Below are 55824 nucleotides of genomic sequence, written 5' to 3' on the forward strand. Positions count from 1 at the left end.
GTCCGTGCGCCAGGTGCTCACGCTGGAACGGGTGCTCGCCGGGGAGCCCGAGGTGGTGGCCGGCGCCGCGGGGCTCGACCGGGCGGTGCGCTGGGTGCACGTCGCCGAGGCCGCCGACGTGGGGGTGATGCTCAGCGGCGGCGAGATGGTGCTCACCACCGGGGTGCTCCTCGCCGGTGACGAGGCCCGGCAGGCCGAGTACATCCAGTCCCTGCACCGCGCGGAGGCCGCCGCCGTGGTGCTCGGCCTCGGACGGGCCTTCCCGGCGCCGCCGGAGGTGATGCGCCGGGCCGCCGAGCGCTGCGGGCTGCCCCTGGTCGTCCTCCACCGGCCGTTCCCCTTCGCGGAGCTGACCGAGGAGGTGCAGTCCCGGCTGGTACGGCGGAAGTTCGCCGCCGTCAGCCTCTCGGAGACGGTACGGACCGCGCTCACCGGACTGATCACGGCCGGCGCGCCGCTCCAGCGGCTGCTGGACGAGGTCGCCCGGCACAGCGGCTGTCCGGTCGTCGTCACCAACCTCGCCCACCGCGTCCTCGCCACCGCGGGGGAGCGGTCCGCGGTGGACGACGTGCTGCGCGACTGGGAGCGGATCGCCCGGCAGGCCGGGGCCGGCGCCGGCCCCGGCTGGATCAGCGCCGGGCTGGGCGGCCGCGGGGAGCGCTGGGGCCGGCTGCTGCTGTGCGGCTACCGGGGCGAGACGGCGACCGGACGGCTGCTCGCCGACCGGGCCGCCGAGGCGCTGGTGCTGCACCGCATGCTCGGCGGCGGCTCCGCGCACAGCTGGGAGGAGCAGTCCGCGCAGAGCCTGCTGACCGACCTCGTCTCCGGGGTCGTACCCGCCCGGCAGCTGCTGCCCAGGGCCCGGGCGGCCGGGCTGCCGGTCAACCGGCGCACCTTCGTCCCGCTCGTCGTCCCCGGCGCCGATCCGGCCGAACTCGACCGGCTGCTGCGGGTGCTGGGGCTGCCCGGACTCGTCGCCGAGCTGGCCGGCGGTGCCGTCGCCGTGCTGCTCAGCCTCGCCCGCGACCAGCACGCCGAGACGCTCACCGCGCATCTGGCGGCCCGCTGGCGCGGCGGCCCCGGGGCCGGGTCCGCCGTGGTCGCCGCCGCCGCTGCCCGCACCTGCTGGGACGACGTGCCCGAAGGGCTGCGCGAGGCCCGGCATGTCGCCGATGCCGTCGCCGATTCCGCCGCCGCCCTCGACCTGCCCGCCGTGGTCCGGCTCAAGGACGTCCATCTGCGCGGGCTGATCCGGCTGCTGCGCGACGACCCGCAGGTGCAGTCCTTCGCCGAACGGGAGCTGGACGGGCTGCTCGGCGACGCCGAACCGGAACTCCTCGGCGTGCTGCGGACCTACCTCGCCACCGGCCGCAACAAGTCCCGCACCGCCCAGCTCCACCATGTCTCCCGGCCCGCGCTCTACCGCCGCCTGGAGGCGATACAGGCCCGCCTCGGCGTCGACCTGGACGACTTCGAACAGGCGGCCTCCGTGCACATCGCGCTGCTCGCGCATGACGCGCAACACCGCTGAAAGCATGCTGCGCAACACCGGTGAAACCTGCAACGACCTGGGAAAACGGCGGTGAAACATGGGCCTTCCAACACGTGACACGGTGACACGCGGCAGGCCCGCACCCGTGACACGCTGCCCGTCGAACGCCCCGCCCGGACTTCCTACGCTCACGGCACACCGAGCTACCGGAGGTCCCGATGAGCCGAGTGATCCGTGCCGCGCTGTTCCAGACCGCCTGGACCGGCGACAAGGAATCCATGATCCAGGTGCACGAGCAGGCGGCCCGCGACGCCGCCGCCCAGGGCGCCCAGGTCCTCTGCTTCCAGGAGCTGTTCTACGGCCCCTACTTCTGCCAGGTGCAGGACAAGGCCTTCTACGAGTACGCCGAGCGGATCCCCGACGGCCCGACCGTCCGGCGGTTCCAGAGCCTCGCCCGCGAACTGGGCATCGTCCTGGTGCTGCCGATGTACGAGGAGGAGCAGCCCGGCGTCCTGTACAACACCGCCGCCGTGATCGACGCGGACGGCTCCTACCTCGGCAAGTACCGCAAGACCCACATCCCCCAGGTGCAGGGGTTCTGGGAGAAGTTCTACTTCCGTCCCGGCAACAGCGGCTGGCCCGTCTTCGACACGGCCGTGGGCAGGATCGGGGTCTACATCTGCTACGACCGCCACTTCCCGGAGGGCTGGCGGGCCCTGGGTCTCGCCGGTGCCGAGATCGTCTTCAACCCCTCGGCGACCTCGCGGGGTCTGTCCCGCTACCTCTGGCAGCTGGAACAGCCGGCGGCGGCCGTCGCCAACGAGTACTTCGTCGGCGCGATCAACCGGGTCGGCGTGGAGGACCTGGGCGACAACGACTTCTACGGCACCACCTACTTCGTCGACCCGGAGGCCCGGTTCGTCGGCGAGGTGGCGAGCGACAAGGAGACCGAACTGGTCGTCCGCGACCTGGACCTGGCCACCCTCCGCGAGGTCCGGGACCGCTGGCAGTTCTACCGGGACCGGGCGCCGGGAGCGTACACGCCGCTGACCGCGCCCTGAGCGCAGCCGAGCCGACCGAGGGAGCAGCATGAGCAGCCGTACCGTCATCCGCGGTGGTCTCGTCATCACCGCCTCGGACGAGATCCACGCCGACGTCCTGGTCGAGGACGGCCGCGTCGCCGCCCTCGCGGCGTCCGGCACCCCCGCCGCCGCGGCGTTCACCGCCGACCGCGTCCTCGACGCCACCGGGAAGTACGTCATCCCGGGCGGTGTCGACGCCCACACCCACATGGAGCTGCCGTTCGGCGGCACCTACGCCTCCGACACCTTCGAGACCGGCACCCGCGCCGCCGCCTGGGGCGGTACGACGACCATCGTGGACTTCGCGGTGCAGACCGTCGGCCGCACCCTGCGCGAGGGCCTGGACACCTGGCACGCCAAGGCCGAGGGCAACTGCGCGATCGACTACGCCTTCCACATGATCGTCTCCGATGTGAACGACGAGACGCTCAAGGAGATGGATCTGCTGGTCGAGGAGGGCGTCACCTCGTTCAAGCAGTTCATGGCGTATCCCGGTGTCTTCTACAGCGACGACGGCCAGATCCTGCGCGCCATGCAGCGCTCCGCCGACAACGGCGGACTGATCATGATGCACGCCGAGAACGGCATCGCCATCGACGTCCTGGTCGAGCAGGCCCTCGCCCGGGGCGAGACCGACCCGCGCTACCACGGCGAGGTCCGCAAGGCCCTGCTGGAGGCCGAGGCAACCCACCGCGCCATCCGGCTCGCCCAGGTCGCGGGCGCCCCGCTCTACGTGGTGCACGTCTCGGCGATGGAGGCGGTCGCCGAGCTGGCCCGCGCCCGCGACGACGGACTGAACGTCTTCGGCGAGACCTGCCCGCAGTACCTCTTCCTGTCCACCGACAACCTCGCCGAACCCGGTTTCGAGGGCGCCAAGTACGTCTGCTCGACCCCGCTGCGGCCCAAGGAGCACCAGGCCAGACTGTGGCAGGGGTTGCGCACCAACGACCTCCAGGTGGTCTCCACCGACCACTGCCCCTTCTGCTTCACCGGCCAGAAGGACCTGGGCCGCGGCGACTTCTCCAAGATCCCCAACGGGCTGCCGGGCGTGGAGAACCGCATGGACCTGCTCCACCAGGCCGTGGTCGACGGGCACATCTCCCGCCGCCGCTGGATCGAGATCGCCTGCGCCACCCCGGCCCGGATGTTCGGTCTGTACCCGAAGAAGGGCACCATCGCCCCGGGCGCCGACGCCGACATCGTGATCTACGACCCGCACACCGAGCAGGTCATGTCCGCGCAGACCCACCACATGAACGTGGACTACTCGGCGTACGAGGGCAGGCGCACCACCGGCCGGGTGGAGACCGTGCTCTCGCGCGGCGAACTCGTCATCGACCAGCGGGAGTACACCGGGCACGCCGGACACGGTGCCTTCACCCCGCGCTCCACCTGTCAGTACCTCAACTAGGAGAGGCGCCCATGGACTTCGGACTCGTCCTTCAGACCGATCCGCCGGCCTCCCGGGTCGTCAGCCTGATGAAGCGCGCCGAGCGCAACGGCTTCACCTACGGCTGGACCTTCGACTCGGCGGTGCTCTGGCAGGAACCGTTCGTGATCTACAGTCAGATCCTGGCGAACACGGAGAGGCTGAAGGTCGGCCCGATGGTCACCAACCCGGGCACCCGCACCTGGGAGGTCACCGCCTCCACCTTCGCCACCCTCAACGACATGTTCGGCAACCGCACCGTCTGCGGCATCGGCCGGGGCGACTCCGCGATGCGGGTCGCGGGCCGCAAGCCCAACACGCTCGCCCGGATCAGCGAGGCCATGAAGGTGATCCGCGCCCTCGGCCGCGGCGAGGAGGCCGACCTGGGCGGCACGAAGATCCGCTTCCCGTGGATCGGGCCGGGCGCCGAACTCCCGGTGTGGATGGCCGCGTACGGCCCGAAGGCGCTGAAGATGGCGGGGGAGGAGGCCGACGGCTTCATCCTCCAGCTGGCCGACCTGTACCTCACCGAGTACATGGTGAAGGCGGTCAAGGACGCCGCCGCGGCGGCCGGCCGGGACCCCGGCGAGGTCACCGTCTGCGTGGCCGCACCCGCCTATGTCACCGCCGACGACTCGCCCGAGGCCCTCGCCCACGCCCGGGAGCAGTGCCGCTGGTTCGGCGGCATGGTCGGCAACCATGTGGCCGACCTGGTGGCCAAGTACGGCGAGCACTCCGCCCAGGTCCCCGAGGAGCTCACCGAGTACATCAAGGCCCGCCAGGGCTACGACTACGCCCACCACGGGCGCAGCGGCAACCCGGACACCGCGTTCGTGCCGGACGAGATCGTGGACCGGTTCTGCCTCGTCGGCCCGGCCGAGCGGCACATCGAGAAACTGAACAGGCTGCGCGAGCTGGGCGTCGACCAGTTCGCCGTGTACGACATGCACGACGCGCAGGAGGCCACCATCGACGCCTACGGCTCCCAGGTGATCCCCGCCGTCAACTCCTGATCCGCGGCGGCGCGTTCGACCCCCCACGCCCCTCGCCTCATGGTCTCCCCTCCCCGCCGTCCCCGGGGAGGGGGCTGGTGCCCGCACGGCCTCTCTCGTCCCACCTCCCCGATTGGCCAGCCCATGACCGACACCGTCCCCCCGGCCATATCCGCACCCGGCCAGGTCACCCTCCCCGACGGGCGCGTGGAACTCGCTCCTGGCACCCCGCCGCCCAGCGGCCCGTACGCCAACGAGGACCTGCTCCCGGTCCCGGTGGCGAAGCGCACCTGGACGACGTACAACTTCTCGGCGCTGTGGGTCGGCATGGCCCACAACACCGCCTCCTGGACCCTCGCCTCCGGGCTGATCGCGGTGGGTATGGACTGGAGACAGGCCGTGTTCACCATCGCCCTCGCCAACCTGGTCGTGCTGGTGCCGATGCTGCTGACCGGGCACGCCGGCCCCAAGTACGGCATCCCGTTCCCGGTCTTCGCCCGCGCCTCCTTCGGAGTGCGCGGCGCCAACCTGCCCGCGCTGGTACGGGCCTTGGTGGCATGCGGCTGGTTCGGCATCCAGACCTGGATCGGCGGCGAGGCCATCTACTTCCTCGCCGGCAAACTGATCGGCGACAGCTGGGCGAACGCGACGCACCTCGGCGGCCACCCCTGGACCATGTGGCTGTCCTTCGCGCTCTTCTGGGCGCTCCAGGTCGCCATCATCTACCGGGGCATGGAGACCATCCGCCGCTTCGAGAACTGGGCCGCGCCGTTCGTCCTCGTCGGCGCGCTCGTGATGCTGTGGTGGATGAGCGAGAAGGCGGGCGGCGTCGGCCCGCTGTTCGACCAGCCGTCGAAGCTCGGCTGGGGCAAGGACTTCTGGAAACTGTTCGCGCCCTCCCTCATGGGCATGATCGGCTTCTGGTCGACGCTGTCCCTGAACATCCCCGACTTCACCCGCTACGGCCGCAGCCAGCGCGCCCAGACCTGGGGCCAGGCGCTGGGCCTGCCCACCACGATGACCCTGTTCGCCTTCCTCTCCGTGCTGGTCACCTCCGGCTCCCAGGCCGTCTACGGCACACCGGTCTGGGACCCGGTGCAGCTCGCCGCGAAGACCGACAACGCGGTGGGCCTGCTCTACGCCCTGGTCACGGTGCTGGTCGCCACCCTCTCGGTGAACATCGCGGCGAACCTGGTCTCCCCGGCCTTCGACTTCTCCAACATGGCGCCCAGGAAGGTCGGTTTCCGCGCCGGAGCGCTGATCACCGCCGTACTCGCCGTGCTGATCCTGCCCTGGAAGCTGTACTCCGACCCGCAGGGCTACATCTTCACCTGGCTCGGTCTGGTCGGCGGTCTGCTCGGCACCGTCGCGGGCATCCTCGTCGCCGACTACTGGATCCTGCGCCGCACCCGGCTCGACCTCGCCGACCTGTACCGCGCGGGCGGCCGCTACTGGTACGCGGGCGGCTGGAACTGGCGGGCGGTCGCTGCCTTCCTGGCGGGCGGTGTCCTCGCCGTCGGCGGGGCCAGCTTCAAGCCCCTGATCGACGGCCGCCCCATCCCCGCCCTGTCCGCCCTCGCCGACTACGGCTGGGCGGTCGGCCTCTGCACCTCCCTGGTGCTGTACCTGGGACTGACCCTGCTCACCGGCCGCGGCCGGCCGGACGGTCAGGACGACACCGCACCGGCCGCGCCCGCGTCCCGGTCCGACGCCGGCCACACATAGGGCTCCAGGTGCTGGGCGGTCTGACCGTGCCGGGCTACGGCTGGCGCCGGTATACCGCGGTACGCATGGGGGCCGGGTACGAGGAGGCGCTGGTCCGGTACGGCCTGGAGATCTGCCGGGTCCGGCGGGGGCAGGGCCACCATGACGGCTGCGCCGCCTCGCTGGTCGCGGGGTTCGCCGTCGGGCGGGCGGGCGCCCGCGTGCGCGGCAGCCCGCGCTCGCCGCCGCGGGCGAGCTGCCGCCCTGGCTGGGTGACGAAGACTTCCGTCGCAGCCATCGGTCCGCGCTGGTCCGCGAGGACCCTCACTTCTACGCCGGGGAGTTCGCCGGGGCCCGGCCCGCCGTCTCGTCAGCGCCGAGTGCCCCGCGCGGGAGCGGCCGAACCCCGAGCGCCGGCGGGCGGTCAGCGGGTCAGCGGGTCAGGGCGCCGACCGCGGCCCGGGCCGCCTTGATCGCCCCGGTGTTGATCACGTCCGTGCTCGGGGCCTTCTTGGTCTCGAAGTCGCTGCCGCTGTAGGTGATGATCACCAGCGCGTTGGAGATCCGGACCATCACCACGCCCTCCCGGGTCTGCTGCTTGTCCTCCGTGGTGAGGTCCACGATCGAGTACGCGCTGTCCCCGAGGCCCGGTACGGTCCCGCCGCCGCTCTTCTCCTGCACCCGCTGCTGGTACTCCTGCCGCGCCTCCTGCTCCGAGGCGCCGATCTCGAAGGAGACGTCCAGCCAGCGGTAGTCGTAGCCGTCCAGCGCGTTCCAGGAGCAGGTGCGGCGCAGCTGGGGGTCGGTCGACGGGATCTCCTTGCCGGCCGTCTTCGCGCCGGGCACCAGAGACGTGACCAGGGCGGCGGGCAGGCTGGTGCACGGCGCGGGCGCGGTGTCGTACGCCTTCGCCTTCGCCGCCGCGCTGGACGCCGGGGCCCCGGCGGAGGTCGCGGCGGGCGCCGGCCGGCCCTGCGCTTGCGCGGCGGAGGGCGGTGCGGCCGGGCCCGACGACAGTGCCCAGCCGGCGCAGGCGAGGACCGCGACCGGCGTCAGACGCGCGGTGAGGGCGAGCGGCAGAGGAAGAGAACGCACGGCGCACTTCTCGTGGGGGAGGGGGCGTTGGAAGGTGTCCGTGGGGTGGACGGGGACGACAGTGTCACACGACCGCCTGTGGGCGGAAGTGCCAACGCGCTGTGTGCGCGGGCGGTCACGGCAGCGCGTTCACGACGTACTGATTGGCCCGTTATGTTCCTCCAGTTGGCGACGGGCGCCGATCTCGCTCGGGTACGCGCGGACGGCGAGGGCGGCCAGGAGCCGGCCCGCGCACCAGGCCGCGAACGCGGGCAGGACCGGCGCCGCGAGCAGCAGCGGGACGACACCCGCCCGGGACCAGTTCCCGGCCCGGCCGGTCGCCGCCCGCTTCGCCGCGCGGACCTCGCCCGGCGCCGGCGGGGCCAGCCGCTGCCGCCGCAGTGCGCGGCGCTGACCGACCCAGCCATGGACCAGGGCCGCGCAGGACGCGACCGCCTGGACGGCGTCCCACGCCCGGCGCACCCGCGGCGGCAGGTCGCTGCGCGGCACGCCGAGATACAGCCGCAGGGCGACGTAGCAGAAGAAGGCCAGGGCCGTGAGCAGCAGGACGGCGCCGCCGGCGCGGCGCAGCCAGTAGCGTGCCCCGCGCCGGTACCAGGTGGTCCCGAGGCCCGGCAGCGCCGGGACGGTCGCGGGAGCGGCGGGCGGGGTCGTGGTGCGGTGCGGGGTCATGGCCGGGAGGAGTGCGCCTCGAGCCAGCGGCGGGCGCCGACCTCGCTGGGGTACTCGCGCACGGTCGTCCAGGCGGCCAGCCAGCCCACGAGGTACGCGGCGAACGCCGGCATGACGGGGGCGGCGAGCAGCACCAGCCCGCGCCCCAGGGCGATCCGGCCCGGGACGCGCCGGTCGTGGGCGCGTTTGGCCCGGAGCGTCTCCTCCGGGGTGGGCGGGTCCGCCAGCGCCGCGCGGTGGCCCCGGCGCTGCGCCACCCAGCCCCACACCAGGGTCACGGCGGACGCCGCCGCCTGCACCCCGTCCCACACGACCCGAGCGGTGGCCGGCAGCAGGTCCCGGACCCCCGCGTACAGGCTCAGCGCGAACAGGCAGAACATGGCCATGGCGAACACGATGAAGACCGTCGTACGGGCCCGGCACAGCCAGTAGCGCGTACCGCGCTCGTACCACGTCCGGCCCAGCTTCGGCAGGGCGGGGACGGGGACGGAGAACCCCGGGGCGGGGGCCTCAGAAGATACTCGTGACGCCATGCCAGACATCCTTCGCCAGTCGCTTTCCGTCGTCGACGGTCTCCGCGGCGACGTGCTTGGTGCCGGTCAGCACGCCGCCGACCACCCCGTGGTCGTGAATGTCCTCGCTCCAGTGCTCGTGGAAGGCGTGGTCGAGGACCGAGGTCGAGACGATCACCGTGCCGACCCCGACCGCGGCGACGGCGGCCGCACCCTCGACGGGCAGGGCCGCGGTGATCGCCGCACCGGCGGCCAGTCCGCCGAGCGCGACACCGCCGTCCACGACGACGGAGTGCTGCCAGGACCAGCCCTTGTCGTGGTCGTCCTTGGCCTCGATCAGCCCGCAGGCGGCCGCCGCGGCCACGTCCAGCACCGGCAGCTCCTTCAGGGCGTCCGGCAGCGCCTCCAGCCCCTTGCCCAGGCGCAGCGCGTCCGCGGCGTCGGCCAGCTTGACGTTCAGGGCGCGGTCGTACGGCAACTTGCTGCTGCCGCTGTCGGCGCGGGCGATGTCCCGCTCCAGCGAGTCCACCTTGGTGACCGCGTCGCGGTAGGCGCTCTTGGCCGGCAGGTCGTCGGGCAGTCGGCGGCCCTGCTGCTGGAACACCCTGCGCTCGGCGCGGAGTTGCTTCTTCGCGGCCTGCGCCTCCGCCCTCGCCGCGTCGATGTGCTTGCGGGCCTCGATACCGCCCGCCCGGGCGTCCTCGGCGTCGTACGCGTACAGCCCGCGCAGCGCGTCGTACAGGGTGACCTTGTCCCCGGGGGAGACCGAGTCGTCCTTCGACGTCACCTTGTCGTACAGCCCCTGCAACTGCTTCGCCGCCACCAGCCGTGCGTGCTGGGCGGTGTGCAGGATCTCGTCGCGTGCCGTGGCGTACTCGTTCAGCGCCGCGACGGCCTTGCGGTCGTCCGCGGTCGGCGGGTTCGCCGTCGTCATCGGCAGCGGCGCGCCCCGAGGGCCCGTCGGCACCCCCTTGCGGGCCGCGATGTCCTCCGAGTTCTGAAGGGACGCCTCGCACGTGGCCAGCGCGTCGGCGAGCGTCTGGAGGATCTCGCCGGCCGCGTGCACCAGTTCGGCGAAGCCGCCGGCGGCCAGCGCGTCCTCGCTCCACTTGGCGCGGAAGGCCTCGGCCGCCTCGCCCTTCCAGCTCGCGTCGTCGACCAGCTTGTCGACGGCGCTGCCGATCGGCCTGACCACGCCGTCGAGCTTGTCCTTGGCGTTCTTGTACGTCTCGGCCATCGTGCGCAGCCCGCCGATGTCACCGCCGACCCAGCTGTCACTCATCCGTGCTCACCCGTCAGCTCTCAGCCCATCAGGTCTTCGAAGACACCGTGGACGTCCACGTCGTGCCGGTGGAAGGAGTCCCGCGCGTACGCCACCTTGTCGCCGTGGTCGTCCAGCCGGTCGGCCATGCCGATGTGCAGGGCGACGATGAGGTCGGCGACCTCCTTGATGGCCGAGTCCAGCCCCGGATCGCCGCCGGCGGCCATGGCGGGGGCGACGTCGGCGTGCAGCGTGCGGTAGTCGTGGGCCTGGGTGCGGAACGTCTTCGCCAGCGTGGACAGGTCGTCGTAGATCACCGTGAAGTCGGTCATGGCGTGCGCACCTCCCGTGCGTAGGCGGCCAGGTCGGCCGGTTCCCAGTGGTGGCGGCCGGGCGGCACCCGCGGGTCCACCAGCACGGTGACGCCCTGGGCGCGCACGCCCTCGGCCAGCGGGCCGAGCGAGGCGGCGACCCACGGCTGCGCCTCGCCGAGGGCTTCGGCCAGCTTCGCCGGTGTGCTGAAGGCGAAGGCGACCGTGCCGTGCGCGGGGTGCTGGAACAGCTCCAGGACGACGAACGGCACGCGCGCGGGGCGGCCGTCGCCGCCGGTCCCGGCGACGGAGCGCGGATGCGCCGGAACGCACACCGGCGTGTGGTAGGCGGGCACCCCCGGCCTGGGGCCGGGGCGGCGGTCGTCACCGGCCGCCCGCGGCGGCGGCGCGCCGGTCAGGAGGTCCCGCAGCCGGGCCGGACGCGCTTCCGGTGCCTGCTTCGGAGGCGGCCCGGCGGGCGGCTCCGGTTCCAGGAAATCGCGCAGCCGAGAACGCTTCGGCGCCCCCACCGCCGTCACCTCTTCCCCGTGGTTCTGCATGGCCGAATCGGGCCCGTCCACGGTAGCCAGCGGGCGGCGGAGCAAATCCGGCTAAGTGGGGACGGCGGTTCCGACGTACACGGAACTCATACGACCGTTTGGGAGGGGCGAGGGCAGCTCTTGACCCTTCCCTGAAGCAAGCCCCCGACGGTCACGGCACTCTCGCGGTCCACTCGGCCGAGGTGAACTTGGTCCGCGCCAGCTCCTCGGCCCGGGCCAGCTCCTCGTCCGTGATCTTGCCCTGCTCCAGGCCGTACCGCGCGCGGAAGGAGTCGATCATCCGCTCGATCACCGCGGCGCGCGGCAGCCCGGTCTGGCGGCGCAGCGGATCCACCCGCTTCTTCGCGCTCGCGGTGCCCTTGCCGGACAGTTTCTCCCGCCCGATCCGCAGCACCTCGACCATCTTGTCGGCGTCGATGTCGTACGACATCGTCACATGGTGCAGTACGGCGCCCGGCCCGCCGCCCGGCCCGACGATCCGCTTCTGCGCGGCGCCCGCGATCTTGCCCTGCTCGGTGGCGATGTCGTTCAGCGGCTGGTACCAGGCCCGGATGCCCATCTCGCCGAGGGCGCCCAGCACCCAGTCGTCCAGATAGGCGTAGCTGTCCTGGAAGGACAGGCCCTGGACGAGGGAGTCGGGCACCGACAGCGAGTAGGTGATGGTGTTGCCCGGTTCCACGAACATCGCGCCGCCGCCGGAGATCCGCCGCACCACCTGGATCCCGTGCCGGGCGGCGCCCTCGGGGTCGACCTCGTTGCGCAGCGACTGGAAGCTGCCGATGATCACCGCGGGGGCGCCCCACTCCCACACCCGCAGCGTCGGCGGCCGCCGGCCCGCGGCCACCTCGGCGGTCAGCACCTCGTCCAGCGCCATGTGCAGCGCGGGCGGCTGCGGGCCCTCGTGGATCAGCTGCCAGGCGTAGTCCGTCCAGTCCGTGGCGTGCGCGAGCGCCCTGCGCACCGCGATGCCCACGCCCTCGGCGGTCAGCCCGTACATCACGGTCCCCGCCGGCAGCGCGGCCTCGATCCGGGCGGCCAGCCCCGACGCGTCGGTGTCCGCCGGGGCACCCTCCAGGGCGCGGTTCACCGCGTCCAGTGCCTCGTCCGGCTCCAGGAAGAAGTCGCCCGCCACGCGCACGTGCCGCAGCACACCGTCCTGGACCTCCACGTCGACGACGACGAGCTTGCCGCCGGGCACTTTGTACTCACCGTGCACTGTCCGGTCCTCCCCTCCTGCCGCACGAGATCAACGACCGGGAGGGCCGCGGTGTTCCCCCGCGGCCCCTGACCGGCCGGGCCGCACGGCCCCGCTCAGGCCTTCCTGAGCGTGCGCGCCATGTGCTCGAACTCCTCGAACGGCGCCACCGCACCCATGAGCGTCCGCAGGGAGCCGACGATCTTCCGGCTCGGCCTGCGCACCCGGCTGCTGGTACGGCCGATCCACATCAGCATGGACTCGAACTCCTCGGCGCTGGTGGCCGCCTCGCGCATCTCCCGGGACTGCTCGATCATCTGGTCGAGCAGGGAGTCGATGCCGTCCGGCCACTCCGCGCGCGGGGTCTCGCCGGTCCACTCCAGGAACGCGCGCAGCGCGCCGAAGGTCAGCTCCATCCGGCCGGCGAGCCGCCGGGCCGCCTCCTCCAGCTCGGCCGACGGGCCCTCGATGGACTTGGCGAACCGGTTGACCGCGGCCAGCTGCGCGCTCATCGGCACGCCCGGCAGATTGGCCCGCAGCAGGTCCTCGGAGGACAGCTCGGCCATCGCGCCCAGGTCCTCGAAGGCCGCCTCGACCATCGCCATGTCCTCCGCCATGGCCCCCATCTCGGTCTCGGCCCTCACGGCCAGCTCCAGCAGTCCCGGCCCGTTCTCCTCCGGCGCGGTCGGGGCCTCCTCCCACCCGGGCGCGGCCTCGCCGTACCCCCCACCCGGGGCGGGTACGGCCGTCCGGCCCAGTTCCTCGGCGAGCGCCGCCCGCAGCAGGGCCCGCGCCACGGCCCGGCCGAGCGGCAGCGGCGGGAACTCGAGCGCCGGGAACGCGTCGAGGCCCGCCGGCACCGTCCCGGCCTGCACCAGACGCACCGTGCGCCGGCCGGCGGCGTGCCGGACCCCCAGCCCGAGCACCACGGACGGATGGCCCCCGGTGAGATCGGCGACGACCACGTCCTCCTCGACGAGGTGCCGGACGAGCCGGTCGCCGAGCGGGCTCGGGTCGGCGAGCTGGTCGGCCCGGACCAGGGACAGCTCCAGTTCTTCGCATACGGGCCGCACGACCTCCTCGTGGAAGAGCGCCGTGGGACCGAGGGCGAGACACGTGGGCATGACGGAGTACCTCCGAGAAAAGGGAAGGAAGAGGTGAGGGAAGTGAGGCGAAGGGGGCTCAGTCGAACAGCGTCAGCGCCACGCCGTCGCCGAGGTCGTCGGCGTAGACGGGCCGCTCCTCGATGCCCAGCGAGGACAGCAGACGGGTGGTGAGGACACGGTGCCGGCGGCCGACCCGGACCGTCTCGCAGGGGAACGTGCCGAGGGCGACCAGCCGGTAGGCGGTGGCCATGCACATGCCGTACGCCCGGGCCGCCGTACGGAGATCGACGCTGACCGGCAGGTCGAGGACCTCCCGGAAGGTCAGCGGGGTCGGCGGGCGCCCGGTCATCGGCCGCTCCCGGGCCGCAGGGACAGCGTGCCCACCCGGCGGCCGCGGTGGATCCGGCGGGCCGTGGCGACCCGCTCGGTCAGGCCCCATTCCGCGGCCAGGGCGCCGAGGCGCAGTCCCTCGGCCCGGTCGGCCGGGACGGTGATCCGCAGGGTCGCGGCGAGCCCCTCCGGCCGGGTACCGCCGTCGAACTCCGCCTGCCACAGCGCGCCCCGGTCCCGGCGGACCGCCGCCGCGACCTGGATGTCCTCGACGGGCCGCTCGGCCCGGGCCTGCCCGGCGGTGTTCCAGGCGCGGGTGCACGCGGCACGCAGCAGCACGGAGCCCGGGTCGGCGGTGCCCGGCTCGATCGTCCGCAGGGTCTCCAGGCAGGCGGTGAGCATCTCCGCCTCCACGTCGTCCCGTTCGGCGCCCAGGCGCTGGACGATCGCGAAGGCGTGGCGGCGCAGCCCGGGCAGGGCGCACCACACCGCGCCGAGCAGCCAGCCGTTCCCGTCGGTGTCCTCGCGGGCCAGCGCGGCGATCTGGTGCCACAGCGAGGTCCGTACGGCGGCCGGTGCGCAGCGGTCGTAGAGCAGGGGGCGTGCCTCGGCGGGGGTCAGGGCGGTGCCGGGGGCGCCGGAGCCGTCGTCCAGCCGGAGCCCGGGCAGCGGTTCCCGGCCCGCCATTTCCCGCTCCAAGCGCGTGAAGAGGCTGGTGGGGTACGGGGGCAAGGGTGTCATCGATCTCCTCGGGTGGTGAGGGGGCATGGGGTGCCGCAGGGATGTGTCCGGCGGTGGTGGGGAGCCCGGGCGGCGCCGGAGAGGGCTGTGCGGATCAGGCGCTCTGGTCGGCGCCTTCCGGCACGGCTCCGGCGCGCCACTCGGCGAGCGACCGTTCGGCGAGCGCCTTGCCGGGTGTGGTGTCCCCGGCCCGGTCGATCGACCTCAGCAGTCGCAGGCTGCCGGGGTTGCGCTGCCGGACGAGCCGGGCGAACAGCTCGTCCAGCTGCCGTTCGCGCTCCGGAGTCCCGGCCGCCCCGGCGCACCAGGTGAGCAGCGTGTCCCGCATCGCGGGGTAGGCCATCGCCTCGTCCAGGGCGTGGCACACGAGGGCGGCGACCTGGTCCGCGCCCTCCTGCCCGGCGGTCAGCAACTCGCCGTACCAGCCGGGGTCCTCGGCGACGAGGGCGGGGACGGTGAGGACGGCCACCAGCCCCGGCAGGTCCTCGATCGCCGCCCACTCGGCCAGGTGACGCACCATCACCTGCCGGGTGTGCGCGGAACCGGTGGCGAACCGGCGTACCAGCGTCGCCGACACGCCCATGGCCGTGGGGGTGGGGTCGGCGTCGTCGACGAGGGCGTCCAGCACCTGGCGCAGCAGCCGCAGGGCGGTCTCGGCGGGCAGGGCCTCGGCGTCGGGCCGGCAGGCGGCCAGGACCGCGGCCCGGCACGCGGGTTCGGGCGCGTGGCTCCACGCCTCCAGCAGTGCGAGCGCCGGGGCGGCGGCCCGGCCGAGGCGGGCCTGGGCGGCGAGGGCGAGCCCCGCGACCTCGACGGCCGTCCAGGGCCCGGTGCCGACCAGGTCCTCGACCAGCCCGAGGCTCCGTCCGGCCGTACGCGCGGCCAGCGCGCTCAGCGCACGCGCGGCGTGCTCCGCCTGCACCTCGTCCGCGGCCGTGCCGAGCCAGCGGTGCAGCAGCGGCAGCCACTCCGTCCGCTCCCGGCACACCACGTCCCAGACCGCCTCGCCCACCGCGGGCCAGAGGAGGTCGACGGTGCCGTCGCCGTCCTCGCGGACCGTGCACCGCGCCCCGACGGCCGCGAGGACGGCTGGTGCGACTGCCTGTACGCCCCTTGTGGTGCGCGGTGACGTCTCGGCCGGGTCTGCGGCAGCGCGGTCGGCGCGGACCAGGTCGAGCAGGTCCGCCGCCCGGCCGAGGACGGTGTCCCGGTCCAGTCCCCGGTGGACGCAGACCGCGAACAGGTGGGCCGGCAGCACGGGATCGCCGTCCGTACCGGGGCCCGAGCCGAAGCCCGGGCCGGTGTCCGCGCCGGACAGCAGCCGCGCGGCTTCGGCGGCGGCGAGCCGGGCCGTCAGCGCGGCGGCGGTCACCCGGCCGGCGGGTCCGGGGCCGGACAGCGCCTCGGCGACCCGCACCGCCTTGCCCGGCGGCAGCCCGGGCGGCAGCAGCGCGGCGAGGGCGGCCGGCCCCACCCGTCTGCGCCGGCGGGCCCGCTCCCCGGGGTCGGGGCACAGGCGGGCGAAGTGGCGCGCGAAGACCTTCCCGGGGTGGGGCGGCCGGTGGCGCAGCGCGCACACGCCCAGCCGCTCCTCAAGGGCCCGTGCCAGACCCGGTGTCTCCCGCAGGACGACGACCATCCGGGCACCGGCCTCCTCCAGCTCGCGCTCCAGGCGCTCGATGTCCCAGGGCCGCAGGGCGAGCGGATCGGCCAGGTTCATCACCAGGAAGCCGTGCGTCCCGTGGGGCCGGGGCCGCCAGTGCGCGAGGTCCACGGTCCCGTCGACCTGGACCAGCGCGGGATCGGCACATTCGTGCGCCAGCAGGTTCAGCGCCAGCGTCTGGCGGCCGGTGCCGGGCGCGCCGACGAGGAACAGGACTCCGGAGCCGAGCGCCTCCAGGGCGTCGGTGTATCCGGCGGGCGGGACGAAGTGGGCGCGGGCCGCCCGGAGCTCCTTCGCCCGCACCGGCCCCTGGCGGACCGGGGGCAGGCCCAGGCCGCCGGGTGCGGGGGAGTCCGCGGGCGCGTAGCGCTGATCGCCGTGCACGGTCCCGGTGTTGACGGTCCCGTGCGGGGCGACGACCACCGTCCCCCTGACCCGGGCGACCCCGGGCAGCAGGGCGTCGAGGACGTCGTCCGGGTCGTCCTCAGCCGTCATGGCGCTCCTCCGCATCCGGGCGCGCGGACGGACCGAGGGCGGTCAGGTGCTGACCGCCGTGCACGGTACCGGTGTTGACGATGCCCCGGTCGGCACGCAGCACCCCGATGACGGCGCGGCCCAGGCCGACCGCCGCGGCCTTCGCCGACGCCTCTTCCGGTGCCTGCTTCGGTGCCTCCTCCGGCGCCTCTTCCGGTGCCGCGGGCCGGCCGGGCGGTACGGACAGCGGCCCGGAGGGCGAGGGCACGTACAGCCAGGCCCGCTGGGCGAACGCCTTGCCCTCGACGGTCGCCGGCACCTCGATGAACTGCTCGCAGGGCCGCCCGGTGTACCCGGAGGCGACGGCGTCCTGGTAGCAGCGGTCGGACAGGATGGCCACCACCTGCGTGACCCGCTCATGGGACTGGGCCAGCACGGCCCTGACGGGACGGGAGTCGAGCAGCCGGTGCGTGTCGTTGCGTGCCGTTCCGTTGCCGCCGAAGGCGTCCCCGGTGTCGGGGAGCGGGCCGATGTGCAGGCTGACGCGCAGCCTGATCCGGGCCAGTCCGGCGCCGTGCACGTTCAGTTCGGCGACCACGTCCTGGAGGGTGTCCAGCCAGGGATGGATCACCAGCGGCAGCAGCCTGGGGTCGAAGCCGAGGACGTAGCCGTCGCCGGTCGTGGCGGGGAACAGCCGGGTGTCCCACACCTCGGCCAGCCCGGCGCGCGCCAGCGAGGTCCTGACCAGCTCGGGCACCGCCCGGCTGAGCGCCTCGTGCTCGATCGCCGGGCGCGCGGTGAAGCCCTCCACGTCCACGGCCAGGATGCCGCGGTACGGGGGGAGCGGGCGGCTGTGCGAGTAGGGGAGTGCCGTGGTCACCGGCGGTGCCTGGGCGTCGACGTGCATTGTCTCTCCTTCGGTAAAACGCCTGTACGACAAGGGAGTTGAGCCGTGCCGGGTCTGCCGGCCGTGCTCCGTCGAGCTTCGCGGGGAAACGGCGGGAGTTCCGTTCCCGCGGCACCGACGGAGCGTGTCGGCCGTCACATCCGGCTCAGGCGGCGGTCCGCTGTCGCAGTACGGCGCGCAGCCGCCGCTCGTCGACGACCTGGACGGAGGTGCGGCCGACCCGCACGCACTCCGGACCCAGGCGCCGCAGCGCCTCGCTGACGGACCGCCGGCCCGTGTCGAGGTGCTGGGCCAGCTCCACCCGGGTGAGGCGGAACGTGTGCTCACCGGACAGCGTCATGAGGCGGAGCAGCGCGGCCGCGAGCCGCCGGTCGAGGTCGCCCTCGCCCGCCTGGGTCTGCTCGCGCAGCCGGCTCAGCGCGAGCCGGGCCAGCTGCTCCCCGAGGCCGTACCTCCTGACGACGTCACGGAAGTCGTGCGCGGAAACGGAGATCACTTTGCATTCAGTAATGGTCTGGACGTCCGCGAGCCGGGCGTCGCCGTCCTGTACCGCCATCTCGCCCAGCACTTCTCCCGGACCACGGAAGGACAGCAGCTTCTCGCGGCCGTCCGCGCTTCTGCGAACCACCTTCACCAGGCCGGAGTCCAGTACCAATACATGAGTTCCGGGCTCTCCCTGGCGGAGCAGCGTCACCCCGGCGGGGTGCCGGCGGGCAGGGCGGTCGGTCAGGTCCCGCCAGGCTCCGAAGGGGGCCAGATCGCGCAGTGTCGCGTACGGCGAGAGAGGGGTTTCTTCGCTCATGCGACGAAAAGTAGAGGAGCGGGGAAGCCAGCGGGGGGCAATGATCGCTTCTGTTCGTGACATCACCATCTCCGGCTCCCCGTGGCCGAGTTGGTGATGATCGGGTTCATGTGCGGTGCTCGGTAAACACCACGCCATATTTTCCTGGGAGCCCTATCTGCGACTGTTGTGACCACGCCAAGATCCCCTCTGCGCCGGGACACCCCGATATGCCCGGTGCAGGGAGGAGAGGGCATGACGGCCCCGCGACAGCGACGACGGCTCATGACCTGCGCCGTCGTGGCGGCCGCGTTCGGACTGGTGAGCACCCAGTCGTTCGCGGCCCCGCACGACACCAGACCCAGGCCCTGGCAGGCACGCCACCAGGCCGCCATCGGCCGGCAGCACATCAAGGCGGTGCGTGCCGGACAGGGCATGTCCGCCCTCACCGCGACCGAGGGCGATGACGACGGCGGCGACGAGGCGGAGAACTCGGCCGAGTCCACCGCCCAGTTCACCGAGGCCCGCACCGCCCCCGGCGTCGTCGCGCCCGGCGCCTACGGGGCGGCCTGGCAGCAGTTGCAGTCGATGCGGCACACGCCCGGCAGCTGGAACCACGTCACGGACAAGGCGTACGACTCCGACGACCGCCGCTACCGCGATGTGAACTCCAACTCCAGCGGCGGCGCCGGCAAGGTGACGGGCCGGATCACCGGGATCGCCGCCGACGACCAGGGCTACGTCTACGCGGGCGGCGCCAACGGAGGCGTCTTCCGCTCCACCACCGGCGGCGGCCACTGGAAGCCGATCGCCGACGCGCTGCCCTCCCTGTCGACCGGCACCCTCGCCCTGGACGGCCGGCAGCGGCTCTGGTACGCCACCGGCGAGTCCAACACCGGCGCGACGTCCTTCGTCGGCACGGGTGTGTACGTACTGAAGGACCCGCACCACGGGCAGTTCCAGCCCGGTGACCGCGTGGGCGGCGCGGAGCTGGAGTCCACCGTCATCCACGCGCTGCGCTTCGCCGGCACCACGGTGTGGGCGGCCACCAGCACCGGTGTCTGGTCGCACTCCACGACCACCCTCTCCGGCCCCTGGAAGCACGAGTTCGCACCCAACCCGGACTATCTGCCCGGCGGTTCGAAGGCGGACGACCCGAGCGCGCCGTACAAGAACATCGCCAACGACATCGCCGTCGACCCCAAGGACCCCGGCAAGGTCCTGCTCGCGGTCGGCTGGCGCGGCGGCGACACCTACAACGGGCTGTACGCGAAGACGGACGACGGCAGCTGGAAGCCGGTCAGCGGCCTGGGCGACCTGCCGACCGACAGTGCCGACGTCGGCAACATGACGTTCGCGGCGGCGGCCGACGGCTCGCGCCTGTACGCCATCGACCAGTCGCCGGCGCAGATGGCCGCCAACCCGGACAGCGGGCTGAAGGGCGTGTACGTCTCCAAGAACGGCTCCCCGTTCGGGCCGTGGACGCAGATCGCCGACTACACCAAGCTGAAGGCGTCCGGCTCCGCGTTGCAGGGCGCGGGCTACATGCCCGGCATCCAGTCCTGGTACAACCAGTTCCTCCAGGTCGACCCGGCCGACGCCGACCACCTCTACCTCGGCCTGGAAGAGGTCTTCGAGACCAAGAACGGCGGCCAGAGCTGGACCACCCCCGGCCCGTACTGGAACTTCCCCTTCCCCTGCTGGAGCATCGACCCGGCCAAGCAGACCGGCGACTGCTCGCCCACCACGCACTCCGACCAGCACGCGGTCGCGATCGGCAGCTACAAGGGCAAGACCTGGGCCTACGTCGGCAACGACGGCGGCATCTACCGGCGCCCGCTGAACGGCGCGGTGGACTCCGGCGGCCACGCCAAGGACTGGCAGTCCCTCAACGACGGCACCATCGACGCCCTCCAGTACTACTCCGTGGGCGTCGGCAGGGACCTCGACCACGGCGGCGTCTCGGTCACCGGCGGCCTCCAGGACAACGGCCAGTCGATCCTGCGCGGCCACGACAGGGTGATGGGCTCGAACTTCGGCGGCGACGGCGGCGACACCATCGCCGACCCCGCCAACGGCTGCAACATCGCCGCCGAGTACGTCTACCTGGACATGTGGGTGACCCAGAACTGCGGTGTGAACGACGGTTCCTGGTCGTCGGACCCGGCCAAGGCCACCGAGTACGAGGTCGCCCCGCCGGACAAGGACCTGGGCGGCGCGGGCGCCCGCTTCATCGCCCCGATCACCGCCGACGCCAAGGACACGCACACCTGGATCGCGGGCGGCCGGCACGTGTGGGTGCAGACCAAGGGCTTCGCGATCCGCTCCGGCAAGGAGTGGACCAGCGCCTACGACCTCGGCGACGGCCATGTGGCCACCGCCGTGGCGTCCTCCGGCGGCACGGTGTACGTCGGCTGGTGCGGCCCCTGCAACAACCAGGGCTTCACCCGGGGCATCGCGGTCGGCAAGGCCGACGGCACTGGCTGGCACCAGCTGAACCTCCCGGTCGACGGCACCGTCCCGAACCGCTACGTCTCCGGCTTCGAGATCGACCCGGCCGACGCCCAGCACGTCTACGTGGCGATGAACGGCTTCTCCCGCAGGTGGACCGAGGGCCCGGGGGCCGGCGTCGGCCACGTCTTCGAGTCCAGGGACGGCGGCGCGCACTGGAGGGACATCTCGGCCAACCTGCCCGACGTCCCCGCCGACGCGGTCAAGCTCCTGCCGAACGGCGGCCTCGCCCTCGGCACCGACCTCGCCACCTTCTACCGGCCCGCCGGGGCCACGCAGTGGCTGGTCCTCGGCCACAACCTGCCCACCACGGCCGTGATGCAGCTGCGCCTCGGCCCCGACGGCCGGCTGTACGCCGCCACTCACGGCCGCGGCATCCGGTCCTACGACGTACGGCACCTCAAGGGCCGTAAGGACTGACCACGGCCCGTACGCCCCGCCGTACGACGACGGCCGGTGCGGCCCCGGACCCCCGGGACCCACCGGCCGTCCGGCGTATCCGGGCTACAGCCCGAGGGCCTCGCCGGCGAGTTCCGTGCCGCATGATCCGCACCGTGGACGCGGAGCAGGGGAAGACCCCGCGAACGGGAAGCCCGCCAGGAAGGTTCACCCGATCGAGAGGGTCCCGGCACCCTACGATGGACACTCCGATCGCAGCGAGGTGAGAGCCGTATGTTCACCACCCGCCCGACCCTCCAGGGCACGTTCGGCATGGTGTCCTCCACCCACTGGCTCGCCTCGCAGTCCGCGATGGCGGTGCTGGAGGAGGGCGGCAACGCCTTCGACGCCGCCGTGGCCGGGGCGTTCGTGCTGCATGTGGTGGAGCCGCATCTGAACGGGCCCGCCGGCGAGGTGCCGATCCTGCTGGCCCCGGCGGGCGGCGAGGTGCGGGTGCTGTGCGGGCAGGGCGTGGCTCCGGCCGGTGCCACCGTCGCCCACTACCGGGGGCTCGGGCTGGACCTGGTGCCCGGGACCGGTCCGCTCGCGGCCGCCGTGCCCGGCGCCTTCGACGCCTGGCTGCTGCTCCTGCGCGACCACGGCACCAAGTCCCTGGACGACGTCCTGAAGTACGCCATCGGGTACGCCGCGCACGGGCACCCGCCCGTGGAGATGGTCGGCGCGACCGTCGAGAGCGTACGGACGCTGTTCGAGACGGAGTGGACCTCCTCGGCGGAGGTGTATCTGCCGGGCGGCAGGGCGCCCCGGCCCGGTGCGCTCCTGCGCAACCCCGCCCTGGCCGCCACCTGGCAGCGGCTGCTCGCCGAGACCGCGCGGGCCGGCGACCGGGAGGCCCGGATCGACGCGGCCCGCGAGGTGTGGCGCTCCGGCTTCATCGCCGAGGCGCTGGTACGGCAGTCCCGCCGGCCCACCCTGGACACCAGCGGCGCACGGCACACCGGCACGCTCACCGAGGCCGACCTCGCCGGCTGGTCGGCGTCCTACGAGCCACCGGTGCGCTACGACTGGAACGGCTGGACCGTGTGCAAGGCCGGCCCCTGGAGCCAGGGACCCGCCCTGCTCCAGCAGCTCGCCCTGCTCCCGCCCGAGCTGCCCGCCCCCGGCTCCGCCGACTACGTCCACCTGCTCGTCGAGAACTGCAAGCTCGCCATGGCCGACCGGGAGGCCTGGTACGGCGACGCCGCCGAGGTGCCGCTCGCCGAGCTGCTGTCGGACGAGTACAACACCGCGCGGCGGGCCCTTGTCGGCGCCAAGGCCTCGTACGAGCTGCGGCCCGGCAGCCCCGGCGGACGCGCGCCGCGGCTGCCCGCGCAGGCACACGCGTGCGTGCCGGAGGGCACCGGCCGCGGCTTCGACCCGATGGGCGCGGGCGAACCGACCGTCGCGGCGTTTCCCGCCGAGCCGGAGGTGGCCGCCGACGGCACCACCCGCGGCGACACCTGCCACCTGGACGTGGTCGACCGCTGGGGCAACATGATCGCGGCCACGCCCAGCGGCGGCTGGCTCCAGTCCAACCCGGTCGTGCCCGAACTGGGCTTTCCGCTCGGCACCCGGCTCCAGATGACCTGGCTGGAGGAGGGCCTGCCGAACTCCCTCACCCCGGGCCGCCGCCCCCGTACCACCCTCACCCCGTCCCTCGCCCTGCGCGACGGCGTCCCGGTCCTGGCGTTCGGCACCCCGGGCGGCGACCAGCAGGACCAGTGGCAGCTGCACTTCTTCCTCGCCGCCGCGCTGCGCCCGCCGGTCCGTGGCGGTCTCGACCTGCAAGGCGCCATCGACGCCCCGAACTGGCACAACGACAGCTTCCCCAGCTCCTTCCACCCTCGCGGCCGCCACCCCGGCAGCCTGACCGTGGAGTCCCGCACGGACCCCGCCGTGGTCGAGGAACTGCGCCGGCGCGGCCATGACGTCACCGTCGGACCCGCCTGGTCCGAGGGCCGCCTGTGCGCGGTGGCCCGGGACCCGCACACCGGCATCCTCTCGGCGGCGGCCAACCCGCGCGGCATGCAGGGGTACGCGGTGGGCCGCTGAACAGGGCGCGGCGGCACCTGTTCGTCATGCCGATTCCAGCCCCTGTACACCCGGGCGGCGGGCGATGTCAGTGGGGCGTGCTCTCATGGAGGCATGATCGAAGAGACCAGGGAAACCATCGAGGAGTTTCTCACCCGCTGCTCGGCCGACGTGGAGGAAGCGCTCCGCAAGACCGCCGAAGCCGAGATCCTGCCCCGCTTCCGCCGCCTCGCCGCCCACGAGGTGGACCAGAAGAGCGGCCCCCACGACCTGGTGACGGACGCCGACCGGCGGGCCGAGGAGCGGCTCACCGAGGCGCTCGGCGCCCTGCTGCCCGGCTCGCTGGTGGTCGGCGAGGAGGCGGTGCACGCCGACCCGGCGACGTACGACGCGATCCAGGGCGGCATACCGGTCTGGATCGTGGACCCGGTCGACGGCACCCGGCAGTTCGTCCACGGCGACGAGGGCTTCTGCACCCTGGTCGCGCTCGCCCACCACGGCACCGTCCTCGCCTCCTGGACCTACGCCCCCGCGCGCGACCAGCTCGCCCTCGCCGTCCGCGGCCGGGGTGCCTTCCTGGACGGCGAGCGGCTCGTCGCCGGGAGCCCCGAGCCCGGCCGGGATCTCACCGTCGCCACCTCCCACCCGGACTACACCACCGGCGCGCAGAAGCAGGCGCTGCTCCCGCTGTGGAGCGACGGCCTCGCCCCGCGCCCCTGCGGCTCGGCGGGCCTGGAGTATCTCGCCGTCGCGAGCGGCCGCCTGGACGCGGTCGCGTTCTCCTGGGAGGCCGCCTGGGACCACGCGGCCGGGCTGCTCCTGGTCGAGGAGGCGGGCGGTACCCACCTGACCCGCAGCGGAGAGCCGTTCCGGGTGACCGGGGACAACGCCCTGCCGTTCACCGCCGCCCGTGACACCGCCACCGCCCACCGGGTGGCCGGACTGCTGCGCACGGCGGCCTGACCCGGGCGCGGCGGCCCCGGGCCGGGGGAGTGTCAGTCCCCCGGCATATCCTGATCCTGAATGGCCGTCGGCTGACGAAGGGGTCCGAAGGTGCCGTCGATGCTCGATGCGGTCGTGGTGGGTGCGGGGCCGAACGGACTGACCGCTGCCGTGGAGCTGGCCCGCCGCGGCTTCTCCGTCGCCCTGTTCGAGGCCAAGTCCACCGTGGGCGGCGGCGCCCGCACCGAGGAGCTGACCCTCCCCGGCTTCCGGCACGACCCGTGCTCGGCCGCCCACCCCCTCGGCATCAACTCGCCCGCCTTCCGGGACCTGCCCCTCGACCGCTACGGCCTGGAGTGGCTGCACGCGGAGCTGCCGATGGCGCACCCCTTCCCGGACGGCAGCGCGGCCGTCCTGTCCCGGTCGGTGGCCGAGACCGCCGCCTCCTTCGGGCCCCGGGACGCCGGCGCGTACCGCAGGCTGGTCGAGCCGCTGCTCGCGCACTGGGACACCCTCGTCCGGGACTTCATGTCCCTGCCGCTGACCGCCCTGCCGCGCGACCCGGTCACCCTGGCCCGCTTCGGCCTGGCCGGGCTGCCGCCGTCCACCTGGCTGATGCGCCGCTTCCAGGACGAGCGGTTCAAGACGCTCTTCGCCGGACTGGTCGCCCATGTGATGGCACCGCTGAACGGACTGGCGACCAGCGCCATCGGCCTGGTCTTCGCCCTGTCCGCGCACGCCCGCGGCTGGCCCGTGCCCCGCGGCGGCTCCCAGGCGATCTCCGACGCGCTCGCCGCCTATCTGACCGACCTCGGCGGTGCCGTCCACACCGACTACGAGGTCAAGCGCCTGGACGACCTGCCGCCCGCCCGCGCCTATGTCTTCGACACCTCGCCGACCGCGCTGGCCCGGATCGCGGGCTTCGGCGACTACTACGCCGGGTACCGCTACGGCCCCAGCGTCTTCAAGATCGACTACGCGCTGGACGGCCCGGTGCCCTGGACCGCGCCCGAGGCCCGGGTCGCCGGCACCGTCCAGATCGGCGCCGACCACACCGAGATCGGCGCCGCCCTGCACGCCGCCTCCCGCGCGGGGCGCGCCCCCGACCGGCCCTTCATGATCACCGTGCAGCCCGGCGTGGCCGACCCCACCCGGGCCCCCGAGGGCAAGCAGGTCTTCTGGGCGTACGGCCATGTTCCCAACGGCTGGTCCGGCGACCTCACCGACGCCATGGAGCGCCAACTGGAGCGCTTCGCCCCCGGCTTCCGCGACCGCGTGCTGGCCCGCGCCGTCGCCGGCCCCGCCGAGATGGCCTCCCGCAACGCCAACTACGTCGGCGGCGACATCGCCTGCGGCGCCGCCTCCGGGCTCCAGCTGCTGCTGCGGCCCCGACTGTCCCTGTTCCCGTACCACACGCCGCATCCGGCGGTGTTCATCTGCTCCTCGGCCACCCCGCCCGGACCCGGTGTGCACGGCATGTCGGGGCACAATGCGGCGAAGGCCGTCTGGCGGAGACTGAGGCAGACATGACCGCCATCACCCTCGTCCGGGGCGACATCACCGAACAGCACGCCGACGCCGTCGTCAACGCGGCCAACTCCTCGCTGCTCGGCGGCGGAGGCGTGGACGGCGCGATCCACCGGCGCGGCGGCCCGGCCGTCCTGGAAGCGTGCCGCGCCCTGCGCGCCTCCCGCTACCGCCGGGGTCTGCCCACCGGGGAGGCCGTCGCCACCACGGCGGGCCGGCTGAACGCACAGTGGGTCATCCACACCGTCGGTCCGGTCTGGTCCGCCACCGAGGACCGCTCGGAGCTGCTCGCCTCCTGCCACCGCGCGGCCCTGCGGGTCGCGGACGAACTCGGCGCCCGCACCGTCGCGTTCCCCGCCATCTCCACCGGCGTCTACCGCTGGCCGGTCGAGGACGCGGCCCGGATCGCGGTGGACACGGTACGGACCACACCGACCGCCGTGGAAGAAGTGCGCTTCGTCCTCTTCGACGACCGCGCGTACCAGGCGTTCGCCGCGCGGCTCCGCTGACGCAGTCGCCGGGGGCATATACCCGGCGACCGTCGGAAATGTCCCCGGTCACGCTTTCCGGAACGGGAACCGACCAGTACGCAAAGGGATGCAAACCCCCCGGGGAACAGGGCCGTTGGGGGGTCTCCGGGGTGCGCTGGTTCACCTAAGTGGGTGATAGCATCCCCGCGTCTGTGACCTTGGTCCCCTCGGCTGAGGCGCCGTAGAAAACGATTTCGGCCCGGTACTCGACCACATCGCGGCCAAGTCGTCCTGGAAGCCGGTCGTGCCCCCGGTTCGCGCGGCGTCCCTCCGTCAACGGCCGCAGGCTACACGCCAGGAAAGGTTTCCATGAATCGAGACGCACTTGTGTGGTGCCTGGTTGCGGTGACGGTGATCGCCGTCGTCGCGGCCGTGGCCCTCAGTCGTCGCAACAAGGCCATAGCGGCGAAGAAGGCCCAGGCCGAGGCCCTGCTCACGCAGAGACTGAGCGAGGTCGAGGCCCAAGCAGCCGCTTTACGAGCGGAGTTGCACCAGCACCGGACCGAGCACGCCAGGACCATCCAGGAAGCCGAGGAGGCGGCGGAGGACAGCACCAAGGCCGTCCTCAAGGGCTCCGCACGCTTCCTCCAGAGCCTCGCGGCCGAGCAGTTGGCGCTGCTGGAGGAGATCCAGCGCAAGTACGGCGGCCACTCCGTGCTGGGCGACCTGCTCGAAGTCAGCCACGCCAACGCGCAGATGGCCCGCAAGGCACAGGGCATCGCGGTCATGTGCGGTGCGCCGCTGGGCCGTCGCAACCGGCCCGCGAGCGTGTACGACGTGGTGCGCAGCGCGCAGGGCCAGATCCGCAACTTCCGGCGTGTCGAGATCATGCAGCAGACCGGTTTCGCGCTGAAGGCGTCCGCGGTCTCGCCGGTGGCGCTCGCCGTCGCCGAACTGCTCGACAACGCCGCGAGTTTCTCGCAGCAGGGCTCGCCCATCGAGGTGACGTTCCAGCGCGTGCAGAGCAACCTGTGCATCGTCATCGACGACGCCGGTGTCGGCATGAACGACGAGGAGCGGCAGAAGGCCAGCGCCCTGCTCTCCGGCGACTACCGGCCGCGCCTGTCCCAGCTGGGCAACCAGCCCAAGTTCGGCTTCCCGGTGATCGGCCTGCTCGCCCAGCAGTACGGCTTCCGGGTCGACGTCACCGGCATCTCCCGCTACGGCGGTGTGCGCGCGGTCGTACTGCTGCCCGAGGAACTGTGGACCGAGGAGGAGACCGCTCCGGTGGAGGACGACCGTACGGCCGCTGTCCGTGGCCCCGTCGGCCGCCCCGAGCCAGTGGCCCGCACCGCGCACGGCCTGCCCCGGCGCGGCGCACGTCAGGTGCCCATCGCCAGCGTCCCCGACCGCGACGACACCACCGCGCCGCCCCCCGCGGCACCGGAGGAGGCCGGGCGTGCGGCGGGCCGGAGCCTCGGCGCCTTCCAGCGCGGCACGCTCTCGGGCCGCAACCTCGCCGCGGCCCCGTCCGAAGGGTCGGATGAGGCATGATCGAAGACCTGTCGTGGATGCTTGAGGACATCGTGGCCAACGTGCCCAAGGCACGCCACGCGGTCCTGCTCTCCGCGGACGGCCTGCCGCGCGGCGCGACCGAGGGCATGGCCCAGCGCGACGTGCGGACCATCTCCGCCGCCATGGCGGGCATGCAGTCGCTCAGCCGGGCCACCTCGCACTTCGCCGGGACCGGCGAGGACCGCCAGTGGAACCAGACGATCATCGAGTTCTCGCACGGCTGGATCTTTCTGATCGGTGCCGGGCAGGGCGCCTATCTCGCGGCGGCCGCGGCGCCCGACGTCGACATGCAGCAGATCTCCTTCCGGATGCACCGGCTCGTCGCCCGGCTCGGCAACAACCTGACCTCGCCGCCCCGGGTGCACGCCGACGAAGCCCCCGGCGACCAGGCAGGACACCCCCGGCACGGGAACGGCCGGGGCACCGGGATCCCGATCGCGGACCTCGACGAGGTGATCGCCGAGGTGCGGGGCGCCCGGCACGCCGTCCTGCTCGGCGCCGACGGGCTGCCGCGTGGCGCGACCACCGGCATGAGCCAGGACCTCGCGGACACCATCTCCGCGGCGATGACCGGCATCCACGCCTACAGCCGCGCCACCGCGCAGTTCGCCGGAGCGCAGCCGGACGCCCAGTGGCGGCAGACAGTCATCGAGTTCCAGCACGGCTGGATCTTCCTGATCTCGGCCGGCCGGGGCGCTTTCCTGGCGGCGGCCGCCCAGCACGACGCCGACATCGAGGAGTTCACCACCCGGCTGCACAGCGTCGTACCGCGGCTGAGCGGAGAGCTGGCACCGCACGGGGAGGCGAGCCGCACGTGACCGACGAGCCGGACGAGGGACTTGAGCTGACCTCGGCGTTAGTCCCGTTCTTCGTCATCACCAACGGGCGTTCGCTGCCCCCGGAGAACGCCTACGAGCGCACCACCCTGGTGTCCGCGAGCGAGGACGCCTTCGCGTCGGCACGCACGCTGTCCCCGGAGGCCCGTCTCGTCCTGGACCTGGTCAAGGACGGATTCCTGTCCGTGGCCGAGGTGGCCGCCCACACCCATCTGCCGCTGGGTGTCGTCCGGATTCTGCTGGCGCAGATGGAGGACAACGGTCTGATCGTCGCGCGCAAGCCCGTGCCGCGCGCCGAACGTGTCGACCGAGAAGTGCTGAACGCCGTGCTCGACGGCCTCAAAGCTCGATTCGGAGCGTGATTCGTGTACCTGGATTCAGGTGTCCGCACCGCGGTGAAGGTCCTCGTGGTGGGGCACTTCGGGGTCGGGAAGACCACGTGCATCGGAAGCATCTCCGAGATCGAGCCGCTGCGGACCGAGGAAGAGATCACCGAGGCCAGCGAGGGCTTCGACGACCTGTCCGGCACCCCGGACAAGACCACCACCACGGTCGCCATGGACTTCGGCCGCCTCACCATCAACGAGGAGGTGGTCCTGTACCTGTTCGGCACGCCCGGGCAGGAACGCTTCAAGGAGATGTGGGAGGAGCTGTCCCGGGGCGCCCTCGGCGCACTGGTCCTCGTCGACCCCGAACGGCTCTCCGAGTCCTTCCCCGTCCTGGACCTGGTCGAGCGGTTCGGACTGACCTACGCCATCGGTGTCAACTACTTCGACGGCACGCCCCGTTACCCCATCGAGGAGATCCGGGAGGCGCTCAACCTGTCCCTGGACACGCCCGTCGTCCCCTGCGACGTACGCGACGAACAGTCCGCGGCGCACGCCCTCATCACCCTCGTGCACCACCTTCTGTCCCTCACCTACTAGGAGCCCACCCCCTATGCAGCAGCGCCCCGGCATACAAGGGCCGCCCCCCGGCTGCCCCGCCCACGGCGGCAACCCCCAGCTCTACGGCCCGCAGTTCGGCTCCGACCCCGACGCGCACTACGCCTACCTGCGCACCCTCGGCCCGAGCGCGCCCGTCGACATCGCTCCCGGGGTGGAGGTCGAACTCGTCACCAGCTACGACGCGGCCCTGTACATCCTGCAGAACCCCGCGTCGTTCGTCCGGGACTCACGGCGCTGGAACGCCCTGAACGAGGGCCGCGTCCCCGAGGACAGCCCCGCGCTGCCCATGATGGGCTACCGGCCCAACGCCCTGTTCAGCGACGGCGCCGCGCACGCCCGGCTGCGCCAGGCCGTCACCGACAGCCTCGCCACCGTCAACGAGCTCCAGCTGGTACGGCAGACCCAGCAGTCCGCCGACTACCTGATCAGCCGGTTCAGCTCCGAACGGCTCGGCCAGGCCGAGCTGATGGCCGAGTACGCGCAGCCGCTGCCGCTGCTGGTCTTCAGCGAACTCTTCGGCTGCCCGCCCGAGATCGGTGACCGGGTCATCACCGGCATCAGCGGCATCTTCTCCGGCACGCCCGGCGCCGACCAGGTGCTCGCCGAGGCGCTGTCCGAGCTGATCGCCCTCAAGCGGCGCCGCCCGGCCGAGGACCTGACGACCCGTCTGATGCAGCACCAGGCGGGCCTGTCCGACGAGGAGGTGCTGCACCAGCTGGTGACCCTGCTGTCCGGCGGCACCACCCCGCTGTCCGCGGTCATCGGCACCACCAGCGCGCTGATCCTCGGCGAGGAGTGGCAGACGGACCTCCCGGTCGAGGATGCGGTCAACCAGGTCCTGTGGAACTACGCGCCGATCGCCAACTACGCCGCCCACTACCCCACCCACGACGTGGAGCTGGGGCAGCGCGTGATCAGGGCGAACGACCCGGTGGTCATCTCCTTCGCGGCCGCCAACACCGACCCCCGGCTGGCCGAGCACCGCGAACAGCTCAGCGCCAAGGCCCATCTGGCCTTCGGGGCCGGGCCGCACGCCTGCCCCGCCAAGGACCCCGCCTTCGTGATCGCCGTCACCGCCGTGGAGTCCCTCCTCAACCGGCTGCCGGACATCGAGGTCCGCGCGCCGTTCAAGGACCTGAGCTGGGTCCCGGCCCCGTGGAGCCGCTCCCTGGTGGCGCTGCCCGTGCGGTTCACCCCGCGCACGGTCGGACCGGCCGCCGCGCCGGCCCGGGAACAGCAGCCGGCCGCCCCCGCCGCTCCGGCCGCCTCGTCCGCGACCGACCGGCCCACCGCGCCGAAGCCCAAGCCGGGCCTGTTCAGCCGGTTCCTGGCCTGGACCCGAGGAGAGTGACGAAGGCAACTCATCGTTGAATCGTCACTTTGTATGTACCCGTCAAGCAAGGGGTATGCATGGCGGCGGCCGATCAATTGGATCAAGAAAGGGCCGTTGTGGAGACCGCTGCGATAAGACCACCTGCCGACAGACGCCGTACCGTCTCGCTCTTCTCCCGTCTGCGCACGGCACAGGGACAGGCCAACCCGTTCCCTGTCTACGCCGAACTCAGGTCGAGGGGCGAGGTCGCGGCGGCGCCCTGGGGCGGGTACCTCCTCACCGGCTTCGACGTGTGCGACCGGGTGCTGCGCAGCCGTGACTGGCTGGAGCCGGATCGCCGCTGGCGCGAGCAGCAGGGCTCCGGCACCCGGTGGACGGCGCCCTCCTCGCGGGAGATGAGCCGGACCCTGCCCGCGCTCAACCCGCCCGAACACACTTGGGCGCGCCGCGCGGCGGGCATGTTCGACCGCAGCTCCCTCGACCAACTCCGCGGCCCCGTCGTCCGGTTCACCAGCCGCTGCCTCGACACCCTCGCGGAACGGCTGCACGACGGCGAGGCCGACTTCAACGCGCTGGTCAGCGAGGAGCTGCCGGTCGCCGTCATCGGGCACTGGCTCGGCCTGCCGACCGCCGACCACGCGCGGCTGCGCGAGCTGACCCACGACCAGGTGTTCACCCAGGAACTCCTGCCCTCGGCCAGCCAGTTGGCCCTCTCCGACGCGGCCACCGCGGAACTGCGCACCTACTTCACCGACCTGGTGCGGGAACGCCGCGCACGGCCCGGCGACGACCCGGTGTCCCGCTGGATCGCCGTGTGGGACACCCTGGAGAGCGACCGCGACAAGGCCGACGAAGCCGTCTACTTCCTGGCCCTGTTCGTGCTGCTGGCCGCCCTGGAGACCACGGCCACCCTGCTGTCCACCATGACGTTGCTGCTCCTGGACCACTCCCGGCAGTGGCAGCGGCTCGTCCTCCAGCCCGATCTGGTCCCGGCCGCCGTAGAAGAATCGTTGCGCTACGACCCGCCCACCCATGTGATCAGCCGCGTCTCCGCACGCGACTGCGTCCTCGGCGGCGTCGACATCCGCAAGGACGAGATGGTCCACCTGCTGGTCGGCGCGGCCCATCGCGACCCCGCCCGGCACCCGGACCCGGAACTGTTCAACCTGCACCGCAAACCGGGCCACCTCGCCTTCAGCGGAGGCGCCCACTACTGCCTCGGCGCGCCCCTCGCGCGCATGGAGGCCCAGACCCTGCTGCACCAGCTGGTCACGCGCTTCCCGCGGCTCACTCTCGTACGCCGGCCGACCTGGGCCCCGCGCGTGGCCTTCCGCCGACTGCTCAACCTGGACGTCACCCTCGTATGACCGACATGACCAGCCTCTACGCCCCGCTGTCCGGGACCGCGTTCGACACCGACCAGGACGGCCCCGTGCTGACCGTCCGGCTCGGCGGCGACACGCTCACCCTCGCCGTCCTGGACGGACTCCTCGCCCTGCTCGACGGTCTGCACGAGCGGCCCGACGTCCGGGTGCTGCTGCTGACCGCCGACGGCGACGACTTCTGCCTCGGCGCCGACCGCGCCGAGTACCAGGCGGCCCTGGACGCCGACCCCACCGGCGCCGCCCTGCGCCGCATCGCCGACAAGGCACACCGGGTGTGCGAGGCCCTGGAGAACACCCACGCCGTCACCATCGCCCGGCTGCACGGCAAGGTCATCGGCGCCGGCCTCGCTCTCGCCTCCTACTGCGACCTGCGCGCGGGCGCGGACGACTGCCGCTTCCGCATGCCCGAGATCGGCATCGGCCTGCCCCCGGCCTGGGGCGGTGCCATGGGCCGGCTGGTCGCCGAGGCCGGCGCGTCCCGCATCCGCGAACTGATGCTGACCTGCGACACCTTCGACGCGGCCACCGCACACCGGCTCGGCCTGCTGCACCGGACGGCGCCCCGCGAGGACCTGGACCGGGTGATCGGCGCCTGGGTCCGCCCGCTGGTCCGCCGCTCCGCCGAGGCGGTCACCCTGACCAAGCGGATGCTCGCCGGCTACGCCCGCGCCGCCCGCACCGCCGACCCCGGCCTGCTGGACGCCCACCTCCTCACCGCCCAGCTCACCCGCCCCCGCCCCTGAACACCGTCTCCCCGCACCGGCCGGCCCGGCAGCACGTCCCCGTGGCCGGCCGAGCCGTGTGCCGTGTCCTGTGGGGCACCGGGCGGCGTCCGGCGTCCGCGCCGTGCGTGGCATCATCGGCCGAGGTTCCGAACGCGGCCGCACCCAGGGCCCGCGACGCCGGCAGGATCCGAAAGACAGGCCCTAGCCGCCACCGGCCGTACCCAGCCCCCACAAGGAGCACGATGAACCCCGCACGCACCGCGTCCTCCTCGCCGGCCGCGCCGGCCGCCTCCCTGCTGGAGGACTTCTCGCTGGAGATGACCGGCAAGGACGTGCCCGCGCTGGAGGAGGCGCAGGGCAGCATCCCGCGGGGCACCCGGATCAACATCACCTTCCTTGCCAACGAGGACCTCGGCACCCGGCTCGCCGCCGCCCGCGCGGTCAAGCGGCTCGGCTTCGTCCCCGTCCCGCACATCTCCGCGCGCCGCCTGCCCTCCCGCCCCGCCCTGGAGGAGTTCCTCTCGGCGCTGGCGGCGGACGGCACCGCCGAGAACGTCTTCGTCGTCGGCGGTGACCCCGCCCGCCCCGAGGGCCCCTACCCGGACGCCCTCTCCCTCATCCGCACCGGCCTGCTGGCCCGGCACGGCGTACGGCACGTCGGTATCAGCGGCTACCCGGAGGGCCACCCCGCGATAGCCGACGGCACGCTCTGGTCCGCCCTCACCGACAAGGCCGCGGCCATCGGCGCCGAGCGGTTCACCGGCGATGTCATCACCCAGTTCGGCTTCGACGCCGACCCCGTCCTCGGCTGGCTGGAGGCGGCCCGCGCCCGGGGCGTACGGCTGCCGGTCCGCATCGGCGTGCCCGGACCCGCCGGAGTACGCCGGCTGCTCGGCTACGCCACCCGCTTCGGCGTCGCCACCAGCGCCTCCGTGGCCCGTAAGTACGGCTTCTCGCTGACCAACCTCATGGGCACCACCGGCCCGGACCGCTTCCTGCACACCCTGGCCGAGCGGTACGACCCGGCCCGGCACGGCGAGGTGAAGGTGCACTTCTACACCTTCGGCGGCCTGCGCACGACCGCCGAATGGATCACCCACTTCCGCCACCACCACTGACCGCCCTCCGGCATCCCCGGCACCGGCTGGTGGAGGGGAGCGCGTGAACCAGGACAGCATGGGGCGGCCGTCCGCAAAGGGACGCCACCGGCTCACCAGCGCGCACGCACGTGTCGGATTTCCGCCAGCGACGTCGGGGGCCGCTGCACGATCCTGGACACATGCAGAACGCGACGCACCTCGACCGGGAGCACTGCGTGCGTGCCGTGCAGTCCAAGGACGCGCGGTTCGACGGGTGGTTCTTCACGGCCGTGCTGACCACCCGGATCTACTGCCGGCCCAGCTGTCCCGCCGTCCCGCCCAAGCCAGAGAACATGACCTTCCTGCCGAGCGCGGCCGCCTGCCAGCAGGCCGGGTTCCGGGCCTGCAAGCGCTGCCGCCCGGACACCAGCCCCGGCTCCCCGGAGTGGAACCAGCGCGCCGACCTGGTGGCCCGCGCCATGCGGCTGATCGCCGACGGAGTGGTGGACCGCGAAGGGGTGCCCGGGCTCGCTGCCCGGCTCGGCTACAGCACCCGGCAGGTGGAGCGCCAGCTCCTCGCCGAACTGGGCGCCGGCCCGCTCGCCCTCGCCCGCGCCCAGCGCGCCCAGACCGCACGCCTGCTGATCGAGACCACCGCGCTGCCCATGGCGGAGATCGCCTTCGCGGCCGGCTTCTCCTCGATCCGCGCCTTCAACGACACCGTCCGCGAGGTCTTCGCCCTCTCCCCGAGCGCCCTGCGCGCCCGCGTCCCCGGCGACCGCGCCACCCCCGCCACCCCGGGCACCCTCACTCTGCGGCTGCCGTTCCGCGCCCCGCTCAACCCGTCCAACCTCTTCGGCCATCTCGCCGCCACCGCCGTACCCGGCGTGGAGGAGTGGCGCGACGGCGCGTACCGGCGGACGCTGCGCCTGCCGTACGGCCACGGCATCGTCGCGCTCGCCCCCCGCCCCGACCACATCGCCTGCCGCCTCACCCTCAGCGACCTGCGCGACCTCACCGTGGCGATCAGCCGCTGCCGGCGGCTGCTCGACCTGGACGCCGACCCGGTCGCCGTCGACGGCCGGCTGGGCGCCGACCCGCTGCTCGCCCCGCTGGTCGCCGCCGGCCCCGGCCGCCGGGTGCCGCGCACGGTGGACGAGGCGGAGTTCGCCGTGCGCGCGGTCCTCGGCCAGCAGGTGTCCACGGCCGCCGCCCGCACCCACGCCGCCCGGCTGGTCACCGCGCACGGCAAACCGCTGGACGACCCCCAGGGCGGCCTGACCCACCTCTTCCCGGCCCCGGACGCGCTCGCCGCCGTAGACCCCGAGACCCTGGCGATGCCCCGCACCCGGCGCGCCACCTTCACCCGCCTCGTCCGCCAACTGGCCGACGGATCCCTTCAGTTGGGGGTGGAGTCCGACTGGGCGGAGGCCCGCTCCCAGCTCCTCGCTCTGCCCGGCTTCGGCCCCTGGACCGTCGAGGTCATCGCTCTGCGCGCCCTCGGCGACCCCGACGCCTTCCTCCCCACCGACCTCGGAATCCGGCGCGCGGCAAGCGGGTTGGGGCTGCCGTCCACCCCGGCCGCGCTCACCGCCCGCGCCACCGCCTGGCGGCCCTGGCGGGCGTACGCCGTGCAGTATCTGTGGGCGACCGACAGCCACCCGATCAACTTCCTCCCGGCACACGGCAGCGACCGAGAACACAAGGACATGCAGTGAAACAGCACACGGTCATCGACAGCCCGTACGGCCCGCTCACCCTGGTGGCCGACGACGGCGTCCTCTGCGGCCTGTACATGGAGGGCCAGCGCCACCGTCCGCCCGAGGAGACCTTCGGCGACCCCGACGACACACCCTTCGCCGAGGCCCGAGAGCAGCTCGCGGCCTACTTCGCCGGCGAGACCAAGGAGTTCACCCTCGAACTCAGGCTGCACGGCACGCCGTTCCAGCGCAGCGTCTGGGAACAGCTGCGCCGCATCCCCTACGGCGAGACCCGCTCGTACGGCGAACTGGCCGACGCCCTCGGCAACCCGGGCGCCTCCCGCGCGGTGGGGCTCGCCAACGGCAGGAACCCCATCGGCATCATCGTCCCCTGCCACCGGGTCGTCGGCGCGGGCGGCAGCCTCACCGGATACGGCGGCGGCCTGGACCGCAAGAAGCGGCTGCTGGACTTCGAGGCGGGGACCGCTCAGGCGCTGTTCTGAGCCCGCTCGGCCAGCTCGCGCAGCAGCCTGGGCAGCGCCGTGCCGATCGGCTCCCGCACGACCTCGTCGGCCAGTTCGTCGTACGGCGTCGGCTCGGCGTTGACGATCACCAGCCGGGCGCCGTGGTCGGCGGCGACACCGACCAGCCCGGCGGCCGGCTGGACCTGGAGGCTGCTGCCCACGGCGAAGAACACGCTGCACGCCTTGCTGACCGCCACGGCCTGGCCGAGCACCTCCGGGTCCAGCCGCTCCCCGAACATCACGGTCGCCGACTTCAGCACGCCCCCGCAGACCAGGCACGGCGGATCCGCCTCGCCGGCCGCCACCCGGGCCAGCGCCTCCTCCATCGGCCCCCGGGCATGGCACCGGGTGCACACCACGCGGTGCGCGCTGCCGTGCAGCTCCAGCACCTTGCGGGCGGGCATCCCGGCCAGCTGGTGCAGCCCGTCCACGTTCTGCGTGATCACCCGCACCGGGACGCCGGACCGCTCCAGCTCGGCCACCGCCCGGTGCGCGGCGTTCGGTTCGGCCCGCAGGCTGCTGGTGGCGCGCCGCATCTGCCAGGACCGCCGCCGGATCTCCGGATCCCTCATGTAGTACTCGTAGGTGACGAGCTTCTCGGCCTCCGGATCCCGCCGCCACAGTCCGTTCGGGCCGCGGTAGTCCGGGATACCGGAGTCGGTGGAGATACCGGCGCCGCTCAGCACGGCGACGAGGGGCTTGGTCATGTCACCGAGCGTAGGCCGGGCCGTACCGCGGCTGCGAACGGATATCCGGTGCCGGCTCAGGCCGCCCGGTCCACCCGGTGGCCGTTCTCCAGCTCGGCGGTGCCGGAGCCGTCCGCGAGGACGTCGAGCGCGGTCAGCACGCGCCGCCCGAGCGCCCCGGGGAGGTGGTCGGCGAGTTCCGCGCGCGGGACCAGCCGCCAGGACAGCAGCTCCTCCTCCTGCAAGCGGATCGCCTTGAGGTCGGTCTCGGTGAGCACCCCGCCGTCGTACAGGTACGCCACCAGCGGCGGCCGCCCCGGGCCGACCACCCAGTCCACCGCCAGCAGCCGGCCCGGCTCCCGGTCCAGGCCGATCTCCTCCAGCGTCTCGCGGCGCGCGCCCTGGCGCGGGGACTCCCCGTCGTCGGACTCGACGGTGCCGCCCGGAAGGGCCCAGCCGTCACGGTAGTTGGGTTCGACGAGCAGCACGCGGCCCTCGGCGTCGCGGAAGAGCGCGGCGGCACCCACGAGGACGCGGGGCAGGGACGCGATGTACGAGGCGAAGTCAGGCGTCGAGGTCATTCAGGAAGGTTAACCAGCCGGGGCCGGGCTACGGCCCGCTCGTCGCCAGGCGCAGGGTGCGTTCGGCCAGCGCACTGATCCGCGTCCCGTCGAAGCCGAACACCGCGCTGCGGACCGTGTCCTGAAGCGGCTCCGTCCAGTGGCCGGGGATCGCGGCCGCGCCGGTGAGCACTCCGGCCACCGAGCCGGCCGTCGCCCCGTTGGAGTCGGTGTCCAGGCCGCCGCGCACGGTCAGGGCCAGGGTCCGGGTGAAGTCGCCGGCGCCGTACAGCAGTCCGGCGGTGAGGACGGCGGCGTTCGGCACGGTGTGGATCCAGCCGAGCCCGGCGGTCTCCGCGGACAGGGTGGCCACGGTCTCCTCCCAGGCCAGCCCGGCCTCGTGCAGGGTGATCACCCGGCGCACGGTGCGGGCGAGCCGGCTGCTCGCCGGGATCACACCGAGCGCGGTCTCCAGGGCGTCCCGGACGGCCGGCGCGGTGAAGGCGGCCGAGACCAGCGCGGCCGCCCACATGGCGCCGTAGACACCGTTGCCGGAGTGCGACAGCACGGCGTCCCGGCGGGCCAGCCCGGCAGCGCGGGCCGGATCGCCGGGGCAGGTCCAGCCGAAGACGTCGGCGCGGATCAGGGCGCCGATCCACTCCTGGTAGGGGTTGTCGTACGTCGCCGTCAGCGGCGGTCGCAGCCCGTTGGCGAGATTGCGGTAGGCGGCGCGCTCCGCGGTGAAGGTCTGCCGGTACGGCAGCCTGAGCAGCCACAGATCGCCGACCTGCTCGGTGCTGAAGCCGAAGCCGTGGGTCTCCAGCAGGTGCAGCCCGAGGATCGCGTAGTCCACGTCGTCGTCGCGCACACTGCCGTGCACCCGCCCGCGCACGCAGTCCCGCCACTCCGGGCGCAGGTCGGCGGCGTCGGCCGCGTCGGCGGGTTCCGGGAGGTAGTCGGTGAGCGGCAGGGCGGCGGCCCGGCGCAGATAGCGGTCGATGCGCTCCCGGCTCCACACCTCGCCCTGCTCGACCGGTTTGCCGAGCATGTTCCCCGCGATCCGGCCGAGCCAGCCGCCGTGCACGCGGTCGGCGAGATCGGCGGGATCGGCGGGATCGACGGGGTCCGCGGTGGCGGAGGGCTTGCTGCTCATGGGTGGGGTGTACCCGTTTTCCCGGAGCCGCCCCGGCAGGTCAGGAGCCGTACAGCTCGGTCATCTCGGTGATCTTGCCGGCGCTGTTGACGGCGATGTCGTAGTAGTTCTCGCCGTAGCAGTCGCTGGTGTCGACCTTCGGGCCGGTGTCCTGCGCGGTGCCGTCGGCGCAGATCCGCACATGCGAGATGCCGCCGTTCTGCGCGGTCATCTTCTTCGGGCCCTTCTTCATGTGCAGCGGGTAGATGGGGGTGTCGCCCGAGGCGACGGTGTACTCGTGCTCGGTGCCGTTCGCCTGGTAGAAGGCACCCTCGTCGGGGTTGCAGTTCTGGGTGGCGTCCTTGGCGGTGATGGTGTTCATGGCGCCGGAGACGCTCTCGACCAGGACGTACTTGTGGCCCGGGGCGAGGGTGTGGCAGCCGCCCTTGGCGCCACCCTTGTCCTTGGCACCGCCCTTGCCGGCGGCGTCGCCCTTGGCGCCCTGGCTCGCGGTGGCGGAGGGAGCGGCGGTGCCGGTGGCGTCGGCCCCGTCGTCGGGCCCGCAGGCGGTCAGCGTGAGCGCGGCGCAGGCGAGCAGGGTGGTGGCCAGGGCATGGCGGATGGACGACACGATTCCCCCGATATGGTGCGGCCGGGCATGCGGGGCCCGGGCAATGGCATGGAAGTGGGGCCGCGCGTCGCTGTGTCGACCGACGTCGGGGCCCGGGTCGAAGATCGACCCGGGCCGGAACTATATAGCCATGTGCATGTCTTGATCGCGGGGGTCGCGTCGGCGGGCGTGTCCGTGGCGCCGCCGGGTTTTTGGGACACGCTTTACACAACGTGCGCAACTAGGCCCCGGGGTCGCACTGTCTGACAGGGAGTCGGGCCCGTCTGGGCCGAGGAGCGAGAGAGCGGGGCAGGTCGTGGGACGGCGCAAGGGCGGCATAGGGATCGCACTGGTCACGGGTGCAATGCTGGTGAGCGCGACCGCCTGCGGCGGCGGGGGCGGCAGCGACAAGACGAGCACGGACGACGCGAAGGCGCCGGGCAAGCCCAGTGCGACCGCTTCTCCGTCGCCGACGAAGCCCGCGGGCCCGCCGATGCTCCTGGAGACGATCACCCCGCAGTCCAACGCCACGGTCGGCGTGGCCATGCCGATCTCGGTGGTCTTCACCGACCCGGTGGCGGCGAAGGCCCGGGCCGCGGTCGAGAAGCACCTCAAGGTGAGCGCCTCCCAGCCGGTGACGGGCGCCTGGCACTGGTTCGGCGACAAGCGCGCCGACTGGCGGCCGAAGGACTACTGGCCCTCCGGCACGAAGGTGAAGATCGACGCCGATCTGACCGGCGTCACCAACGGCAACGGACGCTACGGCGTGCACAACTACACGCACACCTTCACCATCGGCGACGACGTCCGCGCGGACGTCTCGGTGACCGGCCACACCATGAAGGTGAGCCGCAACGGCAAGCCGGTGCGCACCCTGTCGATCAACGCGGGCAGCCCGCAGTACCCGACGTGGAACGGCACCATGGCCGTCATCGACAAGCAGGAGAAGGTCCACATGACCTCCTGCAGCGTCGGCATCAGCTGCCAGAAGGGCGCCCCCAACTACTACGACCTGACGCTGCCCTGGGACGTCCACCTGACCCAGTCCGGCACCTATGTGCACTACTCCACCGGCGACCCCAACCCGGGCAGCGGCAGCGCCCGCGGCTCGCACGGCTGTGTGCACCTGTCCATGTCGGACGCCAAGTGGTTCTACAACCAGGTCAAGCAGGGCGACCCGGTCACCATCACCGGCTCGTCCCGCGCAAAGGCCGCGCCCGACAACGGCTACGCCGACTTCAACCTGGGCTGGACCGAGTGGCTCGCGGGCAGCGCCGCCGGGGAGGGCACGACCGGGACGCTGTGACGGCGGCCCGGGTCAGTCCCGGGCGTCCCAGACGAGGGGGGCCTGGCGCACCCAGGTCCCCTGTTCCACCGCGTCCAGCAGAAAGCCCGCGAGGCCGGCGCGGCTGAGCCACATCCCTGGCTTGCCGTGGCCGGCCTCCGCCATGCGTACCGGGGCGCCGGCCGGCCGGTCCCTGAGGGTGACGGCCCGGGCGAGGGTCCAGTCGGTGCCGGAGGCACGCACGACCCGGTCGACGCCGTGGTGGTCGGCGAAGCTCGCCCTGATGCGGGACGCCCTGACGAAGGCCCTGGCCACCGGGTTCATCCGGGCCCAGTCGTCCCCGGCGCCCCGGGTGGAGACGAGGACGATCCGGCGGATGCCCTCCTCGCCCATCACGGTGAGGGTGTCGCGGGCCGCGTCGGTCATGAACATGGGCGGGCTGACGGGCCGGGCCCAGGGGTTGTCGGAGGCGCGGGCGTTGTTGAGCGCGCTGATCACCGCCTCGCTGCCCCGGGCGGCCCTGCGCAGATCGCCGAGGTCCGCGGGCGTGCCCCGGATCAGCTCGACGCCGGGCGGGGCCTGGACGGCGTCCGGATCGCGGACCAGCGCGCGGACGCGGTGCCCCCGGGCGGCGGCCCGGGCGAGCACCAGGCGTCCGGTGCGGCCGCTGCCGCCGAGTACGAGCAGGTTGGTCATGGACATCATCGTCCCAGCCCCGGCAGCCTTCCAGCCCTCGGTCGGGGCATGACGGCGAGGGCCCCCTGAGGTTAAGGTCGCAGCGGCGCGACTGGCCCTGACGTGCGCGGGGCCCGGAGAGCAAGGGGAAAGCAAGGTGGCGGACGCTGCAATGGACGACACCCGTCGGGTGCTCATCGCCGCGGACAAGTTCAAGGGCTCGCTGACGGCCGTACAGGTCGCCGAGCGGGTGACGGCCGGGCTGCGCCGGGCCGCGCCGAACGTCTCGGTCGAGGCGCTGCCCGTGGCCGACGGCGGTGACGGGACCGTGGACGCGGCCGTCGCGGCCGGTTTCGAGCGTCGCGAGGTACGGGTCGCCGGGCCGCTCGGCGACGAGGTGACGGCGGCGTTCGCGCTGCGCGGCGCCACCGCGGTGGTGGAGATGGCGGAGGCCAGCGGCCTCCAGCGCCTCCCGGCCGGGGTCTTCGCCCCGCTGACGTCCTCGACGTACGGCTCCGGCGAGCTGCTGCGCGCCGCGCTGGACGCGGGCGCGCGGACGATCGTGTTCGGCGTCGGCGGCAGCGCCACGACCGACGGCGGCGCGGGCATGCTGTCCGCGCTGGGCGCCCGGTTCCTGGGCGAGGACGGCGAGCCGGTGCCGCCGGGCGGCGGCGGGCTGGCCGCGCTGGCCCGCGCGGACCTGTCCGGTCTCGACCCGCGCCTCGGCGCGGTGGAGCTGGTGCTCGCCAGCGACGTCGACAACCCGCTGACGGGCCCGAAGGGCGCGCCCGCCGTGTACGGCCCGCAGAAGGGCGCCACGCCGGAGGACGTGGCGACCCTGGACGCGGCCCTCGCCCACTTCGCGAAGGTGCTGGAGGCCGAGGCCGGACCGCGGGCGGCCGGGTACGCGGCGTCCCCGGGCGCCGGCGCGGCGGGCGGCATCGGCTACGGCGCGCTGCTGCTCGGTGCCCGCTTCCGCCCCGGCATCGAGGTCATGCTGGACGTCCTCGGCTTCGCGCCCGCCCTGGAGCGGGCCTCGCTGGTGATCACCGGTGAGGGCTCGCTGGACGAGCAGACGCTGCACGGGAAGGCGCCGGCGGGCGTCGCCGCGGCGGCGCGGGCGGCGGGCAAGGAGGTCGTCGCGGTGTGCGGGCGGCTGGCGCTGCCGCCGGAGGCGCTGGGCCGGGCCGGGATCCGCCGGGCGTACCCGCTGACGGAGGTCGAGCCGGACGTGGCGAAGTGCATCGCGGACGCCGGTCCGATCCTGGAGCGGGTCGCCGAGCGCATCGGCCGGGACTTCCTCGGCTGACGGCCGTACGGACGCGCAAACGGGTGTGGCCCGAGCCGATCGGCTCGGGCCACACCCGTTTTGCGGTGCGATGCGGGTCAGGGCAGCTGGGCCGCCCGTGCCTCCCGCCGGTTGCCGCGGAAGTTGTTCACCCGGCGCGCCGTGGCGAACAGCGGGATCACCGCGGCCGCGACCAGCTGGAGCGCGCAGCCCGTCTGGAGCAGCAGCTGCCCGCTGGGGGCGTCGAAGGCCCAGGCGCACAGCAGCCCCATGGAGAGCACGATCCAGGACAGCATGGCGCCGGCCAGGCGGCCCCGCGGCTTCGGGTACTCGACCCGGCTCACCATCAGCCACGCGGTGCCGAAGATCGCCAGCAGCGTCGCCACGAAGGGCAGATCCAGCAGCACGATCGAGACGACCGTCAGCGCGCCGAACGGCGAGGGCATGCCCTGGAACATGCCGTCCTTCATCGTCACGCAGGAGAAGCGCGCGAGTCTGAGCACCACCGCCAGCAGCACCACGATCGCGCCCAGCGCCGCCACCCTCTGGTGGGCGCCTTCCGCGACCATGCCGTAGACGAGGACGAAGTACGCGGGCGCCAGGCCGAAGCTGATCAGGTCGGAGAGGTTGTCCAGTTCTGCGCCCATGGGGGACGAGCGCAGCTTCCGGGCCACCAGTCCGTCGAACAGGTCGAAGACGGCCGCGCAGAGCATCAGGATCACGGCGGTGGCGGCGCTGTGCCGCGCCATGCCGGTCTCCTGGTCGCCGGTGAGATGCGGGATCAGGATGCCGGTGGTGGTGAAGTACACCGCCATGAACCCGCACGTGGCGTTGCCGAGGGTGAGGGTGTCCGCTATCGAGAGGCGGAGCGAGAGCGGCATCTCCTCCTCGTCGTCCACGTCGTCCGCCTCGGGCACCCAGCCCGCCTGGGTCTCCGGATCAATCACGGTCAATGCGAGTCACCCCAGCCACGGTCTTCTGTCCGACCTCGACCGCGACCTCCACGCCCTCGGGCAGGTAGAGATCGACACGCGAGCCGAAGCGGATCAGACCGATGCGGTCGCCCTGCTCGACCTTCGTGCCCTGCGGGAGGTAGGGCACGATACGGCGGGCCACCGCGCCGGCGATCTGGATCATCTCGATGTCGCCGAGTTCGGTGTCGAAGTGCCAGACTACGCGCTCGTTGTTCTCGCTCTCCTTGTTGAAAGCCGGAACAAAGCCGCCGGGGATGTGCTCGACGGACGTCACCGTGCCCGCGAGGGGCGCGCGGTTGACGTGGACGTTGAGCGGGCTCATGAAGATCGCGACGCGGGTACGCCCGTCCTTCCAGGGCATGATGCTCTGCACCACACCGTCGGCGGGCGAGATGACCCGGCCCGTGGCGATCTCACGCTCCGGGTCGCGGAAGAACCACAGCATGCCCGCCGCCAGCGCGGTGGCGGGCACGGCGACGGCCTTCGCGACGCCCGAGCGGCGAGCGCGGGCCAGGCTGAGGGCTGCGGTGGCGACGGTCGGGAGAAGCCACGGCGATGCTCCGCGCGCGAGGCGTACGCCGGCTCGGCTGTCGCGAGGTGCAGAGGTTTGGCTGTGGGGCATGGATGACCTTCGTAGCGGATGATGCCGCGCTCTGACGGGGGACGGCGGCTTTCCGGGGATCGTACCGGTCGGGGCCTACAACTGGGCAAGCCAGGCTGTCGAGTCGGCGGCCGAAGAACGTCTACGGGGTGTGATCTTCTTCTCGAAGAAAACACCCCGTATCCGGACAATCAGCCCTGGAACCGATACTCTTCGAGCAGTCTGCGACCGATGATCATTTTCTGGATCTCGGCGGTACCTTCACCGATGAGCAGCATCGGAGCCTCCCGGTAGAGGCGCTCGATCTCGTACTCCTTGGAGAAGCCGTAGCCGCCGTGGATGCGGAAGGCGTCCTCCACGACCTCCTTGCAGTACTCGGAGGCGAGGTACTTGGCCATGCCGGCCTCCAGGTCGTTGCGCTGCCCGGAGTCCTTCTTGCGGGCCGCGTTGACCATCATCGCATGGGCGGCCTCGACCTTGGTGGCCATCTCCGCCAGCTTGAACTGGATGGCCTGGTGCTGGGCGATCGGCTTGCCGAAGGTGTGCCGCTGCTGGGCGTACTGCACACCCAGCTCGAAGGCACGCTGGGCGACACCGCAGCCACGCGCCGCCACATTGACCCGGCCGACCTCCACGCCGTCCATCATTTGGTAAAAACCTCGGCCGGTGACGCCGCCGAGCACCCGATCGGCCGGTACCCGCAGGCCGTCCATGATCAGCTCGGTGGTGTCGACGCCCTTGTAGCCCATCTTCTCGATCTTGCCGGGGATGGTGAGGCCCGGACGGACCTCGCCGAAGCCCGGCTCCTTCTCGACCAGGAAGGTGGTCATCGACTTGTGCGGCGCCGTGCCCTCGGCGTGGCCTTCGTCACTGCGCACCAGCACGGCCACCAGCGAGGACGTGCCGCCGTTCGTCAGCCACATCTTCTGGCCGGTCAGGACGTACTCGTCGCCGTCCTTGACCGCCTTGGACGTGATGGCCGACACATCCGAGCCCAGGCCCGGCTCCGACATGGAGAAGGCGCCGCGGATGTCACCGGCCGCCATGCGGGGCAGGAAGTGGTCCTTCTGCTCCTGGGTGCCGTGCTGCTTGAGCATGTACGCCACGATGAAGTGGGTGTTGATGATGCCGGACACCGACATCCAGCCACGGGCGATCTCCTCCACGCACAGCGCGTAGGTGAGCAGCGACTCGCCCAGGCCGCCGTACTCCTCCGGGATCATCAGACCGAACAGGCCGAGTTCCTTCAGGCCGTCCACGATCGCTTGCGGATACTCGTCGCGGTGCTCCAGCTCGGTCGCGACAGGAATGATCTCCTTGTCGACAAAGTCCCGGACGGTGGAGAGGATCTCTTGCTGGACGTCGGTCAGACCGGCGGTCTGGGCGAGACGGGCCATGGCTTACTTCTCCTGCTGCTTCAGCTCGGGGCGGCCGGGCTGCTCGCCGCCGCGCTCCTTGATGTACGTCTCGGTGGGCACCATGACCTTGCGGCGGAAGACGCACACCAGGGTGCCGTCCTGCTTGTAGCCCTTGGTCTCGACATAGACGATGCCGCGGTCGTTCTTCGACTTCGACGGCCACTTGTCCAGCACCGTCGTCTCGCCGTAGATCGTGTCGCCGTGGAAGGTCGGCGCCACGTGCTTGAGCGACTCGATCTCCAGGTTGGCGATCGCCTTGCCGGAGATGTCCGGCACGCTCATGCCGAGCAGCAGGGAGTAGATGTAGTTCCCGACGACGACGTTCTTGCCGAAGTCCGTAGTCTTCTCCGCATAGTTGGTGTCCATGTGGAGCGGGTGGTGGTTCATGGTGAGGAGACAGAACAGGTGGTCGTCGTACTCCGTGACCGTCTTGCCCGGCCAGTGCTTGTACGTCGCCCCGACCTCGAACTCCTCGTAGGTGCGTCCGAACTGCATCGCGCTCAGGCCTCCGGGATCTCGAACGTGCTGGTGCGCTGCATGCCGGCGGCGCGTCCCTTGCCCGCGATGACCAGCGCCATCTTCCGGCTGGCCTCGTCGATCATCTCGTCGCCGAGCATCGCGGAGCCCTTCTTGCCGCCCGCCTCGGACGTGTAGTAGTCGTACGCGTCCAGGATCAGCTCGGCGTGGTCGTAGTCCTCCTGGGAGGGCGAGAAGATCTCGTTGGAGGCCTCGACCTGGCCCGGGTGCAGCACCCACTTGCCGTCGAAGCCGAGGGCGGCGGCGCGCTGGGCGACCGCGCGGTAGCCGTCCACGTTGCGGATCTGGAGGTAGGGGCCGTCGATCGCCTGGAGGTTGTTGGCGCGGGCGGCCATCAGGATCTTCATCAGGATGTAGTGGTAGGCGTCCGCCGGGTAGCCGGGCGGCTGCTCGCCCACGACCAGCGACTTCATGTTGATGGAGGCCATGAAGTCGGCCGGGCCGAAGATGATCGTCTCCAGCCGGGGGGAGGCCTCGGCGATCGCGTTGACGTTGTTCAGGCCCTGGGCGTTCTCGATCTGCGCCTCGATGCCGATCTTGCCGACCTCGAAGCCCATGGTCTTCTCGATCTGCGTCAGCAGCAGGTCCAGCGCGACCACCTGCTCGGCGGACTGCACCTTGGGCAGCATGATGCAGTCGAGGTTCTGGCCGGCGCCCTCGACGACCGTGACGACATCGCGGTACGTCCACTCGGTCGTCCAGTCGTTGACGCGCACGACGCGCGTCTTGCCGGTCCAGTCGCCCTCGTTGAGGAACTTGACGATGGTGTGCCGCGCCTCGGGCTTGGCCAGCGGCGCGCAAGCGTCCTCCAGGTCCAGGAAGACCTGGTCCGCCGGGAGGCCCTGCGCCTTCTCCAGGAAGCGCGGGTTGCTGCCCGGCACCGCCAGGCAGGAGCGCCGCGGGCGAAGGCGGTTGACGGTCGTCATGCGGGGACCTCCAGAGGGTCGAGCTTGTTCGCTTTCCGGATCTCGTCGACGATGCGGCCGATGATCCCGGTGATGTCGAAGTCCTTCGGGGTGAAGACGGCGGCCACTCCGGCTTCCCTGAGCTGCTCCGCGTCCCCGTTCGGGATGATGCCACCTGCGATCACCGGTATATCTGTGGCACCGGCCACACGGAGGCGCTGGAGCACGTCCGGGACGAGCTGGGCGTGCGAACCGGACAGGATCGACAGGCCCACCGCGTGCACGTCCTCGGCGAGGGCCGCGTCCACGATCTGTTCGGGCGTCAGCCGGATGCCCTGGTAGACCACCTCCAGGCCGGCGTCCCGGGCGCGTACGGCGATCTGCTCGGCGCCGTTGGAGTGTCCGTCCAGGCCGGGCTTGCCGACCAGGAAACGGAGCTTGCCGACGCCCAGGTCGCGGGCGGTGGCGGCGGCCTTCGCGCGCACCTCGGCGAGCGCGGAGCCCGGCTCGGCGGCGACGGCGACCGGCGCGGAGGAGACCCCGGTGGGCGCCCGGTACTCGCCGAACACCTCGCGCAGCGCCGCGGCCCACTCGCCGGTCGTGACCCCGGCGCGGGCGCACTCCAGGGTGGCCTCCATCAGGTTCTCCGTGCCCTTGGCGGCCTCCTTCAGCCGCTCCAGCGCCTTGCAGGGACGCGGGTGGTTGAAGGGCGGCTGGTAGCGGGTGTCCCGCCACTGCCGGAGCGACTCGACGACGCGGGCCTCGACCGCCGGGTCGACCGTCTGGATCGCGGTGTCCAGGTCGGCCGTCAGCGGGTTGGGCTCGGTGCCCTCGAAGATGTTGACGCCGACGATCTTCTCCTGGCCGGACTCGATCCGCGCCCGGCGCTCGGCGTGCGAGGAGACCAGCTGCGACTTCAGGTAGCCGGACTCCACGGCGGCCATCGCGCCGCCCATCTCCTGGATCCGGTCGATCTCCGCGAGGGCGTCCGCGACCAGCTGGTCCACCTTCGCCTCGATCACCTTCGAGCCCTCGAAGATGTCCTCGTACTCCAGCAGGTCGCTCTCGTAGGCAAGCACCTGCTGGATGCGCAGCGACCACTGCTGGTCCCAGGGGCGGGGGAGCCCCAGGGCCTCGTTCCAGGCCGGCAGCTGCACGGCACGCGCGCGTGCGTCCTTCGACAGCGTGACCGCGAGCATCTCCAGCACGATCCGCTGGACGTTGTTCTCCGGCTGCGCCTCGGTCAGTCCGAGCGAGTTGACCTGGACGCCGTAGCGGAAGCGGCGCTGCTTGGCGTCCTCGATGCCGTACCGCTCGCGGGTGACCTTGTCCCAGATGCGGCCGAAGGCGCGCATCTTGCACATCTCCTCGATGAAGCGGACGCCCGCGTTCACGAAGAAGGAGATCCGGGCCACCACGTCGCCCATGCGCTCCTGCGGCACCTGGCCGGAGTCGCGGACGGCGTCCAGCACGGCGATCGCGGTGGACATCGCGTACGCGATCTCCTGCACCGGTGTGGCCCCGGCCTCCTGCAAGTGGTAGCTACAGATGTTGATCGGGTTCCACTTGGGGATGTGGGAGACCGTGTACGCGATCATGTCCGTCGTCAGGCGGAGGCTCGGTCCCGGCGGGAAGACGTGCGTCCCGCGGGACAGGTACTCCTTGACGATGTCGTTCTGGGTCGTGCCCTGGAGCCTGGTGATGTCCGCGCCCTGCTCCTCCGCGACGACCTGGTAGAGCGCCAGCAGCCACATGGCGGTGGCGTTGATCGTCATCGAGGTGTTCATCTGCTCCAGGGGGATGTCCTGGAACAGCCGGCGCATGTCACCGAGGTGCGAGACGGGCACGCCGACCCGGCCGACCTCGCCGCGGGCGAGGATGTGGTCGGGGTCGTAGCCGGTCTGCGTCGGCAGGTCGAAGGCGACCGACAGACCGGTCTGGCCCTTGGCGAGATTGCGCCGGTACAGCTCGTTGGACGCTTCGGCCGTGGAGTGACCGGCGTACGTCCGCATGAGCCACGGACGGTCCTTTTCCCTCCGGCTGTCCGAAGGCTGACGCTCTGTCATCTGCGGCTCTCAGACGTTCCGGAAGCGGTTGATGGCGTCGATGTGCTTCGCGCGCATCTCCGGGTCGCGCACGCCGAGGCCTTCCTCGGGGGCCAGGCACAGCACGCCGACCTTGCCCTGGTGCAGGTTGCGGTGCACGTCGTAGGCGGCCTGCCCGGTCTCCTCCAGGGAGTAGGTCTTCGACAGCGTCGGGTGGATCTTGCCCTTCGCGATGAGCCGGTTGGCCTCCCAGGCCTCGCGGTAGTTCGCGAAGTGCGAGCCGATGATCCGCTTCAGCGACATCCACAGGTACCGGTTGTCGTACTCGTGCATGTAGCCCGAGGTCGAGGCGCAGGTGGTGATGGTGCCGCCCTTGCGGGTGACGAACACGGAGGCGCCGAAGGTCTCCCGGCCGGGGTGCTCGAAGACGATGTCGATGTCCTCGCCGCCGGTCAGCTCGCGGATGCGCTTGCCGAAGCGCTTCCACTCCTTCGGGTCCTGGGTGTTCTCGTCCTTCCAGAACTTGTAGCCCTCGGCGTTGCGGTCGATGATCGCCTCGGCGCCCATCGAGCGGCAGATCTCCGCCTTCTGCGGGCTGGAGACGACACAGATCGGGTTGGCGCCGCCCGCGAGCGCGAACTGGGTGGCGTAGGAGCCGAGGCCGCCGCTCGCGCCCCAGATCAGCACGTTGTCGCCCTGCTTCATGCCGGCGCCGTTGCGGGAGACCAGCTGGCGGTAGGCGGTGGAGTTGACCAGGCCCGGGGCGGCAGCCTCCTCCCAGCTCAGGTGCTGCGGCTTCGGCATCAGCTGGTTGGACTTGACGAGCGCGATCTCGGCGAGGCCGCCGAAGTTGGTCTCGAAGCCCCAGATGCGCTGCTCGGGGTCGAGCATGGTGTCGTTGTGGCCGTCGGAGGACTCCAGCTCGACGGACAGGCAGTGCGCGACGACCTCGTCCCCGGGCTTCCAGGCGTTCACGCCCGGCCCGGTGCGCAGGACGACGCCCGCGAGGTCGGAGCCGATGATGTGGTACGGCAGGTCGTGGCGCTTGGCCAGCTCGTTGGTGCGGCCGTAGCGCTCCAGGAACCCGAAGGTGGACAGCGGCTCGAAGATCGAGGTCCACACCGAGTTGTAGTTGACGGAGGAGGCCATGACGGCCACCAGCGCCTCGCCCGGGCCGAGTTCGGGCACGGGGACCTCGTCGAGGTGGATCGACTTGCGCGGGTCCTTGTCGCGGGTCGCGAGGCCCGCGAACATCTCCGTCTCGTCCTTGTGCACGGTGATCGCGCGGTACGACTCGGGGATCGGCAGGGCGGCGAAGTCTGCGGACGTGGCGTCCTTCGACTGGATCGCGTCCAGGATGTCCTTCACGGTCACGGTGTTGCCTCCGGCGGTGAGCGCCCTGAGGGAGGGGCGCTGGGGGTTCGTCGGTGCTGCTTGGGAGTGCTGCTGAGGGTTTTTGAAGGGGTGCCGTCGGTTCGGCTCGGTGGTACTTCGGCAGCGCTTTGTGGCGCGGGAGGTTGCCTGTGACGCAGGCGTCCGGGCGCGCGAGCCATCGGCTTGCGGGGACAGCCGGCGAACGCATGGTCTCTGCTCGCCGGCCGCCCGGACACCTTCAACGTATGACACCGCGTGTCAGGTGACAAGGCACTGAGTGCCAGAACCTCGTCTCAGATGAAATCTTTACGTAACAAATGAGCGATGATCGATCGAACGGGCCCTGAAATCTGCTCGAAAAGGTGCCCTGACATGCCAAAACGGCCACCCCGTCGGGTGGCCGTCGTCACAGCGGTGAAGCGGGATCAGCGCTCCTTGAGAGCCTCCTCGATGGTGCGCATGACCTCCTCCAGCGGGGCGTCGGTGCGCGCGACCGTGACCAGCACCTCACCGTGCGGGGAGACCGTCGCGGGGGCCGGGGTGCCGGCCGGCCGGCCGGCGGGGGTGCGCCCGGCCCCGATGCCGGTGCCGAAGGTCTTGCGGACGATCGCGAAGGCGTGGTCGAGCTGGGCCTCCACATCGCCCTGGCCGCCCGCCCGCAGCCAGCGCCGGAGCACATGGTTGTGGGCGGTGACCACCGCCGAGGCGGCCACCTCGGCGAGCAGCGGGTCGTCGTTGGCGTCGTCGGCGTGCGCGTGCTCGTCGAAGTGCCCGAGGAGGTAGCGGGTGAACAGGCGCTCGTAGCGGGCCACCGAGGCGATCTCGGCCTCGCGCAGGGTGGGCACCTCGCGGGTGAGCTTGTAGCGGGCGACCGAGATCTCCGGCCGCGCCGCGTACATCTTCATGACTTCCTTGATGCCGCGGCACACGGTGTCGAGCGGGTGCTCGTGCGCCGGGGCGGCGTTGAGGACCGCCTCGGCACGGATCAGCGTGTCGTCGTGGTCCGGGAAGATCGCCTCTTCCTTGGAGCGGAAGTGGCGGAAGAAGGTGCGGCGGGCGACCCCGGCCGCGGCCGCGATCTCGTCGACGGTGGTGGCCTCGTACCCCTTGGTCGCGAACAGCTCCATGGCTGCGGCCGCCAGTTCTCGGCGCATTTTCAGCCGCTGGGCGGCGGCGCGACTGCCTGCGGCACTTTCCGGCGCGTCGGGCGTAGCTGGTGTACGTGAGGACTTGGCGGGCTGGGACATGACCCGAAAGTACTGCATGTGCGCAGCTCGGTGCGCAGGTGCGGGGCATCCCCCGCCCCTCGGGGGCGGGGGTCCCGCGGCCGGGCCGAGCAGTCCGCCCCAGTCCGTCTCCGCGTCGTACCAGTCGCCGGCGCCGTCAGCGGCGGGCATACTCGCGGAAGCCGCGGCCCGTCTTGCGGCCGAGGCAGCCCGCGGCCACCAGGTGCTCCAGGAGCGGCGCCGGGGCCAGCCCCGGGTCGCGGAACTCGCGGTGCAGCACCTTCTCGATGGCCAGCGAGACATCCAGGCCGACCACGTCCAGCAGCTCGAACGGGCCCATCGGGTAGCCGCCGCCCAGCCGCATCGCCGCGTCGATGTCGTCCAGCGAGGCGTAGTGCTCCTGGACCATCTTGACCGCGTTGTTGAGGTACGGGAACAGCAGCGCGTTGACGATGAAGCCGGCCCGGTCACCGCAGTCCACCGCGTGCTTCCTGATCTTCGTGCAGACCTCGCGGACGGTGGCGTGGACGTCGTCCGCGGTGAGCACCGTGCGGACCACCTCGACCAGCTTCATCGCGGGGGCCGGGTTGAAGAAGTGCATGCCGATCACGTCCTGCGGGCGCGAGGTGGCGCGGGCGCAGGCGACGACGGGCAGCGAGGAGGTGGTGGTGGCCAGCACCGCGCCGGGCTTGCAGACCTTGTCCAGCGTCTGGAACAGCTGCCGCTTGACCTCCAGGTCCTCGGCGACCGCCTCCACGGCCAGGTCGACCTCGGCGAAGGCGTCGTAGGACCCGGCCGGGGTGATCCGGTCCAGCGTCTGCGCGGCGGCCTCGGCCGTCAGCCGGCCCTTGTCCACGGAGCGGGCCAGGGACTTGCCGATCCTGGCCTTGGCGGTCTGCGCCTTCTCCTCGCTGCGGGCGGCCAGCACGACCTCGTACCCGGCCTTCGCGAACACCTCGGCGATGCCGGAGGCCATGGTCCCGGAGCCGGCGACGCCGACCGAGCGGACGGTGCGGCCGGCCGCCCGGGTGCCGTCCGCGCCCGGGGTCAGCGCGTCCGGCACCACCGTGGCGCTGCCCGGCGCCTCATAGGTGTAGAAGCCGCGCCCGGACTTGCGGCCGGTCAGGCCCGCCTCGCTGAGCTGCTTCAGGATCGGGGCGGGGGCGTGCAGCCGGTCCTGGGACTCGGCGTACATGGCCTCCAGGACCGTGCGCGCGGTGTCGACGCCGATCAGGTCCAGGAGCGCGAGCGGGCCCATCGGCAGGCCGCAGCCGAGCCGCATCGCCGCGTCGATGTCCTCGCGGGAGGCGTACCGGGACTCGTACATCGCGGCCGCCTGGTTGAGGTAGCCGAACAGCAGCCCGTCCGCGACGAACCCGGGGCGGTCGCCGACCGCGACCGGCTCCTTGCCCAGCTCGACCGCGAGGTCGGTGACGGCGGCCACGGCCTGCGGGGCCGTCAGCACCGAGGAGACGATCTCGACCAGCTTCATCGCCGGGGCCGGGTTGAAGAAGTGCAGCCCGAGCACCCGCTCGGGGCGCGCCGAGTCGGCGGCGAGCCGGGTCACGGACAGGGCGTTGGTGCCGGTCGCGAGAATCGTCTCCGGGCGGACGATGCCGTCCAGCGCACGGAAGATCTGCTGCTTGACCTCGTACGACTCCGGGGCCACCTCGATGACGAGGTCGGCGTCGGCCGCCGCGGCGAGGTCGGTGCCGGTGCGCAGCCGGGCCAGGGCGTCGGCGCGCTCCTGCTCGGAGATCCGGCCGCGCTCCACACAGCGGGCGGTGGAGGCCTCCAGGGCGGCCAGCGAGCGGGCGGCCTGCGCCTCGCTGATGTCGATGCCGATCACCTCGCGGCCGGCCTTCAGGAGGACTTCGGTGATGCCGGTGCCCATGGTGCCGAGACCGACGACGGCGATCGTCTTGAGCGGGGACAGGCTTGCGTCGGAGAGGGGAGTGGCCATCGCGGGACTCCAGGGATGAGGGTGACGACGAGGAACGCGCCGGGTGTGCCCGAAGGCACACCGCGGAGCGGAGAAGAGGTGCGGGTGTGGCCGGGCTGCGAGCGCACACGCCCGGTGCTGCCGGTGCCACGGGCGCGCACACGCCCGGCAGCGGCGGATCTCCGACCGGCTCTGTCCCGGAGCCGGGTCGTACTGCGGTGTTCGGCGGTACTCGCCGCACCGAACCGACAGATGCCCGCGACGGCCGCGTCACCAAACCGTCGCCAGCGAGGATGCGAGAGGGTGTCTCGCTCGTATGAGCTTAACCGGCGGGTAACGAGCGCGCCAGCCCCCGGAGTTTGTGATGTACCTCCCTCTGCGCCCGCGGGCCGCCTACGCTGGACCCCGTGGACGAAGAGTTGCGAGCGCTCACGGAGCGCTTACGGCAGGAATCGGGCGGCTCGGCGGCGTTCGACCGCCTGCTGGCGACCGAGGACCACGACGAACTGGCCGAGGTCCTCACCGCCCCCGGCCAGCCCCTCTGGGCGCGGGAACTGGCCGCCTTCCGGCTCGGCCGCGCGGGCGACCGGCGCGCCTTCGAGTCCCTGGTGCTGCTGCTCAACCACCGCGACCCGCCGCGCTGCGCCGCCGCCGCGCACGCCCTGGCCCGGCTCGACGACCCGCGCACGGCCCGCGCGGCCGCGGCGCTCGCCACCAACGAACTGCGCGTGGCCTACGCCCTGCACCCGGTCCGGCTGCTGGTCGCCCTGCGCGCCCCCGAGTCCGTGCCCGCCCTGATCACCACCCTGGAACGCCGTCTCCGCCCGCACGACCCCTACCGCCGCGTCGCCCTCGCCTGCGTGGAGGGGCTCGGCACCCTCGGCGACGCCCGGGCCCGCCGCATCCTCACCGAGGCCTTGGCCCACCCGGCCCTGGCCGAGGCGGCGGTCCACGCCCTGGCCCGCATCCCCGAGCAGAAGCAGACGCACTGACACCCGGCCGTGAGCGCGGTCATGCGTCCAGTACGGCCAGCGCCTCCACCTCCATCAGGAAGTCCGGGGAGACCAGGGCGGCCACCTGGACGGCGGAGGAGGCCGGCAGGCGGGTGTCGGGTATGTGGGCGGCGCGGGCCGCGCGGAGGGCCGGCAGATGGGCCATGTCCGTGACGAAGTACGTCAGCTTGATCACGTGCTCGAAGCCCGCCCCCGCCGCGGCCAGACAGCGCCGGAGGTTCTCGAAGACCTGGCGGGCCTGGGCGGCCGGGTCGCCCGGGCCGACCAGCCGGCCCTCCTCGTCCAGGGGGAGCTGGCCGGAGACGGCGACCAGGCGGCCGGTCGCCGTGACCACATGGCTGTACTGGGCGGCGGGGGCGACCCCGTCGGGGGCCGGGATCCGGATGGGTTCGGTCATGGCGCCATTGTGGATCACGCCACTGACAACGCCCCCGGTGTCCCGCGGGAGTTACCGGCGGAAGCCCAGCAGGCGATGCAGCACCGCACCGGCGGAGGAGAGCGGCGCCGCCTTCGCTTTGAGCGGTTCCGGCTCCGGGGACCTGTGGCACACCGCGTCCGCCATGCCGTCCCCGCGCGGCACCGTGCCGTCCGTCAGATACCCGGCCAGATACCGGTCCAGACAGGCGTTGCCGCCGAGCGTGACACCGTGGTTGCCGCCGCCCTCCTCGACCACCAGGCTGGAGCGGGCCAGCAGCCGGTGCACCGTGACACCGCCCGGGTACGGGGTCGCCGCGTCGTCGGTCGCCTGGAACAGCAGCGCCGGCGGCAGCGTGGCGTTGGCGATGTTCACCGGCGTACCGGAGCCGACCGGCCAGAACGCGCACGGCGCGTTGTACCAGGCGTTGTTCCAGGCCATGAAGGGCGCCTTCCCGTACACCTTCCAGGTGTCCGCACGCCAGCGGTTCCAGCCGCGCGGCCAGGCCACGTCGCGGCACTGCACGGCCGTGTAGACGCTGTAGCCGTTGTCGCCGGCGGAGTCCACGGCACCGAGACTCTTGTACGCCTCCACCAGCGGCCCGGTCTTCTTGTGGTGGACGTAGGCCGCGAACGCCTCGGCGAGATAGGGCCAGTAGCCGTCGAAGTAGCCGCCCGGGATGAAGGTGTCCTCCAGCTCCGCGGCGCCGACCTTCCCCGCGGCGGGCCGCTTCGCCAGCGCCGCCCGCATCGCGTACCAGGCGGCCTCCACCTTCTCGGGGTCCCTGCCGAGCCGGTACGCCGCGTCG

52 protein-coding genes and 1 pseudogene (2 of these 53 only partly in view) are annotated in these 55824 nt (G+C 72.5%); 24 read left to right on the plus strand and 29 right to left on the minus strand.

Going from position 1 to position 55824, the window contains the following annotated elements; translation table 11 throughout:
* The 6 genes and pseudogenes from ACWCV9_RS12380 to ACWCV9_RS12405 form a co-directional block, all read left to right on the plus strand.
* A protein-coding gene (locus ACWCV9_RS12380; RefSeq protein WP_450785964.1) for a PucR family transcriptional regulator crosses the window boundary here: on the plus strand, nt 1–1531 show its 3' portion. Its footprint begins 56 nt before the window's first position; 1531 of the gene's 1587 nt are visible here — the last part of the coding sequence; its start codon lies beyond the left edge, outside the window; it ends in the stop codon at nt 1529–1531.
* Nucleotides 1532–1710: 179 nt separating this feature from the next.
* Complete coding sequence (locus ACWCV9_RS12385) at nt 1711–2553, plus strand: nitrilase-related carbon-nitrogen hydrolase (RefSeq protein WP_450785965.1); 843 nt, start codon at nt 1711–1713, stop codon at nt 2551–2553.
* A 28-nt stretch (nt 2554–2581) separates the two neighbouring features.
* Complete coding sequence (hydA, locus tag ACWCV9_RS12390) at nt 2582–3985, plus strand: dihydropyrimidinase (RefSeq protein ID WP_450785967.1); 1404 nt, start codon at nt 2582–2584, stop codon at nt 3983–3985.
* Nucleotides 3986–3996: 11 nt separating this feature from the next.
* Nucleotides 3997–5016 carry a TIGR03842 family LLM class F420-dependent oxidoreductase gene (locus tag ACWCV9_RS12395; RefSeq protein WP_450785969.1) on the plus strand — a complete coding sequence of 340 codons (1020 nt, stop codon included), beginning with the start codon at nt 3997–3999 and terminating at the stop codon, nt 5014–5016.
* A gap of 123 nt (nt 5017–5139) precedes the next feature.
* Nucleotides 5140–6720, plus strand: a complete 1581-nt coding sequence (locus ACWCV9_RS12400; protein ID WP_450785970.1) for an NCS1 family nucleobase:cation symporter-1 — start codon at nt 5140–5142, stop codon at nt 6718–6720.
* Nucleotides 6669–7051, plus strand: a pseudogene (locus ACWCV9_RS12405) (MSMEG_6728 family protein); the annotation flags it as partial. The gene ACWCV9_RS12400 and the pseudogene ACWCV9_RS12405, both read left to right, overlap by 52 nt.
* Before the next feature lie 80 nt (nt 7052–7131).
* Here the strand turns inward: ACWCV9_RS12405 and ACWCV9_RS12410 are convergent.
* From ACWCV9_RS12410 to ACWCV9_RS12470, 13 genes are all read right to left on the minus strand, one after another.
* Nucleotides 7132–7794, minus strand: a complete 663-nt coding sequence (locus ACWCV9_RS12410) for a hypothetical protein (RefSeq protein WP_450785971.1) — start codon at nt 7792–7794, stop codon at nt 7132–7134.
* 129 nt (nt 7795–7923) lie between these two features.
* Nucleotides 7924–8466 carry a hypothetical protein gene (locus tag ACWCV9_RS12415; protein WP_450785972.1) on the minus strand — a complete coding sequence of 181 codons (543 nt, stop codon included), beginning with the start codon at nt 8464–8466 and terminating at the stop codon, nt 7924–7926.
* Complete coding sequence (locus tag ACWCV9_RS12420; protein ID WP_450785973.1) at nt 8463–8999, minus strand: hypothetical protein; 537 nt, start codon at nt 8997–8999, stop codon at nt 8463–8465. The genes ACWCV9_RS12415 and ACWCV9_RS12420 overlap by 4 nt, the downstream gene beginning before the upstream one ends.
* Nucleotides 8977–10260, minus strand: a complete 1284-nt coding sequence (locus tag ACWCV9_RS12425; RefSeq protein ID WP_450785975.1) for a WXG100 family type VII secretion target — start codon at nt 10258–10260, stop codon at nt 8977–8979. The genes ACWCV9_RS12420 and ACWCV9_RS12425 overlap by 23 nt, the downstream gene beginning before the upstream one ends.
* Before the next feature lie 20 nt (nt 10261–10280).
* A complete protein-coding gene (locus ACWCV9_RS12430; protein WP_450785977.1) occupies nt 10281–10571 on the minus strand; it encodes a DUF6317 family protein in 291 nt (96 codons plus the stop codon).
* Nucleotides 10568–11110, minus strand: a complete 543-nt coding sequence (locus tag ACWCV9_RS12435) for an SAV_915 family protein (RefSeq protein WP_450785979.1) — start codon at nt 11108–11110, stop codon at nt 10568–10570. The genes ACWCV9_RS12430 and ACWCV9_RS12435 overlap by 4 nt, the downstream gene beginning before the upstream one ends.
* 151 nt (nt 11111–11261) lie before the next feature.
* Nucleotides 11262–12326, minus strand: coding sequence for a lipoate--protein ligase family protein (locus ACWCV9_RS12440; protein WP_450785981.1), 1065 nt, complete (start codon nt 12324–12326; stop codon nt 11262–11264).
* 95 nt (nt 12327–12421) lie between these two features.
* Nucleotides 12422–13429: a hypothetical protein gene (locus tag ACWCV9_RS12445; RefSeq protein WP_450785983.1), complete on the minus strand. Its 1008-nt coding sequence runs from the start codon at nt 13427–13429 to the stop codon at nt 12422–12424.
* Between the two features lie 58 nt (nt 13430–13487).
* Complete coding sequence (locus tag ACWCV9_RS12450; protein WP_385842973.1) at nt 13488–13760, minus strand: DNA-binding protein; 273 nt, start codon at nt 13758–13760, stop codon at nt 13488–13490.
* Entirely contained in the window at nt 13757–14482 is a 726-nt protein-coding gene (locus tag ACWCV9_RS12455; protein ID WP_450785984.1) for a hypothetical protein, read from the minus strand. Before ACWCV9_RS12455 ends, ACWCV9_RS12450 begins: the two co-directional genes overlap by 4 nt.
* 94 nt (nt 14483–14576) lie before the next feature.
* Complete coding sequence (locus ACWCV9_RS12460) at nt 14577–16640, minus strand: hypothetical protein (protein ID WP_450785985.1); 2064 nt, start codon at nt 16638–16640, stop codon at nt 14577–14579.
* A complete protein-coding gene (locus tag ACWCV9_RS12465) occupies nt 16630–17526 on the minus strand; it encodes a hypothetical protein (protein WP_450785987.1) in 897 nt (298 codons plus the stop codon). The genes ACWCV9_RS12460 and ACWCV9_RS12465 overlap by 11 nt, the downstream gene beginning before the upstream one ends.
* A gap of 145 nt (nt 17527–17671) precedes the next feature.
* Nucleotides 17672–18328 carry a Crp/Fnr family transcriptional regulator gene (locus tag ACWCV9_RS12470; RefSeq protein ID WP_450785989.1) on the minus strand — a complete coding sequence of 219 codons (657 nt, stop codon included), beginning with the start codon at nt 18326–18328 and terminating at the stop codon, nt 17672–17674.
* A gap of 234 nt (nt 18329–18562) precedes the next feature.
* On the opposite strand from ACWCV9_RS12470, the gene ACWCV9_RS12475 reads away from it, so the two are divergent.
* The 15 genes from ACWCV9_RS12475 to ACWCV9_RS12545 all read left to right on the plus strand — a co-directional run bounded on the left by ACWCV9_RS12475 (nt 18563) and on the right by ACWCV9_RS12545 (nt 36309).
* Nucleotides 18563–21238, plus strand: a complete 2676-nt coding sequence (locus ACWCV9_RS12475; RefSeq protein ID WP_450785991.1) for a glycosyl hydrolase — start codon at nt 18563–18565, stop codon at nt 21236–21238.
* 252 nt (nt 21239–21490) lie between these two features.
* On the plus strand, nt 21491–23308 hold the full coding sequence (locus ACWCV9_RS12480) for a gamma-glutamyltransferase family protein (RefSeq protein ID WP_450785993.1): 1818 nt from the start codon (nt 21491–21493) through the stop codon (nt 23306–23308).
* Between the two features lie 93 nt (nt 23309–23401).
* Nucleotides 23402–24250: an inositol monophosphatase family protein gene (locus ACWCV9_RS12485; protein WP_450785994.1), complete on the plus strand. Its 849-nt coding sequence runs from the start codon at nt 23402–23404 to the stop codon at nt 24248–24250.
* A gap of 90 nt (nt 24251–24340) precedes the next feature.
* Nucleotides 24341–25759 carry a phytoene desaturase family protein gene (locus ACWCV9_RS12490; protein WP_450785995.1) on the plus strand — a complete coding sequence of 473 codons (1419 nt, stop codon included), beginning with the start codon at nt 24341–24343 and terminating at the stop codon, nt 25757–25759.
* A complete protein-coding gene (locus tag ACWCV9_RS12495) occupies nt 25756–26265 on the plus strand; it encodes an O-acetyl-ADP-ribose deacetylase (RefSeq protein WP_450785996.1) in 510 nt (169 codons plus the stop codon). Before ACWCV9_RS12490 ends, ACWCV9_RS12495 begins: the two co-directional genes overlap by 4 nt.
* 330 nt (nt 26266–26595) lie before the next feature.
* Nucleotides 26596–27780: an ATP-binding protein gene (locus ACWCV9_RS12500; RefSeq protein ID WP_450785998.1), complete on the plus strand. Its 1185-nt coding sequence runs from the start codon at nt 26596–26598 to the stop codon at nt 27778–27780.
* A complete protein-coding gene (locus ACWCV9_RS12505; RefSeq protein ID WP_450786000.1) occupies nt 27777–28619 on the plus strand; it encodes a roadblock/LC7 domain-containing protein in 843 nt (280 codons plus the stop codon). The genes ACWCV9_RS12500 and ACWCV9_RS12505 overlap by 4 nt, the downstream gene beginning before the upstream one ends.
* Complete coding sequence (locus ACWCV9_RS12510; RefSeq protein ID WP_450786001.1) at nt 28616–28999, plus strand: DUF742 domain-containing protein; 384 nt, start codon at nt 28616–28618, stop codon at nt 28997–28999. The genes ACWCV9_RS12505 and ACWCV9_RS12510 overlap by 4 nt, the downstream gene beginning before the upstream one ends.
* A 3-nt stretch (nt 29000–29002) precedes the next feature.
* Nucleotides 29003–29563 (plus strand): GTP-binding protein, encoded by a 561-nt coding sequence (locus ACWCV9_RS12515; RefSeq protein WP_450786003.1) that lies wholly within the window; start codon nt 29003–29005, stop codon nt 29561–29563.
* 13 nt (nt 29564–29576) lie between these two features.
* Nucleotides 29577–30935: a cytochrome P450 gene (locus ACWCV9_RS12520; protein ID WP_450786004.1), complete on the plus strand. Its 1359-nt coding sequence runs from the start codon at nt 29577–29579 to the stop codon at nt 30933–30935.
* Nucleotides 30936–30994: 59 nt separating this feature from the next.
* Nucleotides 30995–32284 (plus strand): cytochrome P450, encoded by a 1290-nt coding sequence (locus ACWCV9_RS12525; protein ID WP_450786006.1) that lies wholly within the window; start codon nt 30995–30997, stop codon nt 32282–32284.
* A gap of 5 nt (nt 32285–32289) precedes the next feature.
* Complete coding sequence (locus ACWCV9_RS12530) at nt 32290–33045, plus strand: enoyl-CoA hydratase/isomerase family protein (RefSeq protein ID WP_450786008.1); 756 nt, start codon at nt 32290–32292, stop codon at nt 33043–33045.
* Nucleotides 33046–33269: 224 nt separating this feature from the next.
* Nucleotides 33270–34145 (plus strand): methylenetetrahydrofolate reductase, encoded by an 876-nt coding sequence (locus ACWCV9_RS12535; RefSeq protein ID WP_450786009.1) that lies wholly within the window; start codon nt 33270–33272, stop codon nt 34143–34145.
* A gap of 161 nt (nt 34146–34306) precedes the next feature.
* A complete protein-coding gene (locus ACWCV9_RS12540) occupies nt 34307–35824 on the plus strand; it encodes a DNA-3-methyladenine glycosylase 2 family protein (protein WP_450786011.1) in 1518 nt (505 codons plus the stop codon).
* Entirely contained in the window at nt 35821–36309 is a 489-nt protein-coding gene (locus ACWCV9_RS12545) for a methylated-DNA--[protein]-cysteine S-methyltransferase (protein WP_450786013.1), read from the plus strand. The genes ACWCV9_RS12540 and ACWCV9_RS12545 overlap by 4 nt, the downstream gene beginning before the upstream one ends.
* On the opposite strand, the gene ACWCV9_RS12550 is transcribed toward ACWCV9_RS12545, so the two are convergent.
* Genes ACWCV9_RS12550 through ACWCV9_RS12565 form a run of 4 tightly spaced genes read right to left on the minus strand, consistent with a single transcriptional unit; the run spans nt 36294 to nt 39339 of the window.
* Nucleotides 36294–37037 (minus strand): SIR2 family NAD-dependent protein deacylase, encoded by a 744-nt coding sequence (locus ACWCV9_RS12550; RefSeq protein WP_450786015.1) that lies wholly within the window; start codon nt 37035–37037, stop codon nt 36294–36296. The two genes, ACWCV9_RS12545 and ACWCV9_RS12550, sit on opposite strands and share 16 nt — an antisense overlap.
* A gap of 56 nt (nt 37038–37093) precedes the next feature.
* Complete coding sequence (locus ACWCV9_RS12555; RefSeq protein ID WP_450786017.1) at nt 37094–37597, minus strand: NUDIX domain-containing protein; 504 nt, start codon at nt 37595–37597, stop codon at nt 37094–37096.
* A gap of 28 nt (nt 37598–37625) precedes the next feature.
* Nucleotides 37626–38729: an ADP-ribosylglycohydrolase family protein gene (locus ACWCV9_RS12560; RefSeq protein ID WP_450786019.1), complete on the minus strand. Its 1104-nt coding sequence runs from the start codon at nt 38727–38729 to the stop codon at nt 37626–37628.
* Between the two features lie 40 nt (nt 38730–38769).
* A complete protein-coding gene (locus tag ACWCV9_RS12565; RefSeq protein ID WP_450786021.1) occupies nt 38770–39339 on the minus strand; it encodes a hypothetical protein in 570 nt (189 codons plus the stop codon).
* A 295-nt stretch (nt 39340–39634) separates the two neighbouring features.
* Between ACWCV9_RS12565 and ACWCV9_RS12570 the strand changes: the two genes are divergently transcribed.
* A complete protein-coding gene (locus ACWCV9_RS12570) occupies nt 39635–40624 on the plus strand; it encodes a L,D-transpeptidase (RefSeq protein WP_450786023.1) in 990 nt (329 codons plus the stop codon).
* Nucleotides 40625–40636: 12 nt separating this feature from the next.
* Here the strand turns inward: ACWCV9_RS12570 and ACWCV9_RS12575 are convergent, their stop codons facing one another.
* Complete coding sequence (locus ACWCV9_RS12575; protein WP_450786025.1) at nt 40637–41299, minus strand: NAD(P)-dependent oxidoreductase; 663 nt, start codon at nt 41297–41299, stop codon at nt 40637–40639.
* Between the two features lie 151 nt (nt 41300–41450).
* Here ACWCV9_RS12575 and ACWCV9_RS12580 point away from each other — a divergent pair, with 151 nt between their 5' ends.
* Nucleotides 41451–42587, plus strand: coding sequence for a glycerate kinase (locus ACWCV9_RS12580; protein WP_450786027.1), 1137 nt, complete (start codon nt 41451–41453; stop codon nt 42585–42587).
* 77 nt (nt 42588–42664) lie between these two features.
* Here ACWCV9_RS12580 and pssA read toward each other — a convergent pair whose 3' ends face one another.
* The 9 genes from pssA to ACWCV9_RS12625 form a co-directional block, all read right to left on the minus strand.
* The gene (gene pssA / locus ACWCV9_RS12585; RefSeq protein ID WP_385843026.1) at nt 42665–43483 is read right to left on the minus strand and encodes a CDP-diacylglycerol--serine O-phosphatidyltransferase; all 819 of its coding nucleotides are present in this window, start codon (nt 43481–43483) and stop codon (nt 42665–42667) included.
* Between the two features lie 22 nt (nt 43484–43505).
* Complete coding sequence (locus ACWCV9_RS12590) at nt 43506–44162, minus strand: phosphatidylserine decarboxylase (protein WP_385842942.1); 657 nt, start codon at nt 44160–44162, stop codon at nt 43506–43508.
* Nucleotides 44163–44332: 170 nt separating this feature from the next.
* Nucleotides 44333–45538, minus strand: a complete 1206-nt coding sequence (locus tag ACWCV9_RS12595) for an acyl-CoA dehydrogenase family protein (protein WP_450786028.1) — start codon at nt 45536–45538, stop codon at nt 44333–44335.
* 3 nt (nt 45539–45541) lie between these two features.
* The gene (locus ACWCV9_RS12600) at nt 45542–46054 is read right to left on the minus strand and encodes a MaoC family dehydratase (RefSeq protein ID WP_019757884.1); all 513 of its coding nucleotides are present in this window, start codon (nt 46052–46054) and stop codon (nt 45542–45544) included.
* 5 nt (nt 46055–46059) lie between these two features.
* Nucleotides 46060–47022: an HpcH/HpaI aldolase/citrate lyase family protein gene (locus tag ACWCV9_RS12605; RefSeq protein WP_385842939.1), complete on the minus strand. Its 963-nt coding sequence runs from the start codon at nt 47020–47022 to the stop codon at nt 46060–46062.
* Nucleotides 47019–49067, minus strand: coding sequence for a protein meaA (locus tag ACWCV9_RS12610; RefSeq protein WP_450786031.1), 2049 nt, complete (start codon nt 49065–49067; stop codon nt 47019–47021). Before ACWCV9_RS12610 ends, ACWCV9_RS12605 begins: the two co-directional genes overlap by 4 nt.
* Before the next feature lie 9 nt (nt 49068–49076).
* A complete protein-coding gene (gene ccrA, locus ACWCV9_RS12615; RefSeq protein WP_385843025.1) occupies nt 49077–50414 on the minus strand; it encodes a crotonyl-CoA carboxylase/reductase in 1338 nt (445 codons plus the stop codon).
* Nucleotides 50415–50845: 431 nt separating this feature from the next.
* Nucleotides 50846–51667 carry a TetR family transcriptional regulator gene (locus ACWCV9_RS12620; protein WP_450786032.1) on the minus strand — a complete coding sequence of 274 codons (822 nt, stop codon included), beginning with the start codon at nt 51665–51667 and terminating at the stop codon, nt 50846–50848.
* A 136-nt stretch (nt 51668–51803) separates the two neighbouring features.
* The gene (locus ACWCV9_RS12625) at nt 51804–53609 is read right to left on the minus strand and encodes a 3-hydroxyacyl-CoA dehydrogenase family protein (protein WP_450786034.1); all 1806 of its coding nucleotides are present in this window, start codon (nt 53607–53609) and stop codon (nt 51804–51806) included.
* Between the two features lie 386 nt (nt 53610–53995).
* Between ACWCV9_RS12625 and ACWCV9_RS12630 the strand changes: the two genes are divergently transcribed.
* Nucleotides 53996–54580 (plus strand): adenylosuccinate lyase, encoded by a 585-nt coding sequence (locus ACWCV9_RS12630; protein WP_450786036.1) that lies wholly within the window; start codon nt 53996–53998, stop codon nt 54578–54580.
* 19 nt (nt 54581–54599) lie between these two features.
* Here ACWCV9_RS12630 and ACWCV9_RS12635 read toward each other — a convergent pair whose 3' ends face one another.
* Both ACWCV9_RS12635 and ACWCV9_RS12640 read right to left on the minus strand, forming a co-directional pair.
* Nucleotides 54600–54998, minus strand: a complete 399-nt coding sequence (locus ACWCV9_RS12635) for a RidA family protein (protein WP_450786037.1) — start codon at nt 54996–54998, stop codon at nt 54600–54602.
* A gap of 51 nt (nt 54999–55049) precedes the next feature.
* A protein-coding gene (locus tag ACWCV9_RS12640) for an alpha/beta hydrolase (protein ID WP_450786039.1) crosses the window boundary here: on the minus strand, nt 55050–55824 show its 3' portion. Its footprint extends 785 nt past the window's final position; only the last 775 of its 1560 coding nucleotides appear in the window; its start codon lies off the right edge, out of view; it ends in the stop codon at nt 55050–55052.

The sequence above is a fragment of the Streptomyces sp. NPDC001606 genome, assembly GCF_053596835.1.

What these genes read in the sequence shown, in the direction of transcription:
- ACWCV9_RS12385 (WP_450785965.1), top strand. Translation starts at nt 1,711, where the DNA reads ATGAGCCGAGTGATCCGTGCCGCGCTGTTCCAGACCGCCTGGACCGGC.
- hydA (WP_450785967.1), top strand. Translation starts at nt 2,582, where the DNA reads ATGAGCAGCCGTACCGTCATCCGCGGTGGTCTCGTCATCACCGCCTCG.
- ACWCV9_RS12395 (WP_450785969.1), top strand. Translation starts at nt 3,997, where the DNA reads ATGGACTTCGGACTCGTCCTTCAGACCGATCCGCCGGCCTCCCGGGTC.
- ACWCV9_RS12400 (WP_450785970.1), top strand. Translation starts at nt 5,140, where the DNA reads ATGACCGACACCGTCCCCCCGGCCATATCCGCACCCGGCCAGGTCACC.
- ACWCV9_RS12415 (WP_450785972.1), bottom strand. Translation starts at nt 8,466, where the DNA reads ATGACCCCGCACCGCACCACGACCCCGCCCGCCGCTCCCGCGACCGTC.
- ACWCV9_RS12420 (WP_450785973.1), bottom strand. Translation starts at nt 8,999, where the DNA reads ATGGCGTCACGAGTATCTTCTGAGGCCCCCGCCCCGGGGTTCTCCGTC.
- ACWCV9_RS12425 (WP_450785975.1), bottom strand. Translation starts at nt 10,260, where the DNA reads ATGAGTGACAGCTGGGTCGGCGGTGACATCGGCGGGCTGCGCACGATG.
- ACWCV9_RS12430 (WP_450785977.1), bottom strand. Translation starts at nt 10,571, where the DNA reads ATGACCGACTTCACGGTGATCTACGACGACCTGTCCACGCTGGCGAAG.
- ACWCV9_RS12435 (WP_450785979.1), bottom strand. Translation starts at nt 11,110, where the DNA reads ATGCAGAACCACGGGGAAGAGGTGACGGCGGTGGGGGCGCCGAAGCGT.
- ACWCV9_RS12445 (WP_450785983.1), bottom strand. Translation starts at nt 13,429, where the DNA reads ATGCCCACGTGTCTCGCCCTCGGTCCCACGGCGCTCTTCCACGAGGAG.
- ACWCV9_RS12450 (WP_385842973.1), bottom strand. Translation starts at nt 13,760, where the DNA reads ATGACCGGGCGCCCGCCGACCCCGCTGACCTTCCGGGAGGTCCTCGAC.
- ACWCV9_RS12455 (WP_450785984.1), bottom strand. Translation starts at nt 14,482, where the DNA reads ATGACACCCTTGCCCCCGTACCCCACCAGCCTCTTCACGCGCTTGGAG.
- ACWCV9_RS12460 (WP_450785985.1), bottom strand. Translation starts at nt 16,640, where the DNA reads ATGACGGCTGAGGACGACCCGGACGACGTCCTCGACGCCCTGCTGCCC.
- ACWCV9_RS12465 (WP_450785987.1), bottom strand. Translation starts at nt 17,526, where the DNA reads ATGCACGTCGACGCCCAGGCACCGCCGGTGACCACGGCACTCCCCTAC.
- ACWCV9_RS12470 (WP_450785989.1), bottom strand. Translation starts at nt 18,328, where the DNA reads ATGAGCGAAGAAACCCCTCTCTCGCCGTACGCGACACTGCGCGATCTG.
- ACWCV9_RS12475 (WP_450785991.1), top strand. Translation starts at nt 18,563, where the DNA reads ATGACGGCCCCGCGACAGCGACGACGGCTCATGACCTGCGCCGTCGTG.
- ACWCV9_RS12480 (WP_450785993.1), top strand. Translation starts at nt 21,491, where the DNA reads ATGTTCACCACCCGCCCGACCCTCCAGGGCACGTTCGGCATGGTGTCC.
- ACWCV9_RS12485 (WP_450785994.1), top strand. Translation starts at nt 23,402, where the DNA reads ATGATCGAAGAGACCAGGGAAACCATCGAGGAGTTTCTCACCCGCTGC.
- ACWCV9_RS12495 (WP_450785996.1), top strand. Translation starts at nt 25,756, where the DNA reads ATGACCGCCATCACCCTCGTCCGGGGCGACATCACCGAACAGCACGCC.
- ACWCV9_RS12500 (WP_450785998.1), top strand. Translation starts at nt 26,596, where the DNA reads ATGAATCGAGACGCACTTGTGTGGTGCCTGGTTGCGGTGACGGTGATC.
- ACWCV9_RS12505 (WP_450786000.1), top strand. Translation starts at nt 27,777, where the DNA reads ATGATCGAAGACCTGTCGTGGATGCTTGAGGACATCGTGGCCAACGTG.
- ACWCV9_RS12520 (WP_450786004.1), top strand. Translation starts at nt 29,577, where the DNA reads ATGCAGCAGCGCCCCGGCATACAAGGGCCGCCCCCCGGCTGCCCCGCC.
- ACWCV9_RS12525 (WP_450786006.1), top strand. Translation starts at nt 30,995, where the DNA reads ATGGCGGCGGCCGATCAATTGGATCAAGAAAGGGCCGTTGTGGAGACC.
- ACWCV9_RS12530 (WP_450786008.1), top strand. Translation starts at nt 32,290, where the DNA reads ATGACCAGCCTCTACGCCCCGCTGTCCGGGACCGCGTTCGACACCGAC.
- ACWCV9_RS12535 (WP_450786009.1), top strand. Translation starts at nt 33,270, where the DNA reads ATGAACCCCGCACGCACCGCGTCCTCCTCGCCGGCCGCGCCGGCCGCC.
- ACWCV9_RS12540 (WP_450786011.1), top strand. Translation starts at nt 34,307, where the DNA reads ATGCAGAACGCGACGCACCTCGACCGGGAGCACTGCGTGCGTGCCGTG.
- ACWCV9_RS12550 (WP_450786015.1), bottom strand. Translation starts at nt 37,037, where the DNA reads ATGACCAAGCCCCTCGTCGCCGTGCTGAGCGGCGCCGGTATCTCCACC.
- ACWCV9_RS12555 (WP_450786017.1), bottom strand. Translation starts at nt 37,597, where the DNA reads ATGACCTCGACGCCTGACTTCGCCTCGTACATCGCGTCCCTGCCCCGC.
- ACWCV9_RS12560 (WP_450786019.1), bottom strand. Translation starts at nt 38,729, where the DNA reads ATGAGCAGCAAGCCCTCCGCCACCGCGGACCCCGTCGATCCCGCCGAT.
- ACWCV9_RS12575 (WP_450786025.1), bottom strand. Translation starts at nt 41,299, where the DNA reads ATGACCAACCTGCTCGTACTCGGCGGCAGCGGCCGCACCGGACGCCTG.
- ACWCV9_RS12580 (WP_450786027.1), top strand. Translation starts at nt 41,451, where the DNA reads ATGGACGACACCCGTCGGGTGCTCATCGCCGCGGACAAGTTCAAGGGC.
- ACWCV9_RS12590 (WP_385842942.1), bottom strand. Translation starts at nt 44,162, where the DNA reads ATGCCCCACAGCCAAACCTCTGCACCTCGCGACAGCCGAGCCGGCGTA.
- ACWCV9_RS12595 (WP_450786028.1), bottom strand. Translation starts at nt 45,538, where the DNA reads ATGGCCCGTCTCGCCCAGACCGCCGGTCTGACCGACGTCCAGCAAGAG.
- ACWCV9_RS12600 (WP_019757884.1), bottom strand. Translation starts at nt 46,054, where the DNA reads ATGCAGTTCGGACGCACCTACGAGGAGTTCGAGGTCGGGGCGACGTAC.
- ACWCV9_RS12605 (WP_385842939.1), bottom strand. Translation starts at nt 47,022, where the DNA reads ATGACGACCGTCAACCGCCTTCGCCCGCGGCGCTCCTGCCTGGCGGTG.
- ACWCV9_RS12610 (WP_450786031.1), bottom strand. Translation starts at nt 49,067, where the DNA reads ATGACAGAGCGTCAGCCTTCGGACAGCCGGAGGGAAAAGGACCGTCCG.
- ACWCV9_RS12620 (WP_450786032.1), bottom strand. Translation starts at nt 51,667, where the DNA reads ATGTCCCAGCCCGCCAAGTCCTCACGTACACCAGCTACGCCCGACGCG.
- ACWCV9_RS12625 (WP_450786034.1), bottom strand. Translation starts at nt 53,609, where the DNA reads ATGGCCACTCCCCTCTCCGACGCAAGCCTGTCCCCGCTCAAGACGATC.
- ACWCV9_RS12635 (WP_450786037.1), bottom strand. Translation starts at nt 54,998, where the DNA reads ATGACCGAACCCATCCGGATCCCGGCCCCCGACGGGGTCGCCCCCGCC.